Annotated in this window: 52 protein-coding genes (1 of these 52 running past the window's edge); 14 read left to right on the top strand and 38 right to left on the bottom strand. The window is 41.5% G+C overall.

Annotation, left to right across the window (positions count from 1 at the left end; translation table 11 throughout):
- Window positions 1-283 carry the 3' portion of a GNAT family N-acetyltransferase gene (locus ACTO17_RS01215; RefSeq protein WP_172537136.1) on the top strand. 251 nt of this gene lie to the left of the window's left edge, so 283 of the gene's 534 nt are visible here — the last part of the coding sequence; its start codon lies off the left edge, out of view; it ends in the stop codon at window positions 281-283.
- On the opposite strand, the gene ACTO17_RS01210 is transcribed toward ACTO17_RS01215, so the two are convergent.
- The 5 genes from ACTO17_RS01210 to ACTO17_RS01190 all read right to left on the bottom strand — a co-directional run bounded on the left by ACTO17_RS01210 (window position 280) and on the right by ACTO17_RS01190 (window position 4,134).
- Window positions 280-1,287, bottom strand: a complete 1,008-nt coding sequence (locus tag ACTO17_RS01210) for a sensor histidine kinase (protein WP_172537137.1) — start codon at window positions 1,285-1,287, stop codon at window positions 280-282. The two genes, ACTO17_RS01215 and ACTO17_RS01210, sit on opposite strands and share 4 nt — an antisense overlap.
- Complete coding sequence (locus tag ACTO17_RS01205) at window positions 1,274-1,945, bottom strand: response regulator transcription factor (RefSeq protein ID WP_172537138.1); 672 nt, start codon at window positions 1,943-1,945, stop codon at window positions 1,274-1,276. Before ACTO17_RS01205 ends, ACTO17_RS01210 begins: the two co-directional genes overlap by 14 nt.
- A 113-nt stretch (window positions 1,946-2,058) precedes the next feature.
- Entirely contained in the window at window positions 2,059-2,466 is a 408-nt protein-coding gene (locus ACTO17_RS01200; RefSeq protein WP_172537139.1) for a DUF6465 family protein, read from the bottom strand.
- A 20-nt stretch (window positions 2,467-2,486) separates the two neighbouring features.
- On the bottom strand, window positions 2,487-2,741 hold the full coding sequence (locus tag ACTO17_RS01195; RefSeq protein WP_172539469.1) for an HPr family phosphocarrier protein: 255 nt from the start codon (window positions 2,739-2,741) through the stop codon (window positions 2,487-2,489).
- A gap of 214 nt (window positions 2,742-2,955) precedes the next feature.
- Window positions 2,956-4,134, bottom strand: a complete 1,179-nt coding sequence (locus ACTO17_RS01190; protein WP_482556661.1) for a cation diffusion facilitator family transporter — start codon at window positions 4,132-4,134, stop codon at window positions 2,956-2,958.
- A 230-nt stretch (window positions 4,135-4,364) separates the two neighbouring features.
- On the opposite strand from ACTO17_RS01190, the gene ACTO17_RS01185 reads away from it, so the two are divergent.
- A complete protein-coding gene (locus ACTO17_RS01185) occupies window positions 4,365-5,735 on the top strand; it encodes an NCS2 family permease (protein ID WP_482556583.1) in 1,371 nt (456 codons plus the stop codon).
- Window positions 5,736-5,821: 86 nt separating this feature from the next.
- On the opposite strand, the gene ACTO17_RS01180 is transcribed toward ACTO17_RS01185, so the two are convergent.
- From ACTO17_RS01180 to ACTO17_RS01135, 10 genes are all read right to left on the bottom strand, one after another.
- On the bottom strand, window positions 5,822-6,616 hold the full coding sequence (locus ACTO17_RS01180) for a GNAT family N-acetyltransferase (protein ID WP_482556582.1): 795 nt from the start codon (window positions 6,614-6,616) through the stop codon (window positions 5,822-5,824).
- A 54-nt stretch (window positions 6,617-6,670) separates the two neighbouring features.
- A complete protein-coding gene (locus tag ACTO17_RS01175) occupies window positions 6,671-7,426 on the bottom strand; it encodes an HAD hydrolase family protein (RefSeq protein WP_482556581.1) in 756 nt (251 codons plus the stop codon).
- Window positions 7,427-7,863: 437 nt separating this feature from the next.
- Window positions 7,864-10,518, bottom strand: coding sequence for a calcium-translocating P-type ATPase, PMCA-type (locus tag ACTO17_RS01170; RefSeq protein ID WP_172537602.1), 2,655 nt, complete (start codon window positions 10,516-10,518; stop codon window positions 7,864-7,866).
- Window positions 10,519-10,566: 48 nt separating this feature from the next.
- Complete coding sequence (locus ACTO17_RS01165) at window positions 10,567-11,154, bottom strand: TerD family protein (protein ID WP_172537601.1); 588 nt, start codon at window positions 11,152-11,154, stop codon at window positions 10,567-10,569.
- A gap of 20 nt (window positions 11,155-11,174) precedes the next feature.
- Window positions 11,175-11,756: a TerD family protein gene (locus ACTO17_RS01160; protein WP_172537600.1), complete on the bottom strand. Its 582-nt coding sequence runs from the start codon at window positions 11,754-11,756 to the stop codon at window positions 11,175-11,177.
- 93 nt (window positions 11,757-11,849) lie between these two features.
- Window positions 11,850-12,431, bottom strand: a complete 582-nt coding sequence (locus tag ACTO17_RS01155; RefSeq protein WP_172537599.1) for a TerD family protein — start codon at window positions 12,429-12,431, stop codon at window positions 11,850-11,852.
- A gap of 51 nt (window positions 12,432-12,482) precedes the next feature.
- A complete protein-coding gene (locus ACTO17_RS01150; protein ID WP_172537598.1) occupies window positions 12,483-13,631 on the bottom strand; it encodes a toxic anion resistance protein in 1,149 nt (382 codons plus the stop codon).
- Window positions 13,632-13,636: 5 nt separating this feature from the next.
- Window positions 13,637-15,910, bottom strand: coding sequence for a YceG family protein (locus ACTO17_RS01145; protein ID WP_482556580.1), 2,274 nt, complete (start codon window positions 15,908-15,910; stop codon window positions 13,637-13,639).
- Window positions 15,911-15,925: 15 nt separating this feature from the next.
- Window positions 15,926-16,513, bottom strand: a complete 588-nt coding sequence (locus ACTO17_RS01140; protein ID WP_482556579.1) for a rhomboid family intramembrane serine protease — start codon at window positions 16,511-16,513, stop codon at window positions 15,926-15,928.
- Between the two features lie 141 nt (window positions 16,514-16,654).
- Complete coding sequence (locus tag ACTO17_RS01135; RefSeq protein WP_482556578.1) at window positions 16,655-18,079, bottom strand: S1C family serine protease; 1,425 nt, start codon at window positions 18,077-18,079, stop codon at window positions 16,655-16,657.
- 168 nt (window positions 18,080-18,247) lie between these two features.
- Here ACTO17_RS01135 and ACTO17_RS01130 point away from each other — a divergent pair, with 168 nt between their 5' ends.
- Window positions 18,248-19,207 (top strand): HpcH/HpaI aldolase/citrate lyase family protein, encoded by a 960-nt coding sequence (locus tag ACTO17_RS01130; protein ID WP_482556577.1) that lies wholly within the window; start codon window positions 18,248-18,250, stop codon window positions 19,205-19,207.
- 5 nt (window positions 19,208-19,212) lie between these two features.
- Here ACTO17_RS01130 and ACTO17_RS01125 read toward each other — a convergent pair whose 3' ends face one another.
- From ACTO17_RS01125 to fsa, 7 genes are all read right to left on the bottom strand, one after another.
- A complete protein-coding gene (locus ACTO17_RS01125; protein ID WP_482556576.1) occupies window positions 19,213-20,298 on the bottom strand; it encodes a cysteine protease StiP family protein in 1,086 nt (361 codons plus the stop codon).
- The gene (locus tag ACTO17_RS01120; protein ID WP_482556575.1) at window positions 20,295-21,662 is read right to left on the bottom strand and encodes a phosphoribosyltransferase domain-containing protein; all 1,368 of its coding nucleotides are present in this window, start codon (window positions 21,660-21,662) and stop codon (window positions 20,295-20,297) included. The genes ACTO17_RS01125 and ACTO17_RS01120 overlap by 4 nt, the downstream gene beginning before the upstream one ends.
- A 12-nt stretch (window positions 21,663-21,674) precedes the next feature.
- Window positions 21,675-23,075: an MATE family efflux transporter gene (locus tag ACTO17_RS01115; RefSeq protein WP_482556574.1), complete on the bottom strand. Its 1,401-nt coding sequence runs from the start codon at window positions 23,073-23,075 to the stop codon at window positions 21,675-21,677.
- On the bottom strand, window positions 23,053-24,096 hold the full coding sequence (locus ACTO17_RS01110) for a LacI family DNA-binding transcriptional regulator (protein WP_482556573.1): 1,044 nt from the start codon (window positions 24,094-24,096) through the stop codon (window positions 23,053-23,055). Before ACTO17_RS01110 ends, ACTO17_RS01115 begins: the two co-directional genes overlap by 23 nt.
- Before the next feature lie 360 nt (window positions 24,097-24,456).
- Window positions 24,457-25,398 (bottom strand): transketolase family protein, encoded by a 942-nt coding sequence (locus ACTO17_RS01105; protein ID WP_482556572.1) that lies wholly within the window; start codon window positions 25,396-25,398, stop codon window positions 24,457-24,459.
- The gene (locus ACTO17_RS01100; protein ID WP_482556571.1) at window positions 25,386-26,225 is read right to left on the bottom strand and encodes a transketolase; all 840 of its coding nucleotides are present in this window, start codon (window positions 26,223-26,225) and stop codon (window positions 25,386-25,388) included. Before ACTO17_RS01100 ends, ACTO17_RS01105 begins: the two co-directional genes overlap by 13 nt.
- A 90-nt stretch (window positions 26,226-26,315) precedes the next feature.
- Complete coding sequence (fsa, locus tag ACTO17_RS01095; RefSeq protein ID WP_482556570.1) at window positions 26,316-26,969, bottom strand: fructose-6-phosphate aldolase; 654 nt, start codon at window positions 26,967-26,969, stop codon at window positions 26,316-26,318.
- Between the two features lie 736 nt (window positions 26,970-27,705).
- On the opposite strand from fsa, the gene ACTO17_RS01090 reads away from it, so the two are divergent.
- Window positions 27,706-28,728 (top strand): hypothetical protein, encoded by a 1,023-nt coding sequence (locus ACTO17_RS01090; protein ID WP_482556569.1) that lies wholly within the window; start codon window positions 27,706-27,708, stop codon window positions 28,726-28,728.
- A gap of 1 nt (window position 28,729) precedes the next feature.
- Window positions 28,730-29,632, top strand: a complete 903-nt coding sequence (locus ACTO17_RS01085) for a hypothetical protein (RefSeq protein ID WP_482556568.1) — start codon at window positions 28,730-28,732, stop codon at window positions 29,630-29,632.
- Between the two features lie 297 nt (window positions 29,633-29,929).
- On the opposite strand, the gene ACTO17_RS01080 is transcribed toward ACTO17_RS01085, so the two are convergent.
- The 4 genes from ACTO17_RS01080 to ACTO17_RS01065 all read right to left on the bottom strand — a co-directional run bounded on the left by ACTO17_RS01080 (window position 29,930) and on the right by ACTO17_RS01065 (window position 34,949).
- On the bottom strand, window positions 29,930-31,162 hold the full coding sequence (locus ACTO17_RS01080; protein WP_482556660.1) for a [Fe-Fe] hydrogenase large subunit C-terminal domain-containing protein: 1,233 nt from the start codon (window positions 31,160-31,162) through the stop codon (window positions 29,930-29,932).
- 53 nt (window positions 31,163-31,215) lie between these two features.
- A complete protein-coding gene (locus ACTO17_RS01075; RefSeq protein WP_482556567.1) occupies window positions 31,216-32,547 on the bottom strand; it encodes an MATE family efflux transporter in 1,332 nt (443 codons plus the stop codon).
- 12 nt (window positions 32,548-32,559) lie between these two features.
- Complete coding sequence (locus tag ACTO17_RS01070) at window positions 32,560-32,997, bottom strand: MarR family winged helix-turn-helix transcriptional regulator (protein ID WP_482556566.1); 438 nt, start codon at window positions 32,995-32,997, stop codon at window positions 32,560-32,562.
- A 176-nt stretch (window positions 32,998-33,173) separates the two neighbouring features.
- Window positions 33,174-34,949, bottom strand: coding sequence for a TlpA family protein disulfide reductase (locus ACTO17_RS01065; RefSeq protein ID WP_482556565.1), 1,776 nt, complete (start codon window positions 34,947-34,949; stop codon window positions 33,174-33,176).
- A 699-nt stretch (window positions 34,950-35,648) separates the two neighbouring features.
- Between ACTO17_RS01065 and ACTO17_RS01060 the strand changes: the two genes are divergently transcribed.
- From ACTO17_RS01060 to ACTO17_RS01045, 4 genes are all read left to right on the top strand, one after another.
- On the top strand, window positions 35,649-36,245 hold the full coding sequence (locus ACTO17_RS01060; protein ID WP_482556564.1) for an accessory gene regulator ArgB-like protein: 597 nt from the start codon (window positions 35,649-35,651) through the stop codon (window positions 36,243-36,245).
- Window positions 36,242-36,961, top strand: a complete 720-nt coding sequence (locus ACTO17_RS01055; RefSeq protein WP_482556563.1) for a LytR/AlgR family response regulator transcription factor — start codon at window positions 36,242-36,244, stop codon at window positions 36,959-36,961. The genes ACTO17_RS01060 and ACTO17_RS01055 overlap by 4 nt, the downstream gene beginning before the upstream one ends.
- A 63-nt stretch (window positions 36,962-37,024) precedes the next feature.
- Window positions 37,025-38,308, top strand: coding sequence for a GHKL domain-containing protein (locus ACTO17_RS01050; RefSeq protein WP_482556562.1), 1,284 nt, complete (start codon window positions 37,025-37,027; stop codon window positions 38,306-38,308).
- A 208-nt stretch (window positions 38,309-38,516) separates the two neighbouring features.
- The gene (locus ACTO17_RS01045; protein ID WP_482556561.1) at window positions 38,517-38,672 is read left to right on the top strand and encodes a cyclic lactone autoinducer peptide; all 156 of its coding nucleotides are present in this window, start codon (window positions 38,517-38,519) and stop codon (window positions 38,670-38,672) included.
- Between the two features lie 154 nt (window positions 38,673-38,826).
- Here the strand turns inward: ACTO17_RS01045 and ACTO17_RS01040 are convergent, their stop codons facing one another.
- The 3 genes from ACTO17_RS01040 to ACTO17_RS01030 form a co-directional block, all read right to left on the bottom strand.
- Complete coding sequence (locus tag ACTO17_RS01040) at window positions 38,827-39,174, bottom strand: SH3 domain-containing protein (RefSeq protein WP_482556560.1); 348 nt, start codon at window positions 39,172-39,174, stop codon at window positions 38,827-38,829.
- Window positions 39,175-39,379: 205 nt separating this feature from the next.
- Complete coding sequence (locus ACTO17_RS01035) at window positions 39,380-40,669, bottom strand: sensor histidine kinase (RefSeq protein WP_482556559.1); 1,290 nt, start codon at window positions 40,667-40,669, stop codon at window positions 39,380-39,382.
- A gap of 54 nt (window positions 40,670-40,723) precedes the next feature.
- Complete coding sequence (locus ACTO17_RS01030) at window positions 40,724-41,407, bottom strand: response regulator transcription factor (RefSeq protein WP_172535222.1); 684 nt, start codon at window positions 41,405-41,407, stop codon at window positions 40,724-40,726.
- Window positions 41,408-41,653: 246 nt separating this feature from the next.
- On the opposite strand from ACTO17_RS01030, the gene ACTO17_RS01025 reads away from it, so the two are divergent.
- The 5 genes from ACTO17_RS01025 to ACTO17_RS01005 are packed head-to-tail and all read left to right on the top strand — an operon-like array spanning window position 41,654 to window position 48,455.
- The gene (locus tag ACTO17_RS01025; protein ID WP_482556558.1) at window positions 41,654-43,966 is read left to right on the top strand and encodes an ABC transporter substrate-binding protein; all 2,313 of its coding nucleotides are present in this window, start codon (window positions 41,654-41,656) and stop codon (window positions 43,964-43,966) included.
- 18 nt (window positions 43,967-43,984) lie between these two features.
- On the top strand, window positions 43,985-44,842 hold the full coding sequence (locus tag ACTO17_RS01020; protein WP_482556557.1) for a carbohydrate ABC transporter permease: 858 nt from the start codon (window positions 43,985-43,987) through the stop codon (window positions 44,840-44,842).
- On the top strand, window positions 44,820-45,668 hold the full coding sequence (locus tag ACTO17_RS01015) for a carbohydrate ABC transporter permease (RefSeq protein WP_482556556.1): 849 nt from the start codon (window positions 44,820-44,822) through the stop codon (window positions 45,666-45,668). Before ACTO17_RS01020 ends, ACTO17_RS01015 begins: the two co-directional genes overlap by 23 nt.
- A 16-nt stretch (window positions 45,669-45,684) precedes the next feature.
- Complete coding sequence (locus tag ACTO17_RS01010; protein WP_482556555.1) at window positions 45,685-47,169, top strand: hypothetical protein; 1,485 nt, start codon at window positions 45,685-45,687, stop codon at window positions 47,167-47,169.
- Window positions 47,166-48,455, top strand: coding sequence for an ABC transporter permease (locus ACTO17_RS01005; protein WP_172531350.1), 1,290 nt, complete (start codon window positions 47,166-47,168; stop codon window positions 48,453-48,455). Before ACTO17_RS01010 ends, ACTO17_RS01005 begins: the two co-directional genes overlap by 4 nt.
- Window positions 48,456-48,727: 272 nt before the next feature.
- Here ACTO17_RS01005 and ACTO17_RS01000 read toward each other — a convergent pair whose 3' ends face one another.
- From ACTO17_RS01000 to ACTO17_RS00960, 9 genes are all read right to left on the bottom strand, one after another.
- Window positions 48,728-50,059: a type II restriction enzyme gene (locus tag ACTO17_RS01000; protein WP_482556554.1), complete on the bottom strand. Its 1,332-nt coding sequence runs from the start codon at window positions 50,057-50,059 to the stop codon at window positions 48,728-48,730.
- A complete protein-coding gene (locus ACTO17_RS00995; RefSeq protein WP_172531349.1) occupies window positions 49,995-50,843 on the bottom strand; it encodes a DNA adenine methylase in 849 nt (282 codons plus the stop codon). The genes ACTO17_RS01000 and ACTO17_RS00995 overlap by 65 nt, the downstream gene beginning before the upstream one ends.
- A gap of 113 nt (window positions 50,844-50,956) precedes the next feature.
- On the bottom strand, window positions 50,957-51,313 hold the full coding sequence (locus ACTO17_RS00990) for a hypothetical protein (protein ID WP_482556553.1): 357 nt from the start codon (window positions 51,311-51,313) through the stop codon (window positions 50,957-50,959).
- Window positions 51,314-51,425: 112 nt separating this feature from the next.
- Window positions 51,426-51,956 carry a GNAT family N-acetyltransferase gene (locus ACTO17_RS00985; RefSeq protein WP_482556552.1) on the bottom strand — a complete coding sequence of 177 codons (531 nt, stop codon included), beginning with the start codon at window positions 51,954-51,956 and terminating at the stop codon, window positions 51,426-51,428.
- A gap of 293 nt (window positions 51,957-52,249) precedes the next feature.
- Complete coding sequence (locus ACTO17_RS00980) at window positions 52,250-52,726, bottom strand: hypothetical protein (RefSeq protein WP_482556551.1); 477 nt, start codon at window positions 52,724-52,726, stop codon at window positions 52,250-52,252.
- A gap of 74 nt (window positions 52,727-52,800) precedes the next feature.
- Window positions 52,801-54,192 carry a sensor histidine kinase gene (locus tag ACTO17_RS00975; RefSeq protein WP_482556550.1) on the bottom strand — a complete coding sequence of 464 codons (1,392 nt, stop codon included), beginning with the start codon at window positions 54,190-54,192 and terminating at the stop codon, window positions 52,801-52,803.
- Window positions 54,189-54,872 carry a LytR/AlgR family response regulator transcription factor gene (locus ACTO17_RS00970; protein WP_482556659.1) on the bottom strand — a complete coding sequence of 228 codons (684 nt, stop codon included), beginning with the start codon at window positions 54,870-54,872 and terminating at the stop codon, window positions 54,189-54,191. The genes ACTO17_RS00975 and ACTO17_RS00970 overlap by 4 nt, the downstream gene beginning before the upstream one ends.
- 964 nt (window positions 54,873-55,836) lie before the next feature.
- The gene (locus tag ACTO17_RS00965) at window positions 55,837-56,649 is read right to left on the bottom strand and encodes a GNAT family N-acetyltransferase (protein ID WP_482556549.1); all 813 of its coding nucleotides are present in this window, start codon (window positions 56,647-56,649) and stop codon (window positions 55,837-55,839) included.
- A gap of 233 nt (window positions 56,650-56,882) precedes the next feature.
- On the bottom strand, window positions 56,883-57,551 hold the full coding sequence (locus ACTO17_RS00960; protein ID WP_172539507.1) for a recombinase family protein: 669 nt from the start codon (window positions 57,549-57,551) through the stop codon (window positions 56,883-56,885).
- Window positions 57,552-57,671 lie beyond the last annotated feature (120 nt).

The following is a 57,671-nucleotide window of genomic DNA, read 5'->3' as shown; positions in this document are numbered from 1 at the left end:
CGGCTCCCGCGCCCTTCGGCTCCTGCAGGAGCGCTATACCGGAAAGCGGTTTATTCTGGAAATTGAAGATCCCAGGGAACATGCTCCGAATCAGGAAGAACGCATCCGCCGAAAGGCTTTTTATTTAAGAAACAACATGACTGTAATGCCTTACTATGTGAAATTATTTGGCGTTCCAATGCAGATTATGACAAATGGAACGGAGATTTCTTATGAAGAATATCATGAAATTTACCGAGAATCTTTTTCCAGGGAAATCAGTTCCAAGATCAAAAAATATTAAAACAGCAGCTTCACCTTCGTTCCCTTCCCCGGTTCTGATTCAATCAAAATCTTATGCCCCAGCTTCTCTAAAATTTTCTTTACCAGATACAGCCCGATGCCGGATGCCTTCTTATCGCTTCTGCCGTTATATCCGGTATATCCCTTGTCAAAAATTCTGGGAAGGTCCTCCGGCAGAATGCCGATGCCGGTATCTTCCACCACCAGGCATCCGCCTTCCATTCTGACAAAAATATCTCCTGCAGACGTATATTTGATGGCATTGCTCAAAATCTGTTCCAGAACAAAGGTCAGCCATTTTTCATCTGTCACTGCTTTTACCTGAAGAGGTTCATAATGAAGCGACAGCTTCCGGCGGATAAACATAGGCGCATATTTACGCACAGCCTGACGGACCATCCCGTCCAGTTCATATTCCTGCAGTACAAAATCATTGACGGAGCTGTTCAGGCGCAAATACTGCAGAACCATTTCCACATACTGTTCGATCTTAAACAATTCTGACTCTATTTCCCGTTTCTGGATAAAATATTGTTTCATAAAATGAATTTCCCGGGATCTGTCCTGTTCCGGAATTTCCTGCTGCAGCAGCAGGTACATGGCAGCAATCGGCGTCTTAATCTGATGGGTCCACAGGGTAAAATAATCCGTCATTTCTGATTTTTCCTGCAGAATATCCCCCACCTGGCAGGTGCGCTCTATCTGGGCATTCTCCAAAAGCCTCTGATACAGCTGCTCCACTTCATCCTCCGGCTCTGGAAGCTTTTCTGTGCCCTCTTTTACCGCCTCAAGCTGCCAGGTAAGGGTTTCCACTTTTCTGCGGTAACGGACACTGTCTGCAGCCAGCACAATCACTGCAAGGGTCATACACAGCCCAATGGCGTAAACCGCCGGCTCCATAGGCATCTGGTAGAGAAACAAAACCACCGCAAAAATAATGCAGAACAGAACATACATAAAAATGCCGAGACGATGCCGCCTTATATAAGTTCTAATCCACCGCATACCCGATTCCCTTTCTGGTCTTAATCATATCTACGACTCCGATTCCCTCCAGCTTTTTCCGCAGCCGGGCTACATTTACCGTCAGGGTATTATCGTCAATGAAGCTGTCCGATTCCCAGAGCCGTTCCATCAATTTATCCCTGGTTACAATCTTTCCCTTCTGCTCCAGCAATGCTTTTAAGATTCCCATTTCATTTTTGGTAAGCTCCGCCTGTTCCCCTTCATAAGTCACAAACCCCCGGCTGCTGTCAAATATCATCCCCTTATGCTCCAACAGGCTGCTTTCTCCTGCAAAATCATAGGTTCTTCGAAGCATTGCCTGTATCTTGGCCTGCAGCACGTTCAGGTCAAAGGGCTTGGCCACAAAATCATCTCCGCCCATATTGACCGCCATCACAATATTCATATTATCAGAGGCAGAAGAAATAAAAATAACAGGCACTTTGGAAATCCCCCGGATGGCGTCGCACCAGTGAAATCCGTTATAAAAGGGAAGGGAAATGTCCATCAGCACAAGCTGGGGGTTTTCTTCCACAAACGTCTGCAGCACATCTTTGAAATCTTCTGTGCATACCACCTCATATCCCCAGCTCTCCATATGTCTTTTTATGGCCTGCGCAATCACTTCGTCGTCTTCCACAACCAATAATTTATACATTTTTGCCGCCTCTTTTCCTTCTTTTTTATGGGATTTCATCCTTTGACAGTACAACAAATCCACTTGCTGCCCAAACAACAAGTGGATTCCGAATATTTCCTTATTTTCCTGATTTATAAAGTCACGCCCCCGGCAATTTTCTCGTTAATTACGTAGTAAGCCATGTTTTCTTCCGGTTTGATGTACAGACGAATTGATTTGATGGATGATTCCCTGTGGCCTTCTGCAATGTAAGCCTGTTTTGCTCTTTCCATTACATCTTTTGTGAAGATTTCCTGTCCGTGGAACTGAAGATAGATTTCTTCTATTTTCTCTGCCTTCTTGCTTTCGGTTTTCTTAGCCGGAGTTTTCTTCGTTGTTTTCTTTGCGGCTGTCTCTTTCTTGGCAGTCTCTTTCTTTGCTGTGTCTTTTGCCTCTGCTTTCACTGCAGTCTCTTTCACTGCAGCGGTCTCTTCCTTCACTTCTGCTGCGGATTTCGCTGCTGTTTGTACCGGAGCTGTTTTTGCTTCTCTCTTTTCCATTTCTTGTTTCCTCCCTGTTTTTACTGACAGACTAAAAATTTTTCCATTGCCAACAGTGCTTCCTTTTCATCGCTTCCATCGGCCACTATATTTACAGTCATTCCCTTTGACGGATTAAATGCCATGATTCCCATAATACTCTTTGCGTTAATTTTTGCGTCGCTGCTTTCCAACCTGATCTCACTGTCAAACTGGCAAGCCACCTGCACCAGCTCTGCAATTGGATTGCTGTACTCTTTAGCTACATTAGATACAATAATTTTCTTTTCGCTCATCTTATCTCTCTTTCTCATGTAATACTAACATACAACCTGTTCGCACATGCGCCATATACCGTAATAAATATAACCCAACCAACTTTCTTTTTCAAGCGGTTTCTGAAAAACTGGCAATTTCCACTGAAAAAATATACTTTATACAAGAAAAATTAAACAATTTTTCAAACATCTTCTCAGCCTTTTTTTAAATTATCTCCCTAAAGTACTAGTTTTATTCCTGTTTGCAGTATGCTTTATCTACCTGAATTACCACAAAATAACTTTCCCCTAATTTCCTGGTAATTCGGCTCTGTATCTGATTTGTCAATCCCTCGTCGCTGATTTTATATTCATAAGGAACCACAATATCAAAAATCAGATTCGTATGGCTCGGGCCTGCAACCACCCTGAAATCATGCATGGAAATCACCGGATCAATGCCTTTCATAATTTCTCCAACCTGTTTTTGCAAATTCAGCACATGTTCATCTTCTGTCACCACCGGGTCCATATGAATCACCGCATCGCAGTTTAACTTCCGGCGCAGCTCCACCTCTGTGTTGTCTATGACGTCATGCAGCTCCAGAATATTTCCCTCTGCCGGAACTTCCGCATGGAGGGAAATCATCAGCCGGCCCGGCCCGTAATCATGAACCAGCAGATCATGAATTCCGCAGATCTCCTCCTGGGACAGCACAATTTCTTCTATCTGCCGCACCAGGGTTTCCTCCGGCGCCTGCCCAAGCAAAGGATCAAGGGTTTCTTTCGCGGCGCTGACCCCTGCATAAAAAATAAAAATCCCCACCAGAACGCCGCAGTAGCCGTCAATCTGAAGCCCGGTGACTTCGGCCACGATGGCTGACAGAAGAACCACTGCGGTTGCGCAGGTATCGCTTAAACTGTCCGTTGCAGTGGCGCGCATTGCCGCTGAATCTACTTTTTTGCCGATTCTGTAATTATAATATGCCATATACAGCTTAACCAGAATAGAAATCAGCAGAATTGCCGCTGTCAGCATCCGGAATTCCACTTTCTGGGGATGGAAAATCTTATCTGCAGAAGTCCGCACCAGTTCCACTGCCATCAGCAGAATTGCCCCGGATACAATCAGCCCTGCAATATATTCTATTCGGCCATGTCCAAAAGGATGCCCCACATCCGGTTTGGCGCCTGCCATCTTAAATCCCACCAGAGTAACGCAGGAAGAGCCGGCGTCTGACAGATTATTGAATGCGTCTGCCGTAACAGAAATAGAATTGCTGACGGCTCCTGCCAGGAACTTCCCCAGAAACAGCAGAACATTCAAGACAATTCCCACCGTTCCGCAGAGCATCCCGTATTGCTGGCGGACCGCCGGATTTTTCACATCGTCTTTTTCTTTAATCAGCAAATTTATCAATATCGTAACCATATCGGCCCCCTGAAATTTTTCCATATCATCGTTTCCCGTTTTCTGGTTTTCCTGCTATTATATGAAAAAATTTATTCCTTGCATCACCTATAAGAGCGATAACCTGCTCCGGCATCAATGGAATTCATTGTATCACAAATAAAATCAAAGGAAAAGTATTTTTCGATAGTATTTTTTCCAAATACGTGATATAATTACTTTCATATTTTCAAAAAAGGAGAGTAAAATTTATGTTGGAAAGATTTTTCAAGCTGGAACAAAACAACACAAATGTAAAAACTGAAGTCATTGCAGGATTTACAACTTTTATGACTATGGCATATATTCTTGCCGTCAATCCCAACATTCTGTCTGCTGCGGGCATGAATCCCAATGCAGTTATGATTGCCACGGCGCTGGCTTCCTTTGTGGGTACGCTGCTTATGGCATTTTTAGCCAACTACCCCTTCGCGCTGGCGCCCGGCATGGGACTGAACGCCTACTTCGCCTATACAGTTGTCATCGGCATGAGCTACACCTGGCAGGTGGCATTATTTGCAGTATTTGTAGAGGGTATCCTTTTTATTTTGCTGTCGCTGACGAATGTGCGGGAAGCTATTTTCAATGCCATTCCTACAACGCTGAAATCGGCGGTCAGCGTGGGCATCGGCCTGTTTATCGCTTTTATCGGCCTGCAGGACGCAAAGCTAATTGTACACAGTGATTCCACACTGGTGACTTACCAGACCTTCAAGGGAGAAAATTTCCACTCCATCGGCGTAGGCGCGATTCTTGCCCTGTTGGGCGTACTGATTACTGCTGTTTTACTGGTGAAGCAGGTGAAAGGCGGTATTTTAATCAGTATCCTGATCACCTGGGTTCTCGGCATCATCTGCGAGCTGCTCGGCATCTATGTTCCTTCTCCGGAGGCAGGCATGTACTCTGTCATTCCATCCGGAATTGTCAGCCTTGATTTTTCTTCTTTTACAGAAACCCTGGGCGCAGTTTTCAGAGTAGATTTCAGCAGCTTTAACATCGGAAACTTTATCATTATCATGTTCTCCTTCCTGTTTGTGGATTTATTCGATACCTTAGGCGCTCTGATCGGCGTTTCCTCCAAAGCGGACATGCTGGATAAAGACGGGAAGCTTCCCCGGATTAAACCGGCTCTTTTATCCGACGCAATCGCTACCTGCGTAGGCGCTTTATTCGGAACCTCCACCACTACCACTTATGTGGAAAGCGCTGCCGGCGTAACGGCAGGCGGACGTACCGGACTTACTGCCCTTGTCACAGGTCTGTTATTCCTGTTGTCCGTAATTTTCTCCCCATTGTTTTTAAGCATTCCTTCCTTTGCCATTGCGCCTGCATTGATCATTGTGGGATTCTATATGATGAGCGCTGTTGCAAAAATTGATTTTGAGGATATGGGCGATGCAATTCCCGCCTTCCTCTGCATTATTGCCATGCCTCTGGCTTACAGTATTTCAGAGGGAATCGCTGTGGGAGTGATTTCCTGGACAATTATCAATCTGATCACCGGCAAGGCAGGCGAGAAGAAAATCAGCATTCTGATGTATGTGCTGACCATACTCTTTATCCTGAAATATATCTTTTTATAAAATAACATGCAAAAAAGGCGGCGGGAAAATGCAAATTTCCGGCCGTCCTTTTTTGTATGATTTTCTTTGCGTATCCGCTGTTTCGGCTAATTTCCACTCAATTTATAAATTTCATAGGCCGGGTAAGCCCTGTCAAAATGGTATCCCAGCTTTTCTGCCAGTTTTACCGACCACAAATTCTGGGCATCCCAGCTTGGATACCACCCCCGCTCCATACATGCCAGAATCAGCCTTGCCCCGCAGACGGAGGCCAGTCCCTTTCTCCTGAAATCCTCTCTTGTGCCGATTTCGATTTCAATCCCTTCCCGGTACACCGTATAGGAGGAAGCCCCGGATACCAGTTCTCCCTGATAAAGCGCCGCTGCGCCCAATCCCCGGCTGCGGTAATCCTCATAGTCTGCAAACTGGGAGGTAAAGTCCACGGACCACTGGGATTTTCTGGTCTGTGCAAATATCTTTTCGTCTATCAGCTTTACTTCATACTCTCCGGCAAGACTGGCGGCTATTTTTTCCAGATGCTCTCTGTCAAAGATTCCCGGCTCCTTTTTGATGGCATACCGTTCCACCCGCCTGCAGTTTTCCCCGTATGCCTGCTCAATCTCTCTGGCCCAGTCCTCTCCTGTTTCATCCAGAGGGGGCACCATGATTACAAATTCCCTGACCTGGTTTTTGATTTCCCGTTTCACCAGTTCCCGGTTGGCTGTTCCGGCAAAAAAACAGAAATCTGCCAACAGGATTCTGGCCGCCTCCGGTCTCTGCATGCTGTCTGCCCATGCCTCGCCCATACATCCCTGCAGACAGGACCAAATCAAAGATTCCTGCCAATTTCCAAAAAGGGGAGCAATATTGTTCATCTGTTCTGTCTCTATTTTGTATATCATTATGGTTCTCCTTACTTTTTAATTCGCTAATACTATTAATAAGGGAATATACTTTTATTTTTCATCTATAGCCAGCATGTATTTTAATAATTCATCCGAAAAAATCCCATTCTCTCCCAGATAAACCACATGTTCTCCCTGAATCCGCTCCCCCCTCAGGCCATACTCCGCCAATGCCAAATCCGCCTCTTCCAGCATGGAAATATCAAACCTGCTGTCCCCTGCCGCCGCCACTGTGCCGGCCTGCACTTTCTGACGGAACCTTCTCACCGCTTCTCCTTTGCTGAGTTTTTTCGGCACCGCATACACCTTCACCCCATTAGAGAAAATCTCCAGCGGGCTTCCCCTTAAATAATCCTGCAGCCTGCAAATGGTCTGCTCTGGCCTGGCGCTTTTTGTAAACACAAACAATGCCTCAATGTTCCTGACTTCAAAATTCACATTCTCATCTGTTCCCAATACTCTTTGCGCCTCTTCTAATGCTTCCTTGCATTCAGCTACCAATTCCCTGGATTTGGCATACCAACCCAAATCCCTTTCCCCCTGAACCAGAAGAATCCCTCCGTTGCACACCAGCGCATATTCCGGCGGCTGCTTTCCCAGGCAGATTCGTTGGTACTGCTCTGTCGTTCTGGTGGTGGTAGGCACAAATAATACCTGTTTCCGCACCTGGTTCAATAACTCAGCAGAAAGCTCTGTCATATAGGAGATTTCCCGGTTCTGATAAATTTCCACACATCTTTTATGTAAGCCTATATCATATTTATAAGAATAAATCAATGTATGATCCAAGTCTGAATGAAATACCATGCTGTTTCCTCCGAGCTTTTGCAGTTACCGCAGGAAACCTTTTATATTTGGATACGGACGAAAATACAGGATTGTCCTTTCGCACACAAACTGGGCAACGTTTCGTCAAACTAACTGCTAACTTCGACTAGGGAAAGTCAGGAACGCCTTCCTTCCCAAGTCTCCGTAAGCAGTGGATTTTGACTGCACGAAGAACGCCCATAAATCGTTTGCTTAGCGAAAGGACAATCCTGCATTTTCTGTGTATTGAAATATAAATTGTTTCCTGTAATAACCGCATATATCTGAAGCATTCTTTCTGCCATCTGTTCAAATAAAATATCTCTTGCAATAAATAACGGCATTTTTCACACATCAAAAAGGTGCGCTGTCCCAAAACACACCAACCGCGCTTACGCGCGCCCGGTATGCCAGAACCCGCACACCTTCTGAGTTTCCTATCGTTCTACCACTGCCTTGCGCACCAAATCCACCGGAATCATGGTGACTGCCAACAGAACCACTGCAATCCACCCTGCAATTCCAAAGGGCACGCAGCTGAACATATTCCCAATCCAGGTAAATACCGTAAATGGCACAAGAGCTGCATTTACAATCATTGCCTGCACCAGAATAATTGTAAAAAATACCTTCAAAAATCCGGTATTCTCATTTAAGCCTTTAAAAATGCCGAATTTTTCATCCCGGACGTTAAATCCGTTAAACAGCGCACTGACAATAAACAACACAAAATATCCGGTCAAATGCTGCTCTTCTGTCTCAAACAGATTGCGGAAGAAGGGCAGCTTCAGATACAGGAAGCTGAGAACCACAAGCCACGCTCCCATGGTAACAATCTGCGCCATCATCTTTTTGCTTACAATGCTCTCATCCCTTCTTCTGGGCTTTTCATCCATATATTTCTTCAGGGCCGGCTCATTGCCAAGCATAATGGCCCCCAGACCGTCCATGACCAGATTGACAAACAACAAATGGGTTACTTTTAACGGCTCTTCCACGCCGAAGAAGGGCGCAATTGCGCTGACCACCACTGCCGCAACATTGATGACCAACTGGAACTTGCAGAATTTCAGGATGTTGTGGTAAATCGTTCTGCCATACCAGATAGCGTCTTTGATGGACTTAAAGTTATCATCCAGAATTACAATCTTACCTGCTTCCTTGGCTGCTTCCGTACCGCTTCCCATGGCAAAGCCAACGTCCGCCCGCTTCAATGCGGGAGAGTCGTTCACGCCGTCTCCGGTCATGCCTACCACCAGGTTCATTTCCTGGCAAAGCCGCACCATACGGGATTTATCTGTGGGCAATGCCCTGGCTATTACCCGGATATTGGGGATAATTTTCTTCACTTCATCATCTGACATTTCATTTAACTGGGCAGAGGAAAGGGCTTTGTCCGAATCAGTTCTCAAAAGTCCTGCATCTCTGGCAATGGCAACAGCCGTCTCCAGTCTGTCTCCGGTAATCATAACCACCTGAATTCCGGCTTTCTGCACTTCCTCAATGGCTTCTCTGGCCTCGGGCCTTACATCATCCCGAATGCCCACCAGGCCGATAATTACAATGTCCTGGTTAATCTTGTTTTCCACAAGCTCTTTTTCCGAATAGCCGAAGGCAAGCACCCTCATTGCTTTTTCAGCCAGCTCATCAATTTTCCGGTCCAGGGCAGACTTGTCAATCTCCTTAAGTTCTCCGTTTCCGTCCAGATATTTCACGGCAGAAGCAAGCAGCCTTTCCGGCGCGCCTTTATAGAAGGTTTTTCCTTCGCTGTCAATCCTTGCCTGGCTGAATTTGTTGGTGGAATTAAAGCCCTGCGCTTTAGAAACCACGCAGCTCTTATCTGCCTCCAGAGTCCGGAACGTCTCTTCCCCGATAAATTTCATCATGGCCTGGTCTGTGGCATTGCCGCCGATGACCCGGTGCTCCCCGTCAAACATGGACTGGGTATTTTTCCCAATAGCCAGATCCAGCAGCTTTTTCACTTCTTTGTGGCTGCCCAGTTCCGGAATTGGAATGGAAACTCCGTCAGCTGTAAAGAAATCCACCACTTCCAGTCTCCCCTTGGTAATAGTTCCGGTCTTGTCGCTGAATAAAATATTCAGGGAGCCTGCCGTTTCAATTCCCTCCGCCTTTCTCACCAATACGTTATGATCCAGCATTTTACTGGTGTTCTGCATCAACACCAGGGAAATCATAAGAGGCAGTCCCTCCGGTACGGCACAGACAATAATTACCACGGCCAGAGAAACGGCGTTCACAACGTCCTTAATCACCTGCTCAAACCCGATGGAGAAATACTCGGACACGCCTCCTGCCGACACAATAAAATATACGAAATACAATACTGCAATCACGATGGCCCCGATATAGCCAAAAGTGGAAATCTGTTTTGCAAGCTTTGCAAGCTTTACTTTCAGAGGAGAGTCCGGCTCATCCTCCTGCATTTCCTCGGCCATCTTGCCCATCATGGTTTTTAAGCCCACTTTGCGCACATCCAGTATGCCTTCTCCGTCAAACACCACTGCGCCCCGGAACAAGGAGTAGGAATCCACAAAGGTATCCCCTGTAATGTCCTCGGCAAGAGAGGTCTCCGGTGAAGTCTCTTTCTTCTTACACTCTTCCGCCTCTCCGTTCAATGCAGAGTTATCCACGCTTAAAGCGCCGGAAACCAGGATTCCGTCTGCAGGAATTTTATCCCCTGACTGGAGAAGCACCTTGTCTCCAACCACAACGTCATCCACATCAATCACGGCAACCATATTGTTCCTGTGAACCTTACACTGGTCTTTTTTTGCGCTGTCCTTTAATTCCCGGTATTTGGTATCGCTGGCTACCCCTGTTTTTGCTGACACAAACGCCACAATCAGAACTGCCACAATGGTGCCGAGGGGTTCATAAATCTCTGCATATCCAAAGAAAAACATCACAATCATAAGCGCTGCTATGGCAAGCAGTATTTTAATCATGGGGTCTCCGAAAGTTTCCTTGAATTCTTCCCAAAATGTGGTAGGTTCCGAATCCGGAATCTCGTTAGAGCCGTATTTCCCTCTGGAAATCTCTACTTCTTTGTCTGTAAGTCCCTGAAATTTCATTCTATGTCTCCTTACTATAAATATCTGCCGGCGGCTTCACGGCAGTTTTTACACATATCTGTTGGCTATTTCGCCGATGCTTCTGTCATTGGTTCCCTGTCCAACGGCATTGAATTTCCACTCTCCGTTGTGACGGTACACCTCCCCGAAAATCATGGCTGTCAGCCCGGAATAATCTTCCGTCAGATTATATTTGCACATTTCGTTATTATTTCTGGCATCCACCAGACGGATAAATGCATTCTGAATCATTCCGAAATGCTGCCTTCTCTCCACTGCCTGGTAAATATTTACCACAATCACAATTCTGTCGTACTGAGCGGGAACCATGGACAAATCCACTGCAATCTGCTCGTCGTCCCCATCCCCGGCTCCGGTCAGGTTGTCGCCCATATGCAAAACAGCGCCGGAATCATGACGCAGATTTCCGAAAAACACCAGGTCTTCTTTCCTTCTCACCTTGCCGCCGGTTAACAGCAGCGCAGAAGCGTCGCAGTCAATTTCCTGAGGCTTTGGCGCGAAAAGGCCCCTCTTGCGCTGCACTTCATCCCAGCCCAAGCCTATCATAATTTTGGACAATCCTGCATTGTCTTTGGACAAATTGACCTTCTGCCCTTTTTGTAAACTGATTGACATCTCTTTTTCTCCTTTACAAACTATTCCACTTCAACTCCGTAATTGGCGCACAATGCTGCCAGTCCGCCCTGATATCCGCTTCCGATGGCATTAAATTTCCATTCGCTGCCATTTTTGTACAATTCGCCGAATACTGCGGCCGTCTCAATGGAAAAATCCTCGCCCAAATCATACCGCAGCAGTTCTTCTCCCGTATCTTCCTTGTAAATACGGATAAAGGCATTGTTCACCTGCCCGAAATTCTGCCGCCGCTGCTCAGACTCATAAATGGTAACTGTAAATGCAATTTTGGTAATATTCGCCGGAACCATGGACAAATCCACTTTAATCTGCTCATCATCCCCGTCTCCCGCGCCAGTTCGGTTATCTCCTATATGCTGCGCACATCCGGATGGATGCTGCAGGTTGCCGTAAAACACAAAATCTTCGGATTTCGACACTTTTCCGGTATCCGTCAGCAAAAATGCAGCTGTATCCAGATCGAAATCTCCGCCGGTATCAAATGCATTTACATCCCATCCTAATCCCACAACAATCTTTGACAATCCCGGATTGTCTTTGGTCAGGCTTACTTTCTGACCTTTCTGTAAATTGATCGGCATATCTTTATAACCCTCCTTCATGGTCCTGTTTTACTATCTGCACGGATACGGCGGCTCAAAGCCGCCGGAGTAATATTTCCGCACCGCCTTGCTTTAAGCAACTTCTATCCCATAATGTCCGCACAAAGCCGCAAGTCCTCCCTGGAACCCGCTTCCGATGGCGTTAAATTTCCACTCTCCGTTGTGGCGGTACAGCTCTCCCACCACCACCGCAGTTTCTATGGAGAAATCTTCTCCCAAATCATACCGTATCAGCTCCTGGCCGGTGCTTTCATCTACAATCCGGATAAAAGAATTGGATACCTGGCCAAAGTTCTGCCGCCTTACATCTGAATCATAAATAGTTACTGTAAATGCAACCTTCTCCACATTGGCCGGAATCAATGCAAGCTCAATCTGGATCTGTTCGTCATCCCCTTCTCCTTCCCCGGTCAGGTTATCTCCCATATGTTTCACTGCGCCGCTGCTGTGCTCCAGATTACCGTAGAAAATAAATTCTTTCTCGGTAGGGCATTTTCCATTCTGCCCCAGCATAAACGCTGCCGCATCCAAGTCAAAATCCGCGCCGGAATCAAATGCATTCACATCCCATCCCAATCCTACCATAATCTTTTTCAGTCCGGGATTTCCTTTGGTTAAATCAACCTTCTGTCCTTTTGATAAATTAATCGGCATACTTCATATCCTCCTTATCTCTGACTATATCTAAATGCCTTTGAAATACTTTTAATACTTCTTATCCGGCATATGGTACATTTTATTGAATTCTGATTTAATATTTTCAAGTCTTGCCTGATCCTGAATCCGCTGCTGCCTTGCATTCTGCTGAATCTGCTTCGTCTCGTCAATGCCGTTTACAATGGTTCTCCAGGTGGTTTCCAATGTTTCAATTTTAATGGAGCTGCCGGAAGCAAGCTGTGCGGTCATCTTAGACTGTTCCACTGTATTCCTTGCATTTTTCAAAAGCATCTCATTGGTCTTTTCGTCCAGCGCAGACATGGCCTCGGCCTGAATCTTCTGTCTTTTCAACATAATAGCCTGTGCCAACGCCTGTTTAAAGACCGGAAGCGTAATAATAAATGCAGAATTAATTTTCCTTACCAGATTCATATTGCTGAATTCCATGGTTCTGATCATGGGAATGGACTGCATTGCCACACTTTCTGCCGTCCGCAGATCCTGGGTTCTCTGCTCTAACATCATCAATGCCTGCTGCAGACTCTGAAGCTCAAACTGAATGGAATTGTCCCCGGTAGATTCCATGTCCGCCTGTCTCTGGGCAATATATGCTTCCAGTTCCCGGCAGCCCTGTTCGCCGGCCAGAATATATTTCACCAAATCATGATAATAATTCACGTTGGCTTCAAACATCTGCTCCAGCTTGCGGTTGGACTGCTTGATCTCCGACTCGTACTGCTTCAGCTGCACATAAATCTTGTCTACCTCTTCCCCCATAGTATGATACTTGGCCAGAATTTTATCCAACTGCTTCCTGAGATTTCCAAACATCTTGCCAAAAAGCCCCGGATTTTCCTTTAATTCCTCAACGTCAAATTTAGACATAACTTTTGCCAGAGTATTCAGCATCTCACTGGAATCATCAAGCTGCGACATATTCATACTGTTTAACACCACATCAGAAGCCTTGGAAATCTCTTCCGCCGCTTCCGCTCCGAAGGACACAATCGTCTCCAGGTTGTGAACCTCGATGGCGCTGACCAAATCGTCCACTTCTGCTGAATTAGTCAGAGCGTCATTCATCTGCTGTCTGTCGGCAACAATATCATACTGTTCTACCACCTCAATCTCATTTTTGGGTTCCGGTATTGCCTGCTGCTGCGGCAGTACCGCTGTTTTGCTAAAATCAAGTCCCATATGCATCAACTACCTCTCTTAAATATTTTATCACGCCATGACTGACGTCCATTAGATGGAATTCTGCCAAAATCCGGCGTCTGCAAATCATACATATACTCGCCAATCTGGTGTTCTTCCATTAATTTCCTGTTCAGATACTTTTCAATGCTCTGATATCCGGTAGGTACCAGAAACAGTACGTCAAATCCCGCCAGATTTAAAAAGGATACCAGAATCGAATCTTCCAGAGTTATCATTTCCTCCGTGGTGTTGATATAGAGAAACTTTGGGTTCTTTTTCGTAAAATCAAACTTCTGTATCATTCTTAAAACTTCTTTTTTTAAATTCAAAATAACGGCAATAATGGCATATTCCATACCGTTTTCAAATGTCCCTTTAATAATTCTCTGTTCAATTAAAAGCTGCAGCTTGTCCAGAATATGCTCCTGTATCTCTTCCCGGAGAAATCCATAGGAATATGCAGAATGGCTTTTGATTTTGGCCCGCTGCAGCTTTCCGTTTTTAAAAAATTCTGTCACATAAGGTTTTATGGGGTTAGGCTCTGTCAAGCTGATGTAGGGAACTTTCCTGGATATCAGCGTATCTCCGGTCACCAGTTTTTTTATGCTGCTCCAGTACTCTGAAACCTCCTGTTTTACACCGGAAATCTTGGCATAAATCACCGGAAGGTTCACAACCCCTTCCACCGTACTGAAATTGGGCCGGTATTTCAACTCCTGATCCCAGAGAAGCTCAATCTCTTCATACATGGTCTGCAGAGTAACTGCATTTGCTTTATCATACTGGTGATTTCGGTACAGCCCCGAATCCTGATACATCACTGTATCCAGCTCCCGCTCTGCATGATAGGCCGCCGTTCCCATCCGTATCCCGGAATTATCCCTGGGAAAATGATCCACCGCCAGAGATTCTCCATAATTCACTTCATAGAGCAGCGGATCGTTCAAACAGCATGATCTGTTTAAATCCGGCGTTAAAATCAGCACATCCACCGGAAGCCTGGCCAAAACCCTGAGAAAGAGCTCTTCATTCTCTGTCCGGCACCCGCCCAGATAAATAAAACAGCCAATATCCGGCAGTTTCCACTGATAAAAAAGCTCCGGCTGATAGCGTTTCAGCCAACAGAGCAGATAAACCGCCTTGTTGGTCAGTTTATTCAGATTCATTCCCGGCTGCTTTGCTTCCTCTAACATAATATCCAAAAATGCCTTGTGCATTAATTTCTGCAGTTCCAGATTGGCCGTATATTTCAGATTATTGGCCGCCAAATCTGCAAGCATCTGCTCCTGCCCTGTATAGTTTTTCCGGGCGATCCCGCCGATTTCTTCCATGGCGGGCTTTGGGATTTCCTGCTCTGTAATCACAAGCCTGCGCCCGCTGTTTTTCAATTCCAACTGAAACTGATACAGTTCATTTAAGTAAGTCAGTTTATCTTCTGTGCCGTTGATGCGGATAAAACAATTGTAAAACAGGTTCGGATCGTTCCCTCTGCTTCGAAGTTCTGTTTTGACATCGGCAAGCCCTTTGCCGGAAATCCATGCATTGGTGCAGTTTAAAAGGCCGGGGGCAGGCCCATAGAGCCGCTCCCTGTTCTGCTCCTGCCTTATTTCTTCCCGCAGGCTTTTCAGTGAGAAGCCCTCTGGAAAAGCAGTCATATCCTGTCCGTTCCAGGCGCAGGAAAACTCAGAAGTTACATCCAGTTTTAAATAATTCTCATCTCCGCGATACTGTAAAAGCACAATGTCGCAGCCTGCACGGGACAGAACCGCCATCAATTTTAATTCATAATTGCTGATTTCGCCTTCATACAGAATCTTGGGAATATGACGCTCCCCCAGTTGATTCACTACACGTTCAAATTTGTAATAAAGCCAGCACATGAACTTAATATAAGCATTTTTCAGCATATTTTCATTCTTGCCTGCCCTGCGCATCCCGTCCAGGGTATCATAAATGGCCAGAGACACCTGCTCCCTCTGGTAATCCTTCATTCTCGGCAGCCACTTTTTCAGGCTTGCTGTAAAAAAGCCCGCGTTCATCTGGAAATCCATTCCCATAATTTCCCCGTAATACTCCAGCTGCTTTTCTTCCGGGTTGGGAATTCTTCCCTCGATCACAGCGCCGGAGGTCCTGGCTGCATGATAATATCTCCGGATAAATTCATGGATTTCCTGATTATATCCATAAATCCGGTAAAAATACACCCCTGATTCCCTCCGGCTCTCTGGTTCTGAAAAATATTCTTCTAAATTCCGAAGTTTCCTGTGTTCAAACATATACCTGCTTTACCTTCAATATCTGTTCATCTTATTCTTGTTCATCACATAGCCAAGGGCTGCGCCTACCAGTCCGCCCAGAATATGGGTCAGATTGGATACATTGTCCTGCACAAAAATTCCTTCATATACCTGCTGCCCGATATAAATCACCGCCACCAGAATAAAGGTCAGAGGAATCTCCCCTTCCTTCACGCAGGTAAAAGAGGACAGAAGAATCAGGGCAAACACCACGCCGCTGGCTCCCAATAACATAATCCCTGGAAAAAATACAACATGCACAATTCCTGTTGTCAATGCTGTTGCAAGAATTACAAACAGCATATTGGCCGAACCGTATTTTTCCTCCAACAGCGGCCCAACCACCAGAATCAGCGTAATATTTCCAAAAAAATGACTCCAGCCCGCATGTCCCAGCACATGTCCGAAAAACCTCACATACGCCAAAGGATTCAAAAGAGAAGAACGGTACACGCTGAAAAATACCTGATTGGCAAAACCTCTGGTAATAAAATTCAGTATCACGGCCAGAAAACACAGGATGGCAAAACTTAAGATAACCGGCGAATTAAAGGATATTTTCAGTTTTCTGTGTTCAGACATAAACAATTCTCCATTTCACATTATGTTTTATTATAAAGTTTCTTACCATATATTTCAATGCATTTTATTAAATTTTCAGATATTTAAGAATTTAAAAACGAAAGGAAGATCTTATATCTGGATACGGACATGAAAAAATCTTCAGCTTACAAATCCCTGTACAAAATTTCTTATGTATTCATATCCCACCGCCAGGTTGATATTCTGCCCAGCGTCAAAGCCTGCGGTGCTGATTCCAATGACTTCTCCATACATATTCAATACCGCTCCGCCGGAGCTTCCATTGGAAATAGGCGCCGTAAACTGAATCATATCCACACCTTCAATTGCCCGGAATCCGGAAATAATTCCATCGGACACCGAGTTAAACAGCCCCAGCGGACTTCCGATGGCCACCACCCGCTGTCCCCGAACCAGTTTCTTCTGCCCCTTATAAATGGGAAGAGGCTGCAAGTTCCGTTCAATCCGGAGCACTGCCAGATCCAGAACAGAATTATATTTAATCATCTCGTCTGTCTGATATACCTGATCGTCATCCTCAATCCTTACAGAATAAAATCTTCCCCGGCAGGCCACATGGTTATTGGTCAGAATATACCCTTCCCGGCCAATCATAATTCCGGAACCGCCGCCAATTACCTCACCCCGGCTGTCATGAATCATAATCTGCACCACAGAAGAGGCAAGCTGTGCCAGCTCCTCATAAGTCAGCTCTGTTCCCATACGCCCTGAATTCACCCGATTCTCCCTGGCGCTCAGCATTTCTCTGGTTCTTCGGTCACGTTCCGGCACCCTGGTATTTACTGCAATACGCATCTCGCCGGCCTGCGTCTTTCTTTGGACTGTATGCCCCGTCCGGATTTCCCCATCCGAAACAGGCTCATACTCCGGCACCTCATACTGACCGGGCTCTGCCGCTGTGCATTTGCGGGACAGGCCCAGCCGATCCAGTTCCGGAGAAATATCCTGCCTGGCCTGCAGCAGCAGCACGTCAAACCCCAACCGGGTAAGCAAATAGAAAAACAAATACTCCTGCTGTTTGGAAATATCCCTGCAAACCACTTTCATTGTGTTTTCCGGTTTCCAATTCCGCAAAGCCAAAGGCACAGTCTGATCTAGCCAGAACAAAACCTTTACCATAAAATTTTTGCCTATGGAGGAGCTTACTCCCTGCTTTCCCTGTTCCAACAGGCTGAGAATTTCTGCGCATATCCCGCCAAGAATCCGGCGCAATTGCTGATTTTCCATGGCTGCTTTAATCGGCGCATCCTGTTTCCCGCTGCTGAGCCAGCTTTCATAGCAGCCCCCATAAAACTCTGCGTCCTCCATGGCCGCCAGTCTGGGCAAACCGTTTAACCGGCTGTAAAATCCCTGTCCCCGGTTCATCCGCTCTGTCAAAATCTGATCCATCTGCCGGATTTCTTCCGGCATTGTCCGGCCGACTCCTGTTATTCTGAGAAAATACACATCTTTGCAGCCCTTCGAGCAGCCTCCTTTGACATTCATAAAGGCTTCCACGGAAGAAATTTCCATTACATGATACCTTGTGTTAAAATTTGTCTGCATGAGAAATCACCTGATTCCTTTGTATTTAAAATATATTTCTATTCTATCATATTTCCAGGAACAGGGGCAAGCAGATTGCCGAAATGAAATTACACTGAAAGAATCTATTGTGAAACTGTCCGTTTTCCCATATAATGTATGGTAAATTATGAAAACAGGAGTGTAAAAATGAACCATTTCCTTCCCGCCTACCGTGTTGGCCCGCTGCTCTATTGTCCGGCCAACAACGAAAGCATTGTAAACTCATTAACTCATGAAAAATTCGGCCGGCAATTTTCTCTTGCCCTGTGCCTGGAAGATACGATACAGGACGACTGCGTGGCCGACGCGGAGCAGATATTGATTTCTTCTCTTCAGGCGCTGCAGGCACGTAAGGCCCAGACCAGCTTTTTCCTGCCTGAAATCTTTATCCGGGTCAGAGCCCCTAAACAGATCAAAAGCCTGTTAGAGCGGCTTGGCAGTTCCGGAGAACTTATAACAGGCTTTAATATTCCGAAATTTTCCCTGGAAAATGCGGACGCCTATATTCAGACGTTTAAAGAAATCAACAGCCAGCGCGGCCGGCCTTTTTACATGATGCCGATTTTTGAAAGCCCCTCCATGATTCATCTTGAGCGCCGGGCTTCCATTCTCTATGCTTTGAAAGAGAAATTAGACGCCATCTCCCAATACGTGCTGAATATCCGGGTAGGCGGCAACGACCTCTGCCACATGTTCGGCTTCCGCAGGCACAGCAGCGAGTCCATCTACAAAATTCGCCCGGTGGCAGATATTTTCTCTGATATTCTCACAGTTTTCGGTATGGATTATGTTGTCTCCGGGCCTGTATTTGAATATTACAGCGGAAAAAACTGGGAATCCGGCCTGATCCATGAACTGAATGACGACAGGCTGTGCGGATTTATCGGCAAAACGGTCATTCATCCCAACCAGATTCCACTGGTAAATGAGGCATACAAGGTGCCTCTGAAAGATTACAATGACGCAAAAGCCATTCTGGACTGGGATGTGTCTTGTCCCTCTCTGGTGGCCGGCAGTATTGTAAAAGAACGTATGAATGAATACAAGACCCATTATAACTGGGCCCTGCGGACGCTGCTTCTGGCAGAGGCATACGGGCTGAAATAATCTGTTCAGGCATCTGACAGCTTCCGGATGATTCCGCAGCATTTATAATTTTTTAAGGGATAAAAAGCAACGGGCACATTTTTTTCCTCCGCCAGACGCAGAATATGCGCCAGGGAGCTCTCATCTTTACAGTCCTGCCTGACTAATATTTTCCAGGGAACCCGCCGAAGCAGCACTCTGGTGGTTTCCCCGATTCCCGGTTTTACCAGATTGATATCAGAAATGCCGAATTCCCGGGCAATCTCCTTTACTTCCTCCAAACCCGGGTTTCTGTTCCCGGCTTCCGAAAACTCCGCCTGTTCTGTTCTCCCCTCAGCTTCCGAAGTCCCCCTTTGAAAGACAAATTCTTTTTCAATGGCATGGATAAAATCATAAGACAAATCCGCTTCTTTCAGATCTCCGTAGTACACTGCGCCATGAAAATCATTTTCTCCAATGAGGTCCTGCCGCAGAACGGTCCGGCTCACCAATCCTGACACCGTACAATTCAGACAGGAGCTTGGAATCAAAATATCTTCATGGGTGCCGCAAAGCTCCGTAACTTTTGCAGGATCAGCCAGCACAGCCAACTCAGCTGAAACTCCCTGGTAGGGCCAAAGGGCCTTTTTCAGTTCTCCCAGAATTGCCCCTTTTCCAATCCATCCGTCCACAAACAGCAAATCGGTCGGCTGATATTTTTCCAGAAGAAATCTCATGGCATTGCCATCAATTCCTCTTCCGCGGATAATAGAAATGGAATAATGGGGCACCTTCAGGCCGTATTTCTTCTCAAGATACCGTTTCAGCAAAATTCCAACAGGAGTTCCCGCCCTTGCCAGCGACACAAGAATTACATGCTCCCCTTTTTCTTTTATAATCCGATCTGCCAATGTGCCGACTGCCAGCGCCGTGGGCCTGGCATAATGCTTTAAGGCTTCCTCATATGCCTCCATGTATTTTTGCGTGGGTACGTATTCCATGGGAAGCATCTCACAGTAGTGACGTCCCGCCTGTATTTCCTGTTCCCGTTCTTCCGTAGATTGGGGCTTTATCAGGCCGGTAATGTCTTTCAGCAGAAAAACCACATCATTTTCCTTATATGAAGTTCTCAATTTTCACACCACCTGACCAAATATATTTCACGGTTGCCGCAGCTATACAGCGCGCGGCTGAGAGAAACTGCCCCCGGCTGCTCCAATCCCAAACCATTTTTTCCTGGCTCTGCCCCAGGCTGCTCCGATGCTGAATCACTTCTGACTGACTCTGCATCTGGCTGCTCCAATTCCAAACCATTTTCCCCTGGCTCTGCATCTGTCAGAATCAACACCAGATCATAAGCATCCAAATCATACACATAGGTTGTACGGGCTTTCTCATAGAAGCTGGCCAGTTCATACCGTTCATGAAGAGGATATTCCTGGTGTTTGCTGACCATAATCGGACTTCGGGTGGTGGCATGGCATTTCACACAGTTTCGCATTTCCTGTATGTTCTGCGCCACGTACAGGGGCGCATACATAAATTCTTCTGTTCCCAGAACAAGGATGTTTTTTCCTTCTCCAAAAGAAATCCGTTCTTTGAGCTGACGCCATAAATTCTTGCAGGCTTTCTGGTATTCCCGGCCTTTGTGGAGCCTTCTGGCATTGATAAAGCCTGAAACCATGATTTCTTTTGCCTTCAGTTCCCATGGATTTTTTTCTGATTCTTCTATATTAAGTGACCTGTTTTTGCCAGCGTGTAAATCTTCGCGGCTGATAAACCCATTTTTGCCAGCGTGTAAACCTTCGCGGCTGATAAACCCATTTTTACCAGCGTGTAAATCTTCATGACTGAATGCTCCGTTTCCACCGAAAGACACACATTCATAATAGCTTCCGTCATTGATATATGTTTCCGCAATCTCAGAATATCCGCTGTGATCGGTTTTTACCAGATACACCAAATCAATCTGTTCTGTCTGATATCTGGCCCGGGCTTCTTCATCCATCCCGTTCAGCAGGGAAGCCGCGGCAAAGTTCAGCTTTTTGCCGTAAGTCTGGCGAATCAGACGCACAATTTTCCCAATGGTGTTTCCGGTAGTCACCTCATCTTCCACAAAAACAATCCGGTCTGTCTGAGCAATTACCTGATCCAAATCATTTTTTACTACCTTCTGTTCTGCTGCATGGCTGTGGGATTCGCTGAAATACAGGTACTCCGCACCCGGAAGATTCTCCCGGGTGGTCTGCATATAATCTGTGTCAAGCCTTACCGCCAGTGTTTCTCCTATGGCTGTGGCAGTTTCCGCAAACCCTATCAAAAGCAGCCGTTCCCCTCTGTAACGCTCCGCCGTCAAATCTGCCAGAGCTGAAAACATCTGAAAAGGCTTATCAGGGCTTATGGGAACATGTTTTCCCTGATATCTGTTGACCACCAGAAAGCTACGCTTTGTATTGTGTTCCCGTTTGGCTATGGCTATAATTTTTTCTGCATTCATGAAATCCTCCATCTACCGAATACGCTCCACCCAGATTTTTTTCCTGAAAATCACAAGGGAAATCCCCAGCCTGACACATTCTTCCAGAGATAAGATTATATACACAGGCGTAATCGGCAGCTTCCAGACAAAAGCCGCCAGAATCCCCAAAGGAACTCCAAATATCCAGGTTCCGATCAGATCGATCCACATGATATATTTTGTCTTTCCTCCGCTGCGGATAATTCCTCCGCCCAGTATCATATTCAGCACCTTTACAGGGGCAATCACAGCAATCGCAAGAAGCAGGCTCCTGGTAAGTTCCTGAACTTCAGGCTCCACATGATAAATTTTCACATAAAAGGGACTGACTGCCGCAAGAATAAGAGACAGCATAAGGGAAAACGCCAGACCGTATTTCATCAGCTTTTTGGACTCTTCATAGGCACGCCCGAAGGCTCCCGCCCCGAGAGATTTCCCAATCAGGATACCTGACGCCTGGGCCAGACCGCTTAACGCGCCTATCACAATCGTCTGCACCGGAATAGTCATTGTCATGGCAGCGCAGGCGGCTGTTCCTATATTTCCATAGACAGCCGTATACACATTTTCCCCCAGGCTCCACAAAAATTCACAAATCAGCAGCGGACCCAGAATCTTAAAATATTGCCATTTGAACTCTCCGTCCTGTGCTCTCCTGCCCTGATCTAAAGGACGTCCTGCATGTTCCCGGCAGCAAACCTCCGTCTCCCTGGAACGAACCGTCAGCTTCATTCCCCGTCTCTTCTTATTATGCAGGAAAAACAGAAAAATGACAATACAAGAAATTATCTGGGCCGCCACAGTTGCCAGGGCCGCTCCCGCCACTCCCATCTTTGGAAACATCCATTTTCCAAAAATCAGCAGATAATTCAGCCCGGTATTGCATACCAGCGCAAAAATGCCTGCATACAGAGGCAGGGCAGCGGCTTCCATGCACCGAAGCATGGTTGTCAGCATGGAGCTGACCGCCATAGGAAGAAAAGATATGGCCAGAATACGCAGATAGTTTACCGCCAGTCCTCTGGCCGCTTCATCTTTTGTATAAACTGCCATAATATTTTTCCCAAACACCATACAGATCACCAAAAACGCTGCCGCTAGTCCCACAGACAATGCCAGATTGCTCCAAAAGCTCCGGCCTGCAGATTTCTCATCGTTTCTTCCCAAATACTGTGAAATCATAATTCCGGCCGCTGAAGCAACGGCTCCCAGAACCACGGAGTAAAGAGAGGCAAACTTCCCGCCCAATCCAATTCCGGCTATACTGCCGCTGCCAAGCTGTCCGATCATCACCTGATCGATTACACTGAAAGAGGACTGCAGCAAAGATTGCAGCGTCACAGGCAGGGCTATTTTTAACACCGCCTGTTCAAAGGAAGGTTTCTCTTTCATCTGAACCCTCCTCCCTGTTTAATTTCTTTACACTTTTGCGTTCCACAAGAAACACCGGCAGTTTTACAACAATCCGCTCCTCCGTTCCCATTTTCAGATTCTTCAAAACGGAAATCGCGGCCTTTGCCCTGTCAGACGCGTCCTGCCTTACTGTTGTAAGCCCGGGCATACAATAATTGCACAAAGGGCTGTCGTCAAATCCCACAACTGAAAGGTCCTTCGGCACGCCAATGCCCCTTTCCTGCAGATAACGGATGAATTCCACTGCATAAAAATCAGATACCGCAAATACCGCCGTATGCTGCAGAATCTCTGCTTCTTGCTGCCGGTATACTTTCAGCCGCTCTGTTTTCTCAAAAGGAATTTTCAGAAAATCAACCCCGTTTCCTCCCAATGCGTCCCGGCATCCCTCCATCCGTTCCAAATCTACGCATATACAGTTATCGGAAATACAGAGGACTTTCCTGTGGCCCATACGCTTCAAATATTCTCCCACCTGGCGGCCGCCGTCATAATTGTCTATTACCAGATTACAGATTTTGGGGGTTTCCTGAAAATATCCGTCATATACCACAAAAGGGATATGCATGGACTCCCGCAATTTCTGATAATCCTGTTCGCAGAACCCAAGGAGTACCAGTCCGTCCATATTCCACATGGATGCAAACCGCAGGATTTCATTCCACTCAGTCGTTACCTTTACCATCATAAAATAACCTGATGCATCAATTTCCCTGGCCAGTGCATTAATGGAGGCTGATATAAAACCGTCCTCCAGAACATGCCCCTCGTATTTTTCATGATCGTTGACTACAATGCCAATGATTTTAGAATTGTTCTGTGCCAGCAGAATGCCCGCCATATTGGGAATGTAGCCGCTTTCTTCAATAAGCTCCTGCACCCGCTTCACTGTTTCATCCGATATTTTTCTTGTTTTTCCATGAATCACATTGGAGACGGTTGCTGTGCTGACGCCCAGCTTATCTGCAATGTCTGAGATTCTGATTCTTGCTTTTTCCACGGCTCTGCACTTCCTTTTCTAAAAAATCACCCAGCCTGAATTTTATTACCTGTTTTCGCCAAATGATTTTCTGCGTTTTCAAAAAAACAAAACCCACCTGCCAAATCATCTGGCTACGGGTATAAGTATAGTAAAAAGGAAGCTGTTTTTCAAAGGTTAAATGCATAACCCAAACCAAAAAATACAGAAAATTTTTATCTAAATTGTATACTTTTCCAACAGAATTTTAAAAAAGGAGCCTGAGCGTTCTGTACCGGATAAAAATCAGATACCCTACAGCCGCAGTCCCACTGAAAAAAGCCGGAAGGAAGCCCGCCTCTTTGTGCAGCTTCCCTCCGGCGCCTGTTTCTTCCCGCCGTTTTATTTTACAAATTCTTTTACTTTTTTATAAATTCCCTGGCCGTCCAGTCCGTATTTTTCCAGTAATTCCAATGCCGGGCCAGACTCGCCGAATACGTCATATATGCCGATTCTGCATACGGGTACCGGTGCGTGCTCACAGAGACATTCACACACCGCGCTGCCCAGGCCTCCAATGACAGAGTGTTCCTCCGCCGTAACCATTTTTCCTGTTTTCTTTACAGAATTCACAATGATTTCTGTATCCAGGGGCTTAATGGTGTGGATATTGATTACCTCCGCGCTGATGCCCTCTGCCGCCAGTTTTTGTGCCGCCTCCAGAGACGCCGCTACGCACAGGCCTGTTGCTGCAATGGTGACATCCGTGCCTTCCCGCAGCAGGATGCCTTTTCCCAGTTCAAATTTATAATCCGGATTCTCATTAATCACCGGAACGGCAAGTCTGCCGAATCTCAGATACACCGGGCCGTCCAGTTCATATGCTGCCCGCACTGCCGCTTTCGCTTCAATCACATCTGACGGGTTGATTATCGTCATGTCGGGAATTGTCCGCATCAACGCGATATCCTCGTTGCACTGATGAGAGGCTCCGTCCTCCCCAACGGAAATTCCCGCATGGCTTGCCCCAATTTTCACATTCAGGTGGGGATATCCAATGGAATTTCTCACCTGTTCATATGCCCTGCCTGCCGCAAACATGGCAAAAGAGCTTGCAAAGGGCACTTTTCCAGTGGTTGCCAGACCTGCTGCAATTCCCATCATATTCGCCTCTGCAATTCCGCAGTCAATGTGACGATCCGGAAATTCTTTTTGGAATACGCCGGTTCTGGTGGCTTCCGCAAGATCCGCATCCAGCACTACAATATTGTCATGCTCTCTTCCCAGTTCTACCAATGTGCTTCCGTAACCCTCTCTGGTTGCAATTTTCTTTACTTCCGGCATAATGCTTCACCTGCTTTCTCCAATTCTTCCATGGCAATCTTATATTCTTCATCATTTGGGGCCTTGCCGTGCCATCCGGCCTGATTTTCCATAAAGGAAACGCCTTTTCCTTTGACGGTTTTCAATATGATAGCCGTGGGCATTCCCTGTATCTCCCTTGCTTCTTTGAAAGCCGTCCGCAAAGCGTCAAAATCATTGCCGTCCTCCACATTGATCACATGAAAGTTAAATGCCCTGAACTTTTCATCAATGGGGTATGGAGAGCATATATCGTCAATGTTTCCGTCAATCTGCAGTCCGTTGTTGTCCACGATCACAATCAGGTTGTCCAACTTTCTGTGTCCTGCTAACATGGCTGCCTCCCAGACCTGGCCTTCCTGGATTTCCCCGTCGCCTAAAAGAGTGTATACCCGGTAGCTGTCATTACTTATTTTAGCAGACAAAGCCATTCCCACTGCCGCTGAAACTCCCTGTCCTAAAGAACCGCTTGACATATCAATCCCCGGCGTATGCTGCAGACAGGGATGCCCTTGAAGATAGGAGCCGATTTTGCGCAGTGTTTTCAAATCCTCCACCGGAAAAAAGCCCCTGTGCGCCAGGACAGAATAAAGCCCCGGCGCCGTATGCCCTTTGGACAGCACAAAACGGTCCCGGTCTGCTTTTTGCGGATCTTTTGGGTCAATATTCATTTCTTCAAAATACAGGTAAATGTACACCTCTGCTGCTGAGAGAGAGCCGCCGGGATGCCCTGCTTTGGCGGAATGAACGGCGGTAACGATTCCCTTGCGGACTTCGTTGGCCAATTTCTGAAGTTCTAAGTTATCCATGTATCTATCTCCTTTTTCATTTTCTGACAATTTCTACGAAATGCCTGCTTCCTCTGAAAGTTCTGAAGTACTGCCGGAAATTTCTGCTGTCTATTCACCGAAAACTGCTTTGTAATCTTTCTGAAATTTTTCAATTCCCTGATCTGTCAGGGGATGTTTTGTCATCTGCTCAATCACGCTGTAAGGAATGGTGGCAATGTCTGCTCCTGCAAGGGCGCAGTCATTTACATGAACCGTATTGCGGATGCTTGCTGCAATAATTTCTGTCTCCAGTCCGTAATTTTCAAAAATCGTAACGATATCTTCAATCAACTGGATTCCCGGCTGACTGATATCATCCAGCCGGCCTAAAAACGGGGATACGTAGGTTGCGCCTGCCCGGGCTGCCAAAAGCGCCTGATTTGCAGTAAAAATCAGCGTCACGTTTGTCTTGATTCCTTCTGCTGAAAGCACCTTCACCGTTTTTAACCCTTCTACGGTCATGGGAATCTTGACAATCATGTTGGGATGGATGGCTGCAATTTCACGGCCTTCCTGAATCATGCCTTCCGCATCTGTGGTTGTGGCTTTTACTTCCCCGCTGATGGGACCGTCTACAATACTGGTGATTTCCTTGATTACCTCGTTGAAATCCCTGCCTTCTTTGGCAATCAGAGACGGGTTGGTGGTTACCCCGCAGATGACTCCCATATCATTAGCTTTGCGGATATCTTCTACATTGGCCGTGTCGATAAATAATTTCATATTTTCCTCCTTTTGTATACATAACATCTGTAATGTTCCGTTTGCTTCTGTCTCCTATTTTACACGAAACAGAAGGTGAAATACAAATTTTTCTCAGACTTTTTAACTATATCATGTTTCGCCCTTTGTTAAAAGATGGAATATGCGGAAAATTTATTTTCCCGGTTCAAACATGCTCCATATTCTTTTCCAAGCTCCCTGAGCACCTCCTGCTCCAAATAGTTTGTCAGCTCCAAAGCGTCCGCCTCAAACAAAAACTGCTTCATATTTCAGACAAATTACGTCATACTGATTCAGATATTCCCAAAATTTCTCATCCTGCGTAATCTTTCGTCCTGCAAACAGCTCTCCTGATTCTGGCCGAACTGTGTGAATTCCGGCATAAGGACAATACTGCGGCGCCTTCATCTGCTTCTATTATATGAAAGCTAATGGAAATTAACAAGATAAATTTCATAACAATTTCCTACTTCTTATTTTCCACTGCATATAATTAAAATTTGCCTCTGTAAAATAGCATTTCTCGCACCTCTTCAGTTCCTTTATGAACAGATTATTTATTAGTTAGCATCTCCATTATGCGCCTATTTTAGTAAACGATAAAAAAGTTTTTCAAAACAAATGGTAATGCAGGCTACAGTATGCTATAATAAAGCATGTTTAAAATATTTTTTAGAGCTCAAATCCAATCATAACCAAAAACATCATACAGCAACTTAAAGATAGAGGAAAAATAATGAATATTAAAATTTATGACGTCCAATTTGATGACGTAATCAAAAGTTACTACGTAACTGCTGGTATTGATTATGAATATGCATTAAAGAAATTAGTCCCTTTAATTGACAAATTAGAATTTCAGCGGAATCCTCTTAGGGCTTCCTTTTATAAAAGACTGGAAGAGGACATTCAATCTGGCTGCATCATGCCAAATATAACCGTTGCAATTAAAACCAGCAATATGAAATTAACAACAGCAGATGTCACAGAAAAATATATTGACGACAACTTAGGCACTGCTTTTATTTTGGATGGAATTCAAAGACTGAATACACTGAATCGTATAAACCAGTTTAAATTAGATATGAACCGAACATTATACTGCAATATACTCATAAGCAATTCTATGGATCGGCTGCTATATCGGATGATTACTCTAAACAATGGTCAGCGGCCCATGTCCGCACGGCACCAAATTGAAATTTTAGCCGGCAATATATTTGATTTTGATTCCCTACCAATTTTAGGAATTACAGAAAAAGAAAAAAGAGCAAAAAAGAAAAAAGATGAAGAAGGGATGAATAAGGAAAGCCTCATCAAAGGATATTTAGCATATATCAGCAATTCCATAAACATCGACAATCAAAAAATAATTGAAGAAAAAATGAATGAATTGATTGCCGATAAAATTCTAAATTCTAACATTGCTGATAAAAACGGCGAATTTCAAGATGTTATCAACTTTATCTCTAACATGTTAGAAGACGAGTATTTATATAACTGGTTTAAAGTTGTAAACAATTTTATCGGTTTTTCTGCCGCTATGAATATTGTTTTTAACCAAATTCAAACATTAGGAAAAGATGCATTAAAAGATAGCATCCTGTTATTTGAAGAAGTTTTTTCAGCGATTGACGTATCAAAAGTCAAACTTGGAATGGCACGGCGAAGAATGGTAAAATATTATTTTGAAAATTACAGTACTTTTTCTAATTATGGATATTCTGATTTATTGGATATCATTTCACAGGAGTTATAATATGAAGGATATACAAAAAGGAATCTTTATTTATGAAGATTATTTAGAAGATGTGCAAATTGCCTCGCTGCCGACAGAATTAGCGATATCTGACAGAATTTCTAACGAAGCCGTATTGATTCGCCTATTGCTAGGAACATTGCATATTAAATACTTTGTTGGGGAACGCCAGAGAGCACTGGATCAAAAGAACAATTATTCCATACCTGGAAGCATTGAAAACGATATGCTTGCAGAAGAACGGATCAAAGACTTTTTCTCACTTGAAGAATTCGATAACACCGAAAAAGAAAGTATAAACAAATATCTAAAATTTAATAGAAGAAATCATTTTATCCATGAAGAGCTTCTTTCAGAACTTACAAACGCTATTATATGGCAGAAACAATCTCCAATAGAATCTTTCGTACATATTTATAGGACACTGGAATTTATGAGTTACTCTTTTCCGCTGATTTATGCATCTAAGTCTATGGATTACAGAGGTTCTTACGAAAAGCTAAAAAAGTTTATGAGCGGAGATTCTGATGGTGAATTAAAATTTTTTAAAACATTTTTAAAAGAACTATTCAAAGACAATATCTTATATGCCTATGAATTTGACATTCTCTTTCCCAGTGACAACATCAATCTTATTCTGGCAGAATTGCAAAGAGTAATTTCAGAAAATTATTATATTTTTGAAGGTGAAACAATGAAAATAAAGTTCGCAAATGTAGCTGATTTGCTTATCACATTGCGTAATCGGTATTTCCATATGTTGATTGGAAAAGGCACCGATAATTTCTATGACATTCGCTATGACAAAAGAGAATTGTTTTCTGTTATGAATCCCGTATTCATCAATTGGTTAACGATGATTTACAAAGAAATCGTAGTTTATTCCGCCGGAATAATCATATAATGAAGCAACACATTATGCATAAGCTCCCCTTCCAGCACACAGGTATTATAAAATATATTTACGATTTTGTACGATGGATTACTTATAAAATTATTTAAATCAGCTTCAATATATGAAGGGATTGTATTTGAGAATAGCTTAAACATAACCTTCCTCCTTCTCTCATAATATGAGTTGAGTATAACTTTTATTCCTAACGGAATATCATCATCACGGCTCAAAACTTTTTAAAACAAAATCCAGACAAGAAAAACCCGGAGAGGATTCCCTCAAATCATCCCCTCCGCAGCCTGCCACTCAGGAAAAGTCCCGCACCAGTATTTCACTTTTTTCCAAAAATTCCTCAATGGTAAAAAATCCCAGCCGGGACAGAAGCTCCTGCACAAAAGGATTCTCTAAGGGCGTCCGATACTCTGCCGCTTCGCCGTAACGCTCCACATTCTTTCTCCCTTCTTCTTTTCCAATGAGGATTTTCGGCCCGCCCACGCAGCCGCCCACGCAGCCCATGCCCTCAAAAAAATTGGCCTTTGTCTCTCCCTTTTTCAGCCGTTCAATCATTTCCCGGCAGGCCGGCACTCCGTCTGCCTGTTCTGCGCAAACCTCAATTTTCCGCTTGGGATTCAGCTGTTTTACCGTTTCCTTCACCGCCTCGCTGACGCCTCCTGTTCTGGCATATATCCGCCCGGCCCGGGAGGAATGCTCCTTCTCGTCCTCTCCCAGCTCCTCCGGATGAATATCCGCCGCGTCAAACATATCCTGCACTTCCTGAAACGTCAGCACATAGTCCACTGCGTCTGCAATATCCGGTTCCCTGGCCTCCTTTTTCTTGGCCATGCAGGGGCCCACAAACACTGTGACAGCCTGGGGATGCAGTTTCTTCACCACACGGCCCGCCGCAATCATCGGCGACACTGCGCCGGGCACATGAGGCATCAGTTCCTGATATACCTTCCGCAGCATGGCAATCCAGACCGGACAGCAGCAGCTGGTCAGCTGATAATCCTGTTCCCTCTGAATATTTGCGTCAAATTCCAGCGCTTCCTTCAGCGTTAAAATATCGGCAAATACCGCCACCTCGATCAACCCCTGAAATCCCATGGCTTTAAATGCCGCCCGCAGCTTTCCGGTAGTAACTTCTCTGCCGAACTGCCCTAAAAAAGCCGGAGCCACAAGGACGTACACCTCCCGCTCTTTACTCCGAACGGCCCTGAGCACCGGAACCACATCCTTATTGGCCGCCAGTTTCTCCAGTCTGCAGGCTTCCACGCAGGCGCCGCAGCCGGTGCATTTTTCTTTGTTGATACGGACTTTTCCCGTTTCATCCTGTTCAAAGGCGTCAAAAACACAACTGTTTTCGCAGGCTCTCTCATAAGCGCACTGCTCACATTCTTCTGCAAATATCACCGGCGCGTGACGCTCCGGGTGAAGCAGGCAGTCCATATGATACGGATCATAATCTCCCTCCAGTATACGTCCCCGTCCTGCTTCCTGTTCCAGAATGTCCAGATACAATTGGTGGAATGTTTTCATTTTCGTTTCCTCATTTCTGTTTTTCATAGTATTTCCAGAAATTGCAGAAAAACTCATGCGTAATGGTATTTCTTGCGGTTTACAGCCAGAAATACCGCCGTCACCGCCAATGCCAGAAGCTCTGCTGCGCCAATAGCCAGCCAGATACCGGCAATTCCCAAAATCAGCGGCAGCGTCAGTACCATTGCAATCTGAAACAGCAGCGTCCGCAAAAATGAGATTGAAGCAGAAACCATGCCGTTTCCAAGGGCCGTAAAAAACGCAGAGCCCCAGACGTTCAGTCCCATGGCCAGAAACGCAAGGGCATACAGCCGGAACCCATAGCAGGTCAAATCAAACAATTCCGCGTCATACCCGGCAAACACAGACACCAGGGGCACGGTCAGAACTTCTGCTAAAACCGTCATCACAATCCCCGCCGCACCCATTAAAACCATGCTTTTTCGCCGCAGATTTTTCAGCTCCTCATAATTTCCTGCCCCGTAATGATAGCCTACCACCGGGCTGCTGCCGATAGCATAGCCCAGATAAATGGCCATAAAGGCAAAATTGACATACATAATAATCCCGTAAGCTGCAATTCCGTTTTCTCCTGCCAGCTTCATCAACTGGAAATTATACAGGATGTTTATAATAGAAGCGGAAAGATTCGTCACCATTTCCGAGGAACCATTTCCGAAGGTTTTTAAAATAATCTTCATTTCCAGTTTTGTTCCCGTCAGTCTGAGAAGGCTTGTATTCTCCCGGGCAAAATAAAAGAGCGGGAAAATTCCGCCTACCACCTGACCGATTCCTGTGGCAAAAGCCGCCCCGGCAAGCCCCCATCCGAAAACTGCAATAAACAGATAGTCCAATATCACATTGGTGATTCCCGCGGCAATGGACATTTTAAGGCTCAGCCCCGGTTTTTCCGCTGTCACAAAAAAGCTCTGGAACACATTCTGCAGCACAAAGGGCGTCAATGCCAGAATCAGGCATCTGTAGTAGAGGATGCTCCCTTCCAATAATTCCCCGCTGGCTCCCAGCGCAATAGAAATGGGCCGCGCGAATGCAAATCCGATGACAGTCAGCGCAAGGCTTAATCCTATGGAAAAGTACACCAGCATGGAAAAATACCGGTTGGCTTCCTCCCGCTTCCCTTCTCCCAGAGTCTTGGATACCACTGCGCTGCCGCCTGTGCCTATCATAATTCCCACTGTTCCAAAGGCCATACACACCGGAAACACCAGATTCAGCGCCGCAAAAGGTGTTTTGCCCACATAATTGGACACAAAAAAACCATCTACAATACTGTAAAAAGAAGTGCAAATCATCATCAATACCGGCGATATCACAAAACGCAGCAGCCTTGGATACGTAAAATGATCTGATAATTGTATTCTCATCATGTCCTCCTTTCAACATTCTTCCGCCTTTTTCCGAAACTTTCCCACATATTTTCCCATTAATTTCAACATCTCCCGGCACTCCTGGGGAGACATTTCCTCAAACACGGACTGCTCCAGCTCCATCACCGGAAAAATCTTTTCCTCCACCATCCGTTTCCCCTCATCTGTCAAAAAAATCTCTTTCTCCCTGCCTTTGCCGGAATCCAGGGAAAGAAACCCCTGCGACTTTAAGTTCTGAATTGAAGAATTGACGGTCTGCCTGCTGAGGGAGCACCAGTCTGCAATATCCTTCTGCAGACACCCTTCTCCCAGTTCCATTATGGTATACAAAATAATAAAGGCACTGTCAGACAATCCCATTTTAACTGCCAGTCCATGGTAAATCTGATCCATTTCCCGATAAAGACGGTTGAATTCTTCTAAATGTTTTCCCTGTTTGTATTTCATGAGCATCCTCCTAAATCCGAAATCGGACAAAATGGATTATAATCCGATTTCGGATTTTTGTCAAGTTCTTTTGGATTGTCATTTTCTGCAAAAAAATTACCTCCTTTTCATTTTGTTTCTGTTGTTACTGAGAAAACGCAAAAAGAGGTAATTTTATTGCAGAAAAATAAAATTTTTTATTTAATTTTTACTTTTTTGATAAAAAAGCTGCTGGTATAAGTTTTTCCCTTATAGGTTTTATAAGCCTTTACTGTAAAATAGTATGTCTTTCCGGATTTTAATTTGGTTTTTGTGCAGCTTTTCCCTTTTGTGGTTTTTACTTTCTTCCATAAATCCTTTAACTTGGTTTTGTAGTAAACCTTGTAACCGGTTGCGCCTTTGACTTTGCTCCATTTTACAGTTGCTTTTTTCTTTCCAGGCGTTATCTTAAAATTCACAATATCCGGCGCCGTGGCTGTATAGGCGGAAGTATAGCTTCCGCTGACAATCCGCTTTCCGTTCTGATCCTGTGTATAAGCCTTTACTGCAAAGCGGTAACCAGTAGCCGGAGTCAGCCCTTTTACTGTATAGGAAGCTGTATTGGTTTTCAGGGCTGCTTTCTCTGTCCAGCTTTTCTTAGAACGGTTATACTGATAAATCACATAGCCTTCTGCTTCCGGTATCTTTTTCCAGGAAAGCATCACCTTTTTGGTGGATGATGTGATTTTAAGCCTTGAAACATTGGCAATGCCTGCTGTCGGTTTTTTAACCGCGTCATCATCCGGCTTTTTATCTGAGTCTGGTTTTGGGTCATCGCTGGGAGTCTTATCGGAATCGGTTTCTGGGTCTTGCTCCGTATCAGAATCGGTTCCTGGGTTTTGACCCGTATCGGAATCGGTTCCCGGTTCAGGATTTGGAGTCGGAGTTGAATTCGCAATTACTTTCTGGATCTCCGCCATAATCTCCTCTGCCGTACGAGAACCTAAAGTAATATTTTGCACCTTATTATTTTTATCAATATATACGATATAAGGAAAACTCCCTCCGGTCTGCTGATACAAACCAAGATAAGTCAACGCATTGTTCCAGTTTTTTGCCTCTTGGTCATGACAGAATATAATATTTGTCTCTGCATAATTCTGTGCAAAATCTTTCACAGCATCCGCTCCTGCTCCGTACACATCCGCATAAATTAACCTGATATCCGAGCGCTGTTCCTTTCCCCAGTCACTTCCGGCGATACTGTCCAGTGTGCTTTTGGTCTTACCGCAGGTGGTATAACCAAACATCAACACTGTAACTTCATCGGGATTCGCTTTCGTGGAAACGGCTGTGCCATTAATATCTGTCAGAGTATAGTTCCAATTTTCAATGCCAGATTCAGAACCGGCCGGCGGTGTCAGCGGCCCATCATAATCAATGTCTGCAAATTTTATGATTTCCGCCATAATTTCCTCGGCAGTTTTCTTTCCTTCTGTGATACTCTGAACTTTATCATCCTGATCAATCAATACGATAACCGGCATCTTGCCGCCACTTTTTCCCGTATATCCTGCCATGGCGGCAAGTATTCCATCTGCTTCATCATAGCAGAATGTAATTCCGGGTCCACCATAGTTCTCTTCCTCCTCCAAAACTTCTTCTTTGTTGTAATATCCGCTGCAGGCTGCATAAATAACCCGGATATCCGGACGCTGCACCCAGTCGCAGGCGGAAACACTGCCAAGTGTGCCTCTTGTCTGGCTGCATCCCACATTTCCAAATATCAGTACTGTAACCTCCCCCGGATTCGCCTTAGTGGAAACGTCTGCATCGCTGGTGCTTTTAAAGGTGTAATGCTTGTTCTCTGTACCGCCCTCAGCCGCCTGTACCGTTGTTCCCATCATCATGTATAAAAATGGAAACAGAAAGAGCAGCATAAAAACTGCCGTTTTAATCTTTGCGCAGGTTTGAATCAACTTGTTTACTGTCATAAATATCCTCCATCCTGTCTGCTGTCCCCTTTTTCAGCTTCTTATTCAATTTACAGTATACAAAATATTAATTCGTTTGCCAAGTTTATTTTTTCGCGCAATTTTTATTTTTCAAACACACTCTATCGCAAATTGGAGAATCCCCCTTGAGAATCGCATACCACCAGACGCGCCACAAAAAAGACACTCGGAAATTTAGCATTCCGAATGTCTGACTCTTGTTTTGGGCAATACAGCTGGTCATCTTCACTCGGCAATACCCACTGCCCGAGAATAAGCGTCCATGTTCTCTTTTCCAGTTACTGATACGGTTTGTTTTTCCCCTTTATACTTTCCTAATGCTAAAGAAAGCAGATTACTTTGCCTAACAAAATCATGTTCAGATATTCATGAACAGGTAGGGATTATTTTCTCCTACGCTATGTGCCGGCGGCAGGGATTTTCCTACCTTTCTTTTGCAATACATAACATAGAGAACCCCCAATGAAAATAGAAATTGCATCACAAACCGCTTGTATTCAGGTATTACTCAGGCAGTTCAAAATTTGCTTTTCATTATTGAAATTCAATGATATGTATGATATGGTAAATTATAGAATTGTAAAAAATGTCAGATTATGGGAGTTATTCTTAAAATATAGGTCATGACTGGGGAAAAGAAATCTTATATAAATAATGATTGGGGAAAAGGTACTATTTATGCTCAAAAGAATATCTGAAAAAATTATAAATAAATTTGTGTCAGTAGAAGAAATGAGTCATGAAGATAAAGTCGTACTTGAGTTTGGATTTAATATTTTTGTATCACATATAATGCATACTCTGATTATGCTAATTATAGGTACTATTTTGGGCGGATTTTTAGATACAGTTATATTCATATTATTATATTCAATTGTTCGGAAAAATGCAGGAGGGGTTCATGCATCGACTGATAAAATGTGCATGATATTTTCTGTTTTTGTCATGATATTAGGAATATTGTTAAAAAATATTTTTGCATTTGTTCCGTTTGTCTGTGTTATAGTTTTAAATCTTAGTTTATCTGTGGTAATTTGTCTTTTAGCTCCAGTTGATGATGTTAATAAACCCGTAGATACGATAAATATTAATCATTACAGAAAAATTGTTTTTGAGATAATATCAGTTTATTTTGCCATGTTTTTAATTTTTGTGAAAATTGATACTTCTTATTGTAATGTTATCACATCAGTATTGATTATAGAAGTGATAGATATATTATTGGGATTAAGTAGAAGTCCAAGATATCGAAAGTATAAGGGGGAGGGAGAATGATGCTACAGATTGCTATATGCGATGATGAAAGAAAAATTGTCGATAAATTAGAAAAAATAATAAGAGAATATTTTAAAGATGGAAATGTAATTGCATTGTATAATTTTTTTGATGCGAAAACCGTGTTAAACTGTAATATAATTTTTGATATTATTTTTTTGGATATAGAGTTGAAAAATCATAATGGTATAGATATTGCCAAAGAATTACAACAAAAAAGCATTAATACCAAAATTGTATTTGTTACAAATTATGTTCAATATATACGGTCTGCTTTTCAAGTCCATGCATTTCAATATATATTAAAGCCCGTAAAAGTAAAGGAAATAAAAGATGTTTTAAATGAATGTGTTAGATATATTCAACAGAGAAATAATAAGAAATTATTAACTATCGAGACTAATGAGGGAATTGTGGATTTCGATTTATTTGATATTTATTATTGGGAGTTTAACAATAGAAGAATTTATATTCATACGAATCAAGGTTGTTATCACAAAAGTGGAACTTTAAAAATAATATATAACGATTTGAAAACTTATGGTTTTGGTATGCCGCATAACGCTTACATCGTAAATTATTATAATATTCGTAATATAAAAGGTTATGAAATTACAATGAAGAATGGGGACATAGTTCCATTGGCACAAAAAAGAGCCGTGAAATTTAAAAATTCTTTTTATGATTTTTTACATGAAACATTTTATTATTTATGATTTTATCTGTATAATAATATTCGTATATGTAAAATTGTGAATAAGATAAGGGGATAATTTTTTATGTCAGCATATGAAAAAATGTTGGTGTTTATAACGACGCCTGCATGGGGGTATATTTTTATAAAGTTTATGGATCAAATTTATAAAAGAAAGTATCATAATGTTTGTTATTTTTTTGTATGGTTATTATTTTGCGTTATATCCATATATTTTAAAAGGTTTAGAATTCCTTGGTTAAACTCTTTGGTGATTTGGCTGCTGCTAATATTTATAACTGCTCTTTTTTATAAAAAGAATTACTGCTTTGTGATTTATAACACTTTTTTTCTGATATTTATGATTTTTATTGAGATTTTTCCTATAGTGATTATTAGTACGATCAAATTTGTAAATATAAATGATATATTAACGAATGATATAATCAATTTTTTGATGGGAGTATCGGAACCCTTAACTGGCTTATTATTATACAATTTTATTGCAACTCTATTATTAAAACAGAAAATACAAAAGATAAATTTATTTCAATCCATCATTGCCATCCTTTATATTTTTTTTGAATTATATGTGGTTTCACTTATAGTTTCGTTAGTGCAAAATAATTATAGAAAAAGTAAGTTGCTGTTAATAGTTATTGGCGGATTTTTTCTGTTAAATTTGCTGCAAGTATATTTATTTAAATATGTTTCTGATGCTATGGAATATGAGCAAAGAGAGTTGGCAATTGAGCAGCAAAAGTATTTGATGAATGTCTATTATGAAAATATAGATGAAAAGTATATTAATACGCAAAGGATAATGCACGATATTAAGCGTCATATAGATATGGTAAGAAATTATTTTGCCGATGGTGATTCTAAAAACGCGAATAAATATTTGGACACAATAGACGAAAATATTAGAAGTATAGGCAGGGCTTTTCGATTTAGAAACAGAATACTTAACCTAATTATTAACGAAAAATATATTACCTGTAAATCAAAAGAAATAGAATTTGATGTTAAAGTGCAGGATATTGAAAAATTAACTATAAGTGATTATGATATGACAACTATATTGTCTAATTTGTTAGATAATGCGATAGAAGCATGTGAAGAAATAGACGTTCAAGAAAATAGAAAGATAGAATTACATATTCATGAATATAACGAATTTTTGATAATAAGCGTAAAAAACCCTGTTGGAAGTTTTAACAACAAAAGGGATAAATTTATTACAACCAAAAAGGGGCATCTGGGTATAGGATTAGTAAATGTTGAAGATACTGTTAAAAGGTATGATGGTAATTTTAAGATAGAACATAATAATAAAATTTTTTGGGTGAAAATTGTCTTTCCAATGTGATTCTTCTTATTAAGTTTGAATATGACATATTTATGAGCTATTTATGATATACAGAGTTTAAATAATGTCAATTATACAAAATAATTGTAAGTTATGCATATTCTCTTTTAAATTATCCCAATTTAATGTATGATATTTAAAGTATAGCCGTTATGTTGGGTTTTGTAATCATAAAGAAATTTTGATGGTTTTACAGGAGGTGTGTTAAGTGAGAGGAAAAGAAAAAAATGTGAGAAAAGTTATTGGAAAGGCAATCACATATATTGCGCATAAGGAAGCTGAAAATAATGTAAATTCGCTTTGTCTGTATTGGCATCATCAGCCACGAATACCAGAAGAAGTTAAGCGTTTAAAGAAACATTAGTGAAAAAGGAACTGATTTAAAAACCTTGACAGTTGATTGCTGTTAAGGTTTTCTTTATTTTGAATTTTAAAATAAAAGAAAAGAGGATCTGTCCAGACATTGTAGCAGTTCCTCTTTTTCCTTATAAATGGTACCATTTTAATAAGCAGTTTTATTATTTAGTAAGATAATCTGTCGATACATATCCTGTGCAATTGTGTTTGTATGAATATGCATAAGCCCAGCCATTACTCGTACTGTATACATATAGTTTGTCACCATAATATAAATTACCTATAATGGTTCCGTTTACGGGAGAGGTTCTGAAGTGAACGCCATCGCCGATAACAAACGCTTCGCCAGTAGTATCTGATAATGTTGATATACCAACATCAGAATTTTTGGTAACAGCCAATGTGTTTGATGTTTCAGAATTTGCAGCAAATGCTGTGGCATGAAACATAAAAACTGCAGCCATAACTAAGGCTAGGGAAATAATTTTTTTTGTAATTTTTCTTTTCATATTTTATCTCTCCTAAATGTAATATTCAAGCGCTTGTAAGATTATTATATTTTACAGGTGATAATTTTCAATAGCGATGGAACAATTGACATTTTCGGAGAATAAATGACAAATTAAATTTTACAACTTTGCAATAATTACAGCTGAACGAGACTACTATTGATTTATTATATGATTTTTATCAGGATAAATATTTATAAAACGTCTACTGTCTGAAAGGAAGTTTGATTGTAAAGGTACTTCCGCCGCCTTTTGTATCACTTACAGAGATAGTTCCGCCATGTGTATAGCAAATTTCTCTTGCAATGGAAAGTCCTAGTCCGAAATGTTCCTTATGTTTTCTGGAAGAATCAACTTGATAGAACTTATCAAATATTTTTTCTTTGTCTTTGTCAGAGATGCCTATTCCGGTGTCAATAACCTGTATATGGTATTTTTTATGTGAATAGTATATGTTCAACGATACATTTTGCCCGGAAGGAGTATAAAACAGGGCATTATCTAATAAGATGATAATTGCTTGTTCCACTCTCTGTCGATCACAAAGGCAGTCATAATTACAATCGCCGGATATTGACAAAGAAAGGGTAATGTTTCTCTGTTTGGCAATTGTAACATATTTTTCATATATGGACTTTAACAGATTTGCGAGATTAACACATTCAAAATTAAAATTCAGCTCAGCATTTTCAACTTTTATGAGACATAAAAGGTCTTGTATCAATCGTTCCATTCGGGACATCTCATTTTCCATTAGAGAAAAAATTCGCTCGGTTTTTTTGGTATCAGGTTTGTTCTTTAAAATGGACAATCCGGTTTTGAATATAGCTAGTGGTGAGCGTAATTCATGCGAGGCAAAGGCGATAAAGCGCCGCTGTTTCTCATCATTCTGAATCACAGGCTTTAATGCATTTGAAGTAAATATATGTGAAAATAAGTATAATATTAGTATGGAAAAAAACCAGATGCCAAAAAAAAGAATACGTTGTTTATTCACATTACAGTAAAAATCATCTAAACTATATAAATAAATATAGGTTATTTCCTGTTCACTTGCATATAATTTTGTATTCATAACAAGAAATTTATGATTATCTGATGTATATTCAAAATACTTTTGATCTATATCGGACGAACTGGAGGGGGGATTGGAGATAATATTTTTATTTTTCATATATTTTTTTATATCTAATATAACAGAGATATCTCTATCTGATAATATAAGGGAAGAAAGCGTAGTAGGTGAACCATTCACTTCAATATAAAGGATGTTTTTGTTTGCAGTAAAATTTCTCATATACCAATTAATATTAATGCTTTCAGATAAATGTATATCAGAGGAAATGGTGTTGGTTTTCAGAAAGAAAAGCGCTTTTTCCTGACCATACATATTTTTTTCAGATGCATTCAGGCAGCACAAAATAATAATAAGTACAATCAGTGTAGTGGAAAGGCAACATATAAATGAAAGTTTGATTTGGATTTTATGAAACATGCTATTCTCCATTCTTCCGTAAGAATCACTGACATTAAATCTTTTAGGAAATTTTCAAATATTTTTTTTCAGCATCAGACAATATCCTTGACGGTGTATCGTTACAATATGTACATTTGTATTTAAGCTGCTTAATTTTTTGCGGATTAAATAAATATAGTTATCTAAATTGCCATCTTCTATTTCCGCATTCAATCCCCATACATTTTCTATGATTTGCGGACGAGTCAGAACCCGGTTTGGATTTTTGAAAAAATAAGCCATAAGCTCTCCTTCTCTTTTGGAAAGGATGAAGATGTTGTCCATATGAATTAATTTTGATTCTTTTATACAGAAACGTATGTCTCCAAACTCAAGCAGAGAAGGGGAGGAATCTCTAAAGGTTCTGCGCATGACACAGCGTATGCGTGCCTGAAGTTCACCAATGTCGAATGGTTTTACCAGATAATCATCAGCTCCAAGATCCAGGCCATTGATTTTTTCTGAGGAATCCCCAATGGCGGTTATAAATATTACGGGTGTATCCACTGCGTTATGCCGTATTTTCCTTAAGATTTCTTCTCCAGGCAGGCTGGGCAGCATTCTGTCCAATAAAATAATATCATGTAAATTTTGCAAAGCTAAAGTTAGTCCCTCCAGTCCATTATGGCAAATATCAACAGAAAATCCGTTTTCTTCTAAACCATAACTCAACAACTCTGTAAGGCTTGTATCATCTTCAATAATCAAAATCCTCATTTAAATTATCCTCTCAGTGATTTACTCCAGGGGGGGGGTGTTCTAAGAACCCTAAGGCATCCTCCCACTTCGTGGATTCCTCCTTAGGACAAATTATACCACAAAAGTTCTCTAAAAGTCCTCTAAATTAAAATGGTTGTTTAGAGAACTTTTAGAGGACTTTTTAAATTTGGATGTGATAATATAAAAAAGCTATATCAAGAAAGGCATGCCTTGAAACCTATGAAAAAAGGAGGAACGTATTTTATGAAAAGGAAAGAATTTTTATGGATTATCATTTTGCTAAGCCTAATTTCTGTATTTGCTGTTGGATGCAATTCTTTTAAGAACAATAAACAGGAAATAGGAGAGGAAGTTTCTGTGCAGGAAAATGAGACAGATGAATATGCAGGCCAAAAGGCTTCAAAGGGCAGATATCGGGAGGAAAAGATTGATTTTCCGGTATCCATTAAGAATATATTTGATGTGGAGTGTAACGAAAATGGCAATGTGAAAGCGTTGTTTGAAGATGAACCGGGCAGTTTCTTTTTTTGCGAAAGCAAGGACTATGGCGTTTCCTGGGAGCCAAAAGAAATAGGGAAAGAATGGCTTCCGGAAAATTACCGGGTGGTTTCCGCTTGTTTTGGGGCAGATGGAGACATTGTTGCATCCGCAGGGAAAATGTCAGAAGATCCTTTAGACGAAAAACATCCCATTGGAGAATACTCTTACTTTAGGATAGATAATGTGGATGATGATACAAATGTCCGGCAATTATCGTTACAGCTGCCTGAGCCTGAAGAGATACATTTGGAGTCAGGTTATGGACTGCAACAGATTCTGCTTTCTGATGATGGAAAACTTTATGGAATGCTGACAGCAGAAGAAAATGAACAGATAAGTTTTCAGGCTTTTTGTTTTGAATTGGAGCAAGGAACGGTCTTATGGGAGTTGGATACAAATGCAGCGGAAGTTGGCCTATTTGGAGATAAAGTATATGTGAATGAATATAGCGGAAAGGTCAAGGTATTAGATAGGAATACGGGAGAACAATCGGGGGAATTGTCCATTCCGCTGGGAAATAACTTTTTATGCTGTATGGATATAGACACTCAAAAGGACAAAATATTTTACTGCAACGAAACGGGAATCTACGGAACAGATTATAATATGGCGCTTTCCGAGCTTTTAGTGGACGGAAAATTGAGCAGTTTCTCAGATGAGACTTATGATGTAAAAGGTTTTTTTCGTGTCAGTGAGAAAGTATTCCTTGTGTTTGTACAAGAGTTCTCTGGCAAAGAAATGGAACTATTGAGATATGAATACGATGCAGATTTGCCTACACAGCCGGAGCATGAACTGGTTGTTTATTCTTTGAAGGATAATTCTGTCGTAGAAAAAATAATCTCTGATTTCCAGTCGGCACATCCAGATGTATTAGTGAAACACGAAGTTGGTATGGGTGATTCTTCTTTGAAAGATGAAACGGATGCGATAAGCAACCTGAATACAGAAATTATGGCGGGGAATGGTCCGGATGTCTTGATCTTGAACGGACTTCCGTGGAAGTCATACCAGGAAAAAGGCATACTTGAAAATTTAAGCAGTGGTTTGGGAACATACATGAAGGAAGATAAGGTTTTTGGGAATCTTTTTTCGGCGTATCAGGCAGATGGTTCTCAGTATGTGATTCCTATTTCATTTAAGATTCCAGTATTAATTGGCGCGGAAAATATGATCTCTAAAGTTGATTCTGTAGAGGAATTGCTAAAAACAGCAGAAAATACAGAAGATTTGCCTCCTTTTTTTAGAAAAAAGCAGGATCTCTTGCGCTACATCTTCAGTATCTATTGGCAAAGGGTAGAACAAGAGGAAGGACGGATTTCCAAAGAAGAATTGAAGAAAGTATTAGAAAATGTGAAGCTGATAAATGATGATTTACTGGAAAAGGAGAATGAGATATCCAAGTTTTTTGCTGGGAATGAAGAAAGAGAGAAGGATTATGATGTATTTGCAAATGATACTTGGTTAGACGCGTCAGCTATCAACTATGGAAATGTTGCAATGGAATTAGGATATTTGAGCCACCTGCAGGATTATGCGAATGTTCTAAATTGGGACTTATCCTATCAGACGCTTTCGGAGGGAGTTTTCAGCGCCCTTATTGCAGGAGTTAATAAAGAATCAGATCACATAGAAAATGCTGAGGAATTTCTCAAATTTGCACTTAGCGATGACGAACAGAAAATATTTGTTGACGGAATGTATATGGTGATTATGGGATTTCCAGTAAATAAAGCTGCTTATAAAGACATGGTTTCACAACCTTCGCAAAGTAAATTGGAGGAGTATGGAAAGGGATTTGAAAATTTAGGAGAGACCTTTGAATGGCCAAAACAAGAGGATTTTGATAAGTTGGAAAAGAAAATTGCGGGCCTTAACACACCTGCAATGGAAGACAATATTGTGATTAATACAATATTGGAAAATGGAATCCCTTATTTGTCAGGTGAGAAAGAAATTGACATAACCGTAAATGAGATTGTCCAGTCGCTAGAGCTGTATCTTCTTGAGCGTTAAATTCAGGAGGTACGTTTTGTGGGAAAAGGAAAGAAGAAAATTTATTGTAGTTTGAAAGACTTTGCGTTTATTCTTCCTAGTTTGGCAGGGGTATCTGTCTTTGTATTTTTTCCCTTTGCAGATGTGGTGAAAAGATCATTCACAAATGTCACGGGGGAGGTGTTTGTAGGATTTTATAATTATAAAACAGTATTTCAAAACCAGGCATTTCACTTGGCAATGGGAAATACTTTGAAATTTATTCTGATATGTGTGCCGTTATTGTTGGTGTGTTCCCTGTTATTGGCAAATATTGTCTATTTTGGAACGGTAAAATTATATAGAAATTTTTGTCTTTTGCCGATGGCAGTGCCTGTGGTTTCACTGGTTTTTGTATGGAAAATGGTATTTCACAGAAATGGGCTTATCAATAGCTGTCTTGGCGTGGGGCCAGACTGGCTGAATTCTTCTTATGCTTTTTGGATTTTGGTTACCACCTTTTTGTGGAAAAATATGGGGTATTATGTTGTCTTATGGCTGGCGGGACTTGAGGGGATACCGGGAAACCTGTATGATGCAGCAAATGTTGATGGTGCAGGCGCTTGTTCGATATTTTGGCATATTACTCTTCCCGGATTAAAACCTATGTTTTCTGCAACGCTTATATTGGCAATCACTGGTTCACTGAAATCCTACCGTGAATGTTACCTGCTGGCAGGCGAGTACCCGGATAAAAGCATTTATATGATACAGCACTTGTTCCACAATTGGTTCCGGGATATGTCAGTGGAAAAGATGTCAGCAAGTGCAGTCGTAATTGTATGTGTTTTCATAGTGATTGTTTATCCGTTCCGTAAAAAAGGAGGAGGTAATCTTGAGTCATTCAGTCATGAGTAAACTATCTTTTTTTACAGCTGTGGCGGCGTGTGCTCTTTCATGCATTCCGGTTTTTATTTTATTGGTTGGCGCGATTACCGGAGAATATGAATTAATGGAGTGCTTGGGAGGAATTTTTCAGGAACAGGGAGATACTTATTTCTTCTTATTTCCGTCTTATCCTACCCTCCGGGGATTTATTGAGGTGCTCCTGGATAAACCAGATTTTTATGTTGTATTTTGGAATTCAGTAAAACTGACATGCCTGATTATTCTTGGGCAGATTTTTTTCTCTGTTCCGGCAGCATGGGGCTTTTCCAGATGGCATGGTAAGTTAAGCAGCCTGCTGTTTTATCTTTACACTATTTTAATGCTCCTTCCATTTCAGGTAACAATGCTTTCAAATTATATTGTCATTAATGACATGGGGGTTCTTGATACACATGCAGCAGTTATATTGCCGGCGGTGTTTTCAACTTTTCCAGTATTTATCATATATCGTAGTTTTATTGGCATACCGGAAGAAGTATTTGAAGCATGTTCTTTGGATAGCAGCAGCAGATTAAAGATGTTTTGGAATATAGGCATTCCTCTGGCTATGCCGGGAATTAAATCGGCAGTGTTGTTAAGTGTGATTGAATATTGGAATATGATAGAGCAGCCGTTGCTTTTCTTGAAAACACCGTCCCTATGGCCGTTTTCCATATACATACCAGGCATTAATTATGATAATGTCCAGTATATATTTGTGTTTTCCCTGATTGTCCTGACTCCTATGATTCTGATTGTATTTTGGGGAAAGGATGAAATCAGTAATGGAATTGGATCGATAGCGCTAAAAAAATAGAAAGAAGGATATATTTATGCTCGCAGGAATGAAAAATATTGTTCGTAAGAAACAGACGAATGCAATTCTTTTGTTTTTTGCAGTAATGGCAGGTTTAACCATTCTATCCAGAATTGCCGATTCCTTTATGATTCCACAGGTTGCGATCAGTCCATCGGAAGAAATGGAATTGAAATATCCGGTAGAAATAGAAGGCCGTGTTGGGACAGAGGGAAAACAGGCGATATATTGCCAGGAAAATCTTCGCATTGGAAATGTCTTTGTGGAAAAGAATGATGTTATAGAAAAGGGGGACTTGTTTTTCTCCGTTGATATGGAGGATCTTACATCAAAGATTAAACAGTTGGAACAGGAAATCAAAAAATGTGACTTACAAATTGCAGATTTGGAAAATGCCTATCAAGAACAAGTGAATTTACAAAACCAGAGTTTAATCCGGGCAGAAGAAGATTATAGCGCTGCTTTAAATACCACAGAAAAAGAGGTTGATACCGCTTATATAGAAATGGAGAAAGCCAAGAGTGAATTAGAGCGGCATGATTCCTTAAAACCTGAAGAAGGAAGTTTAGAAAATGAAAAATCAGATGGAAAGAATGTTGTAAGACGAAATGATACTTTGGAAACAGTGGAACAGGCTGAGGTAGAAAAAGAGGAGATTGAAGAAACAGATGTTTTTGTAGAAAAGAGTGCATTAGAGGAATGGACACAAAAAAGAGAGGAGTTAGAGCAGAAATATTATGAAAAAAAGAAGTTATATGAGAGTGCAGTAGCATCCAGAGATGAATCTTTAAAGGCGGCCGCAAGACAGATCGAAGATGCAGGCATGGGAGTAAATAAAAATAATTCTTCCGCATTGCAGCAGATGGAAAAGGAAAGTTTGAAAAATTTATTACAGCAGCTCAATGATTTGCGTGAAGAAAATGGAAATGTATATTCTGAATTTAAGGGGCGTATTTTGGAGTGCAGTATCTCCACAGGCAGTATCACTACATTAGAGCCAGTGATAATTCTTGAAGATTTCAGCCAGCCGTTTCAGTTTGAAGGATTTATTGGCGAAAAAGCCACTCCTTTTGTTGAGAAAGGGACAGAATGTATGCTGGAAATGATGCAGGGAAATGTTCTTCTGGACGGAGTAAAGATTAGTGAAGTTGCGGAAGGAGAAGATGGGATGTATAGAGTAACTGCCAAAGTGGATTCAGATTCCGTTTATCAAACGGGCAGTGCGGTGTTAAGTTTTACGGAAAGCAGCAAGAAATATCCCAAATGTATCCCATTATCGGCGCTTTATAGTGGAAACTCCGGATATTATGTCATAGAGATAAAGGAAGATGAGACTGTTTTGGGGGCTCAGTTAATCGCAGAATATGTTCCAGTAACATTAATTGAAAATAATGGGGAATATGCAGCTGTTGAAGGAGAGATATCCGAATACAGCAAAATTGTAGTCAGCGCCAGCAAGACGATAAAGGAAGGTGACAGGGTACGGATAATAGAAGAATGAAAAACAACCAACGCTTGCGTTATATGGTGGCGTTTTCTTTTGGAATTGCCTTAATATTAAATTATATGAGATTTATTTCTTATTATAAAGAATTAAGCAACATAGACGAGAATTTTACCTATATTTATACAGATTCAGTGCTGTCGAAAGGAATTGTGGAAGAATGTAATAAATATCAAATAGACTGTGAAATCTGGAATATAGGTAAAGAGGAAGAATTATGTGGAAAGGGATTAACACATACTGCTGTTGGATATGTAATCTGCGCAGAAAATGGTATATTAAAAGAATTGTATTTAAACAGGGGAGAATTATCCTGTGTGATTTCATCCGAACTGGCGTATTTACTGTTTGGTACAGAAAATATTATAGGGGAAAAAATAGAATATAGGGGAAAATTATATGAAGTAAAAAAACTAATAAAAAATAAAATGCCAATTGTATTTTTGAATGAAGAAAGTACACAGCTGAAAGGCGAAAATAAAGATTATCCGGATGAGAACGGTGTGAAAATTATAGAAAATGAAGATTATTCAAAGAACAACAAAGAGAACATTTTAGAGAGTAAAATATCGCTAGCAATGGTTAAGGGAATTGAGGCGTTGAGTTATCACGAGATAGAAAATCTATTTATGGATAGTGATTTTATAATTGATGTAAATTTATTAAAGTGGATTGTTTATATTATAATTTTTTTCTGCTTTTTTTGTATCATGGGATTTTGTTTTTGCCAAAATAAGAAATGGGATAGTAAACCCTCATCATGCTCAGACTGCCGTCCGGCGGGCCGCATGGCCATCCATGCTATGGAAGCCAGGGGCTTTCATAGTAAATGGTTTTATGTTGTCGTTATGTTAATTTGGTTTCTGTATGTAAGAATATTTATATTTGCCAGCATAGAGGATTTCCCGGTATGGTCTTTACCTGGAAAATGGTCTGATTTAGAAGGGTGGGGGAAATTAGGAGAAGAAGTCTTGAAACAGATATCATATATTATTCATTTTAAAGATTATCCAATTATTTACACATATTATCAAGGTGTAATAAAAAGTATTTTTTACTTGTTTTTGTCTCTTATACTGGTGTATTTGTTTTTCAAAAGTTCATTACGCCTTAAATATTTTTGGGCAGTGCACATAGTAATAACCATAATTGCCTTCATAGTCTATGTTTATTGTTCTGATAAAGATATGAAGATGCTTATATATTTCGTGCCCTGTTTTATAGGCTCTTTTATATGTAAAGATACCTGTAACTATCTATCTTCCTGGAAGTATTCGAATTGAAATCGGTGCCGGGTGTCCCATTTTATTCCGGCCCGTTTCTAAGCCGTAGAAGAGATCACCTATATTTGCAGCGCCACGCTTCAGGGCGCTAAGCGCCTGGGAATGTTTGTCCAGCGCCGGTCAGAGTGGAGGATAAACATTTAGAATGAGCCGATTCCGTAACGGTGAAGCCAAAGGCTGAACTGTTACGAAATCTCAGATTTCTGGTTATGATCCACGGACGAAACACGCACTCTGTGGGAAATTTGGCTATGAACCGCAGCCAGACTCTTCTAATTCACCAACGACCAAATCCACTGCAGCCATCCCCGCACCGAACTTGCACGCCTTGCGATCAGGCTTTCCCCGCAGACCCTCTGCTCCCGCATTCTGGCAGCAATCTCACGTTTCTCCGGCATCCTGTGGCTTTTCAGCAGAATTTCAAACAATTCATGAAAAATCTGATGCTCCAAAATCAGCCTCACATATTCCAACTGACGTTCCTTATAGCGCATTTTCAGAAGCCGCCTGCCGGACGGCGTAAGATGCACCTTCACTCCTTCCTCTCCGGAACGCTTTTCCATCAGCCCTAAATACCTTCCGGCATTAAAATAATAATCCGACTGTCTCTCCCGAAATCCGAACAATTCCGCTATCTTCACTCCTGACATCGGCTCTTCATTCAGATGTTCGGTCAGGGAAATTACTTTGGGGAAACTGTCTGCCTGAATAAAAGTGACCTCCGGTTCTGGTTTTATCAGCGTTTTTTGCCAGGCGTCCCGCAGATCCTCCCAGGTTATTTCAATATCCTCCAGGCTGTAATTTTTTTCCTGCACCAGTTTCAGGGAATTGTAATCATTGATATCCCTGAATTCATATTCCAACAGACGGAAAATATTATTGGAATACACCAGAAATACCGGCCGAATCCGTTTTCTGATCTTGGAATTCCATAGCCTTGCCGGATAATATAACTGCCGAATCAGGAAATTGCTGTGAACTACATTTTTTCCTTCGATGATGGAAAAAACATTGGGATTTTCAAATCCTCCGTCTATCTCCACCTGAGAATTTTCCACCGTAAGATAAGATTTGCTCTGGCGGCCTTCTGAATTCCAGCCGCTGACATAAAATCCGAAGGTGCCGGAGCCCATTCGGCCGGACACTGTCTGCACCATGGAGGCTTCCCCCAGAAAATCATCCAGAATTCCTGCAATGCTCATAATATTAATAGCATTGGCCTCTGAACGGATATCGTTGATATCTATGGTTTCATAATAATCCGGGATTTTGGCGCCTGTCATTTGTTTGATATCAGAAACCGGTTCCGGAAAATCCTGATACAAATCAAATTCTCCCAGAACATATTTTCCTCTTGTCACCGGTAAAATCGCTATTTTTCTGCCAAAAACACCCGGCAGGGATTCCCGGGTGTCAAATTTCGTCATCAGGCGGGGTTCTTTTACCTCCCGTATCTGATCTGCAGTAATGTAATACAGTCCATTTTTTTTGATCTCATTTTCAATGCTGTATTTTTCAAATAAAATTTCCCATTTTTCATCAATCAGGCTCATAATTATGTACCAGTATCTCCTTGATTTCTCCCCGTTTTTCCGGATTGACATTGATGGCCCGTTTGGCGTTCACATACTCGACAATATAGTCTTTGTACAATTCTTCGATAAAGGAACAGGCCGAATTAGACAGTAAAAATTTAATACCTCTTGCATGGAGCGCGTCGCACTGCTCCTTCAGGGCAATCTGCTCCTGCTCTCCAAACCCGCCCGCTGTATATCCGGTAAAAGAAGCGGAGGCGCTGATAGGCATATAAGGGGGATCAAAATATACAAAAGCTCCTTTCCGGATTCCTTTCAGCGCTTCGCGGTAGTCTCCGCACTTGATGGTGATGTCCGCCTGGTTAAAATAATCCGATAATGCCTGAATGGTTGTTTCATTGGTGATGTTGGGATTCTTATACCGGCCCCAGGGGGAATTAAACTCTCCGGAACTGTTGACCCGAAACAGGCCGTTATAGCATGTCTTGTTTAAGTAGATGATTCTTGCCGCCCGCTCCACATTGGTTAAATTTCCAAATCCCTGCTTGTCACGATCCAATGCCCGCACATGGTAAAAATAATCCTCACAATTTTTCTCCCTGTGCTCCTCAAGTTTACTTATCAATGCTTCCGGTTCTTCTTTGATTGTCAGATAAACATTCATCAATTCCTGATTGGAATCGTTAATTACGGCTTTCGCCGGCTGCCTGCAAAACAGCACTGCGCCGCCCCCCAGAAATGGTTCATAATATGTGGAACATTTCGGGATAAGGGGTTCAATGCTGTCTAAAAGCTGCCTTTTTCCTCCTACCCATTTTAAGATCGGAGAAACTAATGGATTCTTCTTCGCCATCCTTTTGTCTCCTATTTATAAAAATCAGAATTTGAACACTGTGTTTTGTCCTGTCTATCATTATAACCTAAATAGCCTGAAATGTTAATAGGTCAGAAAAAACCAGAATACATTTATTGTTTCTCACAGCCTAAAATTTTCTGAAAAAATTCTAAAAATCCATTTCCACCAGACGCCCCTTTTAATTTGTCTGCCGGCAAATCATAATAGTACTGATTGGTTTTTATATCAATGGAAAGGCTGTCTAACGGAAATCCTTTCTTTCTGACCGCACTGCGGGGCGTATCCGTTAAAATAAATGTGCTGCTTTCCATAGACGGTTCCATAGCCTCGTAAATATGATTTTCATCCATAATAAAACAAATTGCATTTTTGTATCTTGCAGTAAGATTGCCATACTGTTTCACTAAACCAGAATAATATTCTATCATCTGCCCATCAGACAAACAGACTCCGTTTACTGTACGCATATGCACTCCCGGTTGAATTTCATCCGGCACATTGTCAAAATACAATATTATCTGCTTCTCCTGACACTGTTTTTCATACTCGTGCGAGGAGATACGGCCTTATCAAACTGTCTCACGTATAAGCAGCCGTACAATCGTACAGCTTTCTATACTTCTGTCTTTCTAATTCCACAAGATATTCTGTCGTGCCTTCTTCAAATTTTTTCTGGCCTGTCAAATGAAAACCATGCCTGTGATAAAATGAAATAGCCCTGGTATTTTTTTCTAATGCCCATAAATGATCCGCATGAAATTCTCTAATTGCATATTCAATCAGTTCATTGCCAATCCCTTTACTTTGAAAAAATGTATCCACATACAATTTACAAATTTCCGTTTCACTCATTTGAATAAAACCCCTGATTAATCCATCATCAAAAACATATATGTGTTCCAGTATCTCATTCTTTTTGAAATAATTATCTGCCAGCGAAACCACTTGCAGCTCACCAAAAGAAAACTCCTCTTCTTTAAATATAGGGAAATAATACATCCTGTTATTGAATACATATATTTCAGCTATTCTTGATACATCATTTATTCCGGCTTTTCTAATATTCATATTGTTACCCTTGGGAAACCTTTGATAATCCCCATCCTTCATAAAATAAAAATTGCCCGTATTCAAATTATCTCCGATGCACAAAAATGCTCCGCCAAACAGCGAAGCACAAAATTTGTATCCCAGCCATTTATCAGCCGCTGGTTAGGCGGCGAAAAAATTTATATCTGCACCTGTTCTGTCACTGCCGCTATGCGGTTCCGGCAGAATAAGGAAGCGGTTATACGGAATTTCTTATTCATATATTATACTCATTTTTTGCTGGATTTCTACTGGCATTTTATACAAAAACAAGCATTTTTCTATGCTCTCATATTATCTCATACCGCCTCATGCTATCCCACAAATGATTTTGCCCTTTCACTCTCTGCCTGCTTAGTCTTTGTATTATGGGAAACCGTGTTATCCAGATTAATGTTATCTGAAGCATTACTGTCTGCCACACCATTCTCTTTTAATAATCCCCTGCCTTCCTCACTGACTTCAAGGATATCCGTTTCTTTATTTTTGTTTCTGCTTTCCTCAATTCTTTCTTCCAGTTTCTCACGTTCCTCCCTGCGCTTTTGAATTGCTTCTTCACGTTCTGACTTTGCCTTTTCTCTTGCTTCCTCTGCGTCCTCTTTCATTCCCCTGTCGGCTGCTTCCTTATATTCGTCTGCTTTGTCTGAAAATTCAGCGACATACCCCATTGCCCGATCCATTGTTGCCGTATCACCCCTGCGCCTTGCTTCCTTGTAAACCCTGAATGGCGAATTAAGCAAATCCATATTCGTTTTTGCGCCTACAAGCCCTTCCATCGTTTTTGCATTCATAACGAACCCTCCAATCGTTCTCCGTTCTCATTTCTTTTTTCGGCAGTATAAATATGCACCATCAGCTTTCTGTTTCAAATAACCTGTTTGATGTTATGTGCGGAAGTACATAAGGGCACTAAAACTGAAATCGTAAAAATACCATTTTGGACTTCTATATTCATAACCCCATTATATTTATGTACTACATCACTGATATTCAACAGACCAATACCATGCTCCTCTGGGTTTCCCTTATTCGTAAATCCAATTTTATGTTTATCTTCCATATCCGCACTGTTTTTTGCTTCTAACAAAAAGCATTTTTTTACAACCCCTGATTGAATATTAATAAACTGCCGCTGATTGCAATATTGTTCCTTATGCTGTAACCTTTCACACGCTTCCACTGCATTGTCTAATATATTTCCGAACAATACACATAAATCAAATTCATTCATGTCACACATTTTGGGTATCTGCACATCACATTCCCATATAATATTTTTTCTTTCAGCTATTTTCTGCTTTTGATACAGCAGTATATCTACGACTCTGTTCCCTGTAATTTGTTCGCCGGCGTCCAAACCGGCGCTATCCTCCATGTTTTTCAGATAGCTCTCCATTTTTTCCCACTCTTTGCTTTCCAACAACCCCAATAAAGCAATGATATGGTTTTTCAAGTCATGCCTTAACCGCTCTGACTGACTGTATTGCTCCTCCAGCATTTTGTAAGCTGCAATTTGACAATGATACTGACTGCTTTTTTTCTGTTCCATATAAATTTTATTCATTCCAAAAACAAAACAGCCTGCTCCAAATATAGATAAGGCTGTCATGACACAAAATCCCGCATGGCTGAAAATCTGGTCATAATATAACCCCATATCTCCCCCGCTTCTGACTAAAATGCCGTTACTTGCTCCCCAATTCGCCACATCGGTAACTACTGTAATTGCAAGCAGAGGAATTGCCAATAAAATATACCATTTTCCTGTCTTACAGTAAAAAATAGATGCGAGATATTGTGTTCCCAAATATATAACGAATATCGTCATAGTGAAACTGACACAGATAATCAGATTTGTTTCTCTTTCCCCCAAAAACGGAACTGCAATGTTTTTGACCCTATGCCTCCAAAACAGCATGAAGCACGAAAAAATTGATATACAGAAATTTTCCACAAGCGTTGTTGCAGTAATCAGGAGAGAAGCAGCCAAAATCTTTTTCTCTGTATTCCTCTGAAATAACAATAATATCAATCCTATAAAAAATATATGGTTCAGTAATATCAGGGCGATATTCGGAATAGAATAACACTGACCCACAGCATGTATTAACAGGCCCCCGCAAAAACCGAAAACCGCAAACAATTTCTCATTTCTTTGTGAAATTTCCAAATATTCTTTGCAAAACTTTCCAGCCATACATATATATGCGAAATAACATAACAGTTCCAGGAAAACACCAGCAAAGTCCTGTATCATATGATTCCTCCATTTTTTCTCATATACCTCAAAATTTCTTTGCAAAATTCCTCGTATCTTCTTTTTGCAATCACAATCCGCTCCCCATTATCAAGAATTATTTCCTGCCTGTTATATACATCAACATATTTCAAATTTATGAGATAGCTTTTGTGGCATCTGAAAAATCCTTTTTCCTGCAAACTATTTTCTAAAACGCCAATTTGCCCATAGTATGTAAAAATTCCATCCGTTCCATGAATATCCATGATTCTCCCTTTTATCTCAAAATAATAAATGTCATCTAAAAACAATTTCTTTTTTTGTCTTTCTTTGCTGACAATAATAAATTCCTGTGAATGGCTTTCTAGTTTGAGGACAGCTTTTTGTAATACCTTTTTCAATTTCTTCTCATCAATCGGTTTCAGCAAATACTGAAAAGCCTCTACATCATAGGCTTCAAATACGTATTCCCTGCTGGAAGATATAAAAATGAGAATTTTTTCAAATGCCTTTTCACGAAAAATATGTGCCGTCCTCATTCCATCTAAATCGCGCATGATAATATCAAGAAAAATGATGTCAAAATTCTCTGACGACTGTATCAGTTCCTGCCCACTGCAAAACTGCCGTATCATGCAGGGGATATTCATTTCTTTCAATATCACTTTAATTTTTCCTGCTATCTTACAGCACTCCATGACTTCATCATCACACACCGCTACCCACAGCATTTTAGCCACCTGCCTTACTCGAATATAATTAATATATCGGCATAAATATTGTCGGGGTTTTGTTGGTGATATGAACGGATATTTGAATGTAATAACCGTAAGCCTTAAACTGTACCCATTGTCAATGACATTTTTCTAATTTGTTTCAGGGAACTTATGTTTTGCTTTGTTTTCGTTCATAATTCCTTTTAATGGGTAAAATGATTTTACACTTGAACTCTCTGCCCGCTTATGGTATATTATAAATACAAAAAGACAACCGCCCACAAGTTGGGTTGACCAGTGTAAAAGCAGAAAAACCACCCTTTCACTCGCCAAAGTTTCAAGGGTGGTTTTTCTATGCAGACTTACTTACAAAACGTAAAAACGAATGTAAGCAACGCCAAAAGGAACAGACCAAAGGTCATAATATCCTTAAAATCAAAATGACTTTTCATAGCATCACCCCCATTCTGTAAAAATGAGAGGTCAGCCCACCCTGCAACACGGTTGTCATGTCGTATTTTATCATATTTTCTTACGTTCTACAATCTTTACTTGCCACTTTTCCAACATGCGACGCTGCTCCTCATGGAATCCCTGCTTTTTCTTCCCGCACTTACTTTTCCCGGATGCAAGGTCATCACATACCAGTGCATAGAGATATTCGTGCGCACGACACAAGGAAAAGATTTTCTCATATGTCAGTTACGTGTTAGTTACCGTAAAAATTTTGTGTGATTCTGTACTGTTTCATAGGAAATTCAGAATATAAGAAAACCCCGGAAATACGCTGTTTCCGGGGAATGTCTCTCTTTTGCAATATTCGATTGAATTATCTCTTGGTGAACTTCAAACCGCATAAAATAAAGCTTTACAGACTATTTGTGTGCTACAAGTGTGTTATGAAAAACCATTTTTGTCTATTTATGAACACTTACAGACACTTTCTTTAATCCCACATTAATTTGTATTCCAACACATGGCTTAACAACTTTCTTGGTTCAACATTAAACTGCTTTGCTAATTTCTGTATTCTCTCATCCAGCAAATGAATATTTTCTTCCTCACATCTACGAATATCCGCTTCCTCATGCAACAAAAATTCTGAAATACCATTAGGCTCTGCCCCAAGTTTCTCAAATAATCTTTGACTTGGATAATTTTCAACATCAATTCTTGCACGAAATTCCGATACATTCAGACGATTCTTTATTTCATCTAACATAACACTAATTGCTCTATATCCAATTCCTTTGTGTTTCCACTTATTCAAAATTTCTATCGCTATCTCCCATTGTTCATGCGTAGTATTCTTTATACCACAATATCCGGCATATTCATTATCCACGATTACCGAAAACATCAATGCTTTATACTCTATATGTTCATTCCATAACATATTACGATAGGCTTCTTCTTTCATCATTGATTTAACGATATTATTTTCCTTTTGCAATTCAATAAATATGTCTTTATCCGAATCCTGTACTTTTCGTAGTATAATTTCATTTTCTGTAATAATACACTCTCCCATTGCCCAGAACTTCTTATAAATCTTTTTCCCAATTTCATCATATGCAGCAATATCAATTAAACGTTCTGCCAGCAACGTATTCTCTTTATCCTTAAGAAAATTGATTGCTTCTTTCTTTTTTTCTTCAAAGGTTCTTCCATCTTCTTTTTCTATAATGTCCATAACTTTATGTATTGAATCTTCTATTGAAATTTTCATAACGTTAGCAGCTAATGATTGATTTTTCATTTTAACGACCTCTTCCATAACAATGATAATTTTCATTTTATCACAAAACCGTCTTTTTGCATATTTCAAAAATATTTCAGAATGGCAGCAGGACTAAGGCTTTTTGAAAATGCCCGGCAATTTGACACGCTTACTACCACTATGCGGCGTTTTGCTATAACCCCCACCCTATGCTTATTCTGGAACAAAATAAAAGGGTACGCACCGAACACATACCCTTAATGAAGTATTATTTATTTCTCATTCTTAACTATTTCAATATATTTCTTTAACGTATTTCTGCTTATATTATGTTTCTGCATCAAATCTATTTGCTTTATACTTCTATCTTTAATGAATAGCTGTATATCCGCTTTCAACTCGTCTGACATTTTATCAAGCTTCCCTGTTGCTCTGCCGCTACGTTTGCTACTGGCTTCTATTCCGTCCTTAATTCTTTGAACTGTTATTTTTCTTTCCTGCTCTGCTCTGTCCAACTCCACAATCAGCAATAGCTTTACAGTGCTTTCAAGGCTCGTCCTTGCTACTAGATTCTGCGCCTTTGCCACATTCAATAAATGCTTGATATACGGAGTGCTTACTGTCTGATTATCAATAAAAATCAATTCAACGCCTTTATTCAACAGTTCCATATACTTCATATACCCAACTTCTGCTTCTCTTGTAAAGCGGCATATATCTTTAAAGACAATCGTACCTCCCGGCTGTACTATGCTCTCTAGCTTTTGCCATTGCTTACGCTCTGTAAAATTCTTTCCGCTTTTGTCTTCCCTAAACTCTAACAGATATTCAATGTCATTCTCTTTTGCATATCTTTGTAACGCACTTTCCTGACGGGTAAACTTCTGTAAATCTCTTTCCTCTGATGTGCTTATCCTCATATAGCTATATACATTACACATAATAATACCGCCTTTCTTCTATCACACCACTTTACAACTTTTCCATAAAAAAATGTCATACAGGACTTTCTGATGTATAATAAGTTTGCAAACAAAAAATACGAAAGAAAGTGATCCTGT

The organism is Petralouisia sp., assembly GCF_056822245.1.
Note: the sequence above shows the minus strand (reverse complement) of the source record. Positions and strands in the feature narration are given on the sequence as shown.

Excerpts from the sequence above, each read along its gene's own strand:
- ACTO17_RS01210 (WP_172537137.1), bottom strand. The coding sequence starts at position 1,287 with ATGCGGTGGATTAGAACTTATATAAGGCGGCATCGTCTCGGCATTTTT.
- ACTO17_RS01205 (WP_172537138.1), bottom strand. The coding sequence starts at position 1,945 with ATGTATAAATTATTGGTTGTGGAAGACGACGAAGTGATTGCGCAGGCC.
- ACTO17_RS01200 (WP_172537139.1), bottom strand. The coding sequence starts at position 2,466 with ATGGAAAAGAGAGAAGCAAAAACAGCTCCGGTACAAACAGCAGCGAAA.
- ACTO17_RS01195 (WP_172539469.1), bottom strand. The coding sequence starts at position 2,741 with ATGAGCGAAAAGAAAATTATTGTATCTAATGTAGCTAAAGAGTACAGC.
- ACTO17_RS01190 (WP_482556661.1), bottom strand. The coding sequence starts at position 4,134 with ATGGTTACGATATTGATAAATTTGCTGATTAAAGAAAAAGACGATGTG.
- ACTO17_RS01185 (WP_482556583.1), top strand. The coding sequence starts at position 4,365 with ATGTTGGAAAGATTTTTCAAGCTGGAACAAAACAACACAAATGTAAAA.
- ACTO17_RS01180 (WP_482556582.1), bottom strand. The coding sequence starts at position 6,616 with ATGATATACAAAATAGAGACAGAACAGATGAACAATATTGCTCCCCTT.
- ACTO17_RS01175 (WP_482556581.1), bottom strand. The coding sequence starts at position 7,426 with ATGGTATTTCATTCAGACTTGGATCATACATTGATTTATTCTTATAAA.
- ACTO17_RS01170 (WP_172537602.1), bottom strand. The coding sequence starts at position 10,518 with ATGAAATTTCAGGGACTTACAGACAAAGAAGTAGAGATTTCCAGAGGG.
- ACTO17_RS01165 (WP_172537601.1), bottom strand. The coding sequence starts at position 11,154 with ATGTCAATCAGTTTACAAAAAGGGCAGAAGGTCAATTTGTCCAAAGAC.
- ACTO17_RS01160 (WP_172537600.1), bottom strand. The coding sequence starts at position 11,756 with ATGCCGATCAATTTACAGAAAGGTCAGAAAGTAAGCCTGACCAAAGAC.
- ACTO17_RS01155 (WP_172537599.1), bottom strand. The coding sequence starts at position 12,431 with ATGCCGATTAATTTATCAAAAGGACAGAAGGTTGATTTAACCAAAGGA.
- ACTO17_RS01150 (WP_172537598.1), bottom strand. The coding sequence starts at position 13,631 with ATGGGACTTGATTTTAGCAAAACAGCGGTACTGCCGCAGCAGCAGGCA.
- ACTO17_RS01145 (WP_482556580.1), bottom strand. The coding sequence starts at position 15,910 with ATGTTTGAACACAGGAAACTTCGGAATTTAGAAGAATATTTTTCAGAA.
- ACTO17_RS01140 (WP_482556579.1), bottom strand. The coding sequence starts at position 16,513 with ATGTCTGAACACAGAAAACTGAAAATATCCTTTAATTCGCCGGTTATC.
- ACTO17_RS01135 (WP_482556578.1), bottom strand. The coding sequence starts at position 18,079 with ATGCAGACAAATTTTAACACAAGGTATCATGTAATGGAAATTTCTTCC.
- ACTO17_RS01130 (WP_482556577.1), top strand. The coding sequence starts at position 18,248 with ATGAACCATTTCCTTCCCGCCTACCGTGTTGGCCCGCTGCTCTATTGT.
- ACTO17_RS01120 (WP_482556575.1), bottom strand. The coding sequence starts at position 21,662 with ATGAATGCAGAAAAAATTATAGCCATAGCCAAACGGGAACACAATACA.
- ACTO17_RS01115 (WP_482556574.1), bottom strand. The coding sequence starts at position 23,075 with ATGAAAGAGAAACCTTCCTTTGAACAGGCGGTGTTAAAAATAGCCCTG.
- ACTO17_RS01105 (WP_482556572.1), bottom strand. The coding sequence starts at position 25,398 with ATGCCGGAAGTAAAGAAAATTGCAACCAGAGAGGGTTACGGAAGCACA.
- ACTO17_RS01100 (WP_482556571.1), bottom strand. The coding sequence starts at position 26,225 with ATGGATAACTTAGAACTTCAGAAATTGGCCAACGAAGTCCGCAAGGGA.
- fsa (WP_482556570.1), bottom strand. The coding sequence starts at position 26,969 with ATGAAATTATTTATCGACACGGCCAATGTAGAAGATATCCGCAAAGCT.
- ACTO17_RS01090 (WP_482556569.1), top strand. The coding sequence starts at position 27,706 with ATGAATATTAAAATTTATGACGTCCAATTTGATGACGTAATCAAAAGT.
- ACTO17_RS01085 (WP_482556568.1), top strand. The coding sequence starts at position 28,730 with ATGAAGGATATACAAAAAGGAATCTTTATTTATGAAGATTATTTAGAA.
- ACTO17_RS01080 (WP_482556660.1), bottom strand. The coding sequence starts at position 31,162 with ATGAAAACATTCCACCAATTGTATCTGGACATTCTGGAACAGGAAGCA.
- ACTO17_RS01075 (WP_482556567.1), bottom strand. The coding sequence starts at position 32,547 with ATGAGAATACAATTATCAGATCATTTTACGTATCCAAGGCTGCTGCGT.
- ACTO17_RS01070 (WP_482556566.1), bottom strand. The coding sequence starts at position 32,997 with ATGAAATACAAACAGGGAAAACATTTAGAAGAATTCAACCGTCTTTAT.
- ACTO17_RS01065 (WP_482556565.1), bottom strand. The coding sequence starts at position 34,949 with ATGACAGTAAACAAGTTGATTCAAACCTGCGCAAAGATTAAAACGGCA.
- ACTO17_RS01060 (WP_482556564.1), top strand. The coding sequence starts at position 35,649 with ATGCTCAAAAGAATATCTGAAAAAATTATAAATAAATTTGTGTCAGTA.
- ACTO17_RS01055 (WP_482556563.1), top strand. The coding sequence starts at position 36,242 with ATGATGCTACAGATTGCTATATGCGATGATGAAAGAAAAATTGTCGAT.
- ACTO17_RS01050 (WP_482556562.1), top strand. The coding sequence starts at position 37,025 with ATGTCAGCATATGAAAAAATGTTGGTGTTTATAACGACGCCTGCATGG.
- ACTO17_RS01040 (WP_482556560.1), bottom strand. The coding sequence starts at position 39,174 with ATGAAAAGAAAAATTACAAAAAAAATTATTTCCCTAGCCTTAGTTATG.
- ACTO17_RS01035 (WP_482556559.1), bottom strand. The coding sequence starts at position 40,669 with ATGTTTCATAAAATCCAAATCAAACTTTCATTTATATGTTGCCTTTCC.
- ACTO17_RS01030 (WP_172535222.1), bottom strand. The coding sequence starts at position 41,407 with ATGAGGATTTTGATTATTGAAGATGATACAAGCCTTACAGAGTTGTTG.
- ACTO17_RS01025 (WP_482556558.1), top strand. The coding sequence starts at position 41,654 with ATGAAAAGGAAAGAATTTTTATGGATTATCATTTTGCTAAGCCTAATT.
- ACTO17_RS01010 (WP_482556555.1), top strand. The coding sequence starts at position 45,685 with ATGCTCGCAGGAATGAAAAATATTGTTCGTAAGAAACAGACGAATGCA.
- ACTO17_RS01005 (WP_172531350.1), top strand. The coding sequence starts at position 47,166 with ATGAAAAACAACCAACGCTTGCGTTATATGGTGGCGTTTTCTTTTGGA.
- ACTO17_RS01000 (WP_482556554.1), bottom strand. The coding sequence starts at position 50,059 with ATGTCAATCCGGAAAAACGGGGAGAAATCAAGGAGATACTGGTACATA.
- ACTO17_RS00995 (WP_172531349.1), bottom strand. The coding sequence starts at position 50,843 with ATGGCGAAGAAGAATCCATTAGTTTCTCCGATCTTAAAATGGGTAGGA.
- ACTO17_RS00990 (WP_482556553.1), bottom strand. The coding sequence starts at position 51,313 with ATGCGTACAGTAAACGGAGTCTGTTTGTCTGATGGGCAGATGATAGAA.
- ACTO17_RS00985 (WP_482556552.1), bottom strand. The coding sequence starts at position 51,956 with ATGAAGGATGGGGATTATCAAAGGTTTCCCAAGGGTAACAATATGAAT.
- ACTO17_RS00980 (WP_482556551.1), bottom strand. The coding sequence starts at position 52,726 with ATGAATGCAAAAACGATGGAAGGGCTTGTAGGCGCAAAAACGAATATG.
- ACTO17_RS00975 (WP_482556550.1), bottom strand. The coding sequence starts at position 54,192 with ATGATACAGGACTTTGCTGGTGTTTTCCTGGAACTGTTATGTTATTTC.
- ACTO17_RS00970 (WP_482556659.1), bottom strand. The coding sequence starts at position 54,872 with ATGGAGTGCTGTAAGATAGCAGGAAAAATTAAAGTGATATTGAAAGAA.
- ACTO17_RS00965 (WP_482556549.1), bottom strand. The coding sequence starts at position 56,649 with ATGAAAAATCAATCATTAGCTGCTAACGTTATGAAAATTTCAATAGAA.
- ACTO17_RS00960 (WP_172539507.1), bottom strand. The coding sequence starts at position 57,551 with ATGTGTAATGTATATAGCTATATGAGGATAAGCACATCAGAGGAAAGA.